We start from the raw sequence: 57,671 nt of genomic DNA, 5'->3' as shown, positions 1-57,671 counted from the left end.
AGTAGAACTGAATGACAAAGGGTATGAAGTGTTTGTAAGTGAAGGGCAAGTAAAGGTTGGAGATCATTTGATGAATGTGGACCTGGAATTATTGGAAAAAAATAACAAACAAATTGTCACTCCAATGAACATTACAAACAGTGAAGAAAAAGTTGACCAAATAGAAACAGGGGAAAATGGTGAAACAGATAGAGGAGATTACGTCTTTAAATGCCATGTAAGGTAAATGCAAGAGTAATAACAAGTTTATATTAATTAGTCTGAAACCGCCTGTACCAACAGACGGTTTCAACTTTTCATCCTGAAACCTTTATTTTTCAAGAGCTGGTTATTCAGCCGGTCTGTTTCGGTTGATTGTGATTTTCCTCGGCTTTTTTCCCGGATCTTTCGGGATCGCAATCACCAACACGCCATTTTCATAACTGGCCTGGATATTGTCATGATTGGCATCTTCCGGAATGGTTATCGAGCGGTGAAAGGAACCATACTTTCGTTCTGAAATGTACATTTTTTCTCCCTGTTTTTCCTCTTGCTGCTCATGCTCCCCTTTTATAATCAGCTGGTTTCCATGTATTTCAATTTCAATGTTTCGATCCTCCAGTCCGGGCATATCCGCCTCGATGGTATACTGGTTCCCGTCATCTTTCATGTTGATCGCCGGCATGATGGACATCGGCTTTTCCCAAATAGGATTGTCAAAAAAACGTTCAAATGCACGATTTATTTCTGAATGGATCTGTGCGAGAGAATAAGTGAGTGGATGATAGGAACGACCCTGATCCCGGTAGCGTTCAATCCTGCTCAAATCCATCTCCTCCTTGTATCTGTTTTTACTATATAGTGTGCAGATAAAAAAAATGTTATACAGAAAACAGGACGGTTAATCTGGAAATAGGAACCGGCAACGGAAATTGAAACTGATTTTTCAATTAGGGCAAGAAAAAAGCCACCCCTTCCGGGCAGCGGTTTTATTTAAACTGGCTCCAAAATTTCCTTTTGATTTTTTCCATTTCCTGCATGTGCCTGATTCTTTTTTCCATCTGTATCCAGATATCTTCTGCGGTATACCGGCCAGGGCCGAGTATCAGCAAAACGGGCTTATTCGGGCTACCTGATCCAGTAACTGCAGAAACAGTCCCATCCAGGAAAATAATTGTCTCGCATTGGTCACTTGCACACCTTGCCGCTTCTTTGGCTACTTCTTTCCAATCATCCATCGTTAACACGTTTTGCTCACCTTCCAATGCTTCCAGAAGCAGTTTGTTCACTTCCAGTATAAAACTCTCCCATCCGATAAAAACAGATGAAAACAGGCTGGATTGGTAAAGATAATCACCCGTGGGACACAGGATTATTGGCAGTAACAATTTTTCTTTTAAAGTAATGACCTGACCACTATTCCTGATGTCCACATAATACGTTTCAGTTTCATATTCGTAATACCGATATATGAGTCGTATTCATGATTATATATAAAACATTTGCAAGCAGTGCAATTGCCGGTAGAAGCATGCTGGCAAGCATCATTGGAATCCGCTACAGAGAAATTATGATTAACCGGACAGATATCATAAATATGGAGTTCTATGTTATTAACAGTGCTGGTGGCAACCTCAGTCAGCTTATACTTTCTTCATTCTCCGGGAAGCGGAGGCCGGAATTTTGCCGCGCCCTGTAGAGGAAGATACCATTGTCAATAAATCGGGAGATACAACCAGTTTCTTGAGCAGAGGGTTAACCTCCTGAAAAAGACTAGAATAACTGTTTGATATAATTTAATAATAAACCAAATATTGATAAGGCTGATTCTACGAAAAAATAATTTCAGAAATACTCCAGACTCAGAGCGTAACCTGCAAACGCCAGTAAAATTCCCGCTGTATAACTCACTCCCAGATAAAGCAAAAACGTCTGCCATTTTTTATATTGCGACAACTGGACACTTTCCCACTTGAAAGTAGAAAATGTCGTAAAAGAGCCCATAAATCCGGTCCCCAAAAACAAAACCCAGGACCCGGAAAGCGGGCACCCCGCAATCAGGCCCAGAAGAAACGCACCAGCCAGATTTACTGTCAGGGTCCCCACCGGGAAATGGGGAATGGGCCGGTTCAATCTTTGACTAATGACAAAACGGCAAATAGCCCCCAAAAAGCCACCGGCACCTGCCAGTAACACCTGAAAAATCACAGCAAATCAGCCTCCCCCGGTTCAATATTCTTCCCTCCGGTCGACAAACGGCTGCCAATCCAGGCGAAAAACAAACCTCCCCATAAACTGAGAAACACATAGAGAAGGGCCATCCTCCACAGACCCGAATAAATCATTCTGACTGCTTCTACACTGAACGTGGAGAAAGTAGTAAATGAACCGACCAGCCCTGTTCCAAGTCCTGTACGCAACCATGATGGCAAAGGGAAAACCTGTACAGACCAGATCATAAGCCAACTTAACAGAAAACAACCAATCCAGTTTACAAATAATGTCCCCAAAGGAAATCCCCAAAACCAACCTGCGGGAAACAGAATGCCGACAACATATCGAAGCAGTGCTCCAATCATCCCGGCAATGCCAATGACCCAATATATCATCACAATCCTCCTGAAAACGAACAGACTCCTGCCAGGTTTAGCACTGGCAGGAGTCATCAGCTCTTGGCGGTTATGGCGAACTCCATCGCCGATCGTATCCATCTTTTACATTTTATCAGCATGATGTGTCATTTTCAAAATTTCAGCAAAAAGGAGTTCCACTCTTCGGAACAAAAGAAAAAACAATTTGAGTCCTTTAAGATTTTATTTTATATATGCTGCTCAAGCAAATCAACAAGTTTTTTCTTCAATGCTTTATTGCTTGGAATCACTTCTTTTCGATCCACAGTAAACCGGAACAATCGTTCATCCAGATTTAGTGCTTCTTCCATCGAACTCATCAAGTCAACAGCTTTCCGGTCTAAAATAAAGATGGTATCCACAAATTCATCATCCGGATAAAAGACAACACTGATTTTATCATAATAATTCCGGTACGAGCCGACTGGTGTCAAATGATACTCCTGCACAAACGGATGTCGGGAATAAAATTTGTCAAATGCATATTCGACACTGGTAAGCCGAAATCCGACTTCTTCAATGGTATGTAAAACATGATCGACAAGCGGATGGGGAAGCACCTCAATCCCGTCCTTGTCTTTCGGATCCAGGGCCATTTTGATGTCCAGTCCCGTTTTCAAATAAATGGGAGAACCCCCTGTGGAAATGGGAGCATCAAATGGCATTTCAATCTCAAAAGGAATCACCTTTGTCTCACGTTCCCCGATCTGAAAAGTGTTGGTCAGTCGAAACTGGTTGATCACATGTTCCTCTTCTTTGTCCTCATAATGATAATGAACCATCAGGTACAAGTAAATTTCATCAATCTGTTGTGGAAACTGTCCGCCTTGAATAAACACTTCCCCCCGAACCAGTTCTCCTTGACGGTAAGTCGATTTTTCAAGACGGGTATCCACTTTTGCGGCCCCTACACCCAGACTTGACAATACTTTGCCAAACATTTAAATACCCCCATATTGAAAAACAGTCAAATCATTTCAATTTGCTAATATAAAGTTTTACGGTTTAACATTTCGTGAATCTTTACCAGCGGATCATCCGCCACTTTCTGATTATTGATCATCAAGGTTCCATTTGGATCGTGATAATCCCAGGAAAAACTGCTGTTTAAAACACGATCCGACCGGATCAGTTCAATATCCATCCTGATCGACAAGTCCATCGCCTGAAAAATGACATTCAATTCGTCCACATACCCATGGTATCTTCCGGTGGGACGGAACTGGAACATCTGAAAAAAGGAATACGGTTTTTGATCAGGATCATACTCGTTATGGATCCGGTACAGGATAAATTCCGCATCCTCTATCCGTTTCAATATTTTTTGCACCAAAGGCGTCGGAAACACTTCAATCTTGTCCAGATCAGTAGGGTCCAGGGCCATTTTGATATCCAATCCCGTTTTGAGATAAATGGGAAAGCTTCCTGTCGACATCGGCGTTTCCATCGGAAGTTTGATCTGAAACGGGATTTTAATCGGTTCTTCTCTTTTGATCACAAGTGATTGGGACAGAAGATATTGCTTCATGGGATGTGTCGTCTTTTTTCCGTTTTTTGACAAATCGACCATAAGGTACAGGTAAATATCATCGATTTGCTGCTCACTTTGTCCACCCTGAATCCATACCTCACCTTTCACCATTTTCCCGGGATGAAATTGTTCCCCTTCTAAGCGGGTATCCACGGTTGCCCCACCAATTCCCAGACTTGCCAACGGTTTATATAATATCATTTTCTGCAACACTCCTTCTCCAAAATACAAAATAACCTCCTGTTGAGAAGGAGAAAAGGGCGAACATGCCCCTCTCTCTATAACAAAAACCGATTTTGACTAATCGGTGTGGTACATCTGATTCATATATTCTTCAAATTGCTTTACCAAATGATCGTGTTCGGCTTTTTCCCGGGCCAGTTTTTCCTTGCGCAAGCGCTCGCGTTCACACTTCAGTTCTTCCTGCTGTTCCTTTTCCGACCGCTCCTGTTTTTTTTCTTTTTCTTCTTTTCCAAAATCAATCAAGCTTGCTTGGGGTTTTTTACGGGGAACAATCAAATAATGTCTTGATGTTTGCTCCAGCTCTTCCCGTTGTTTTTCCAACCGCTGCCTGGTCTGGTTTTCCAGAAGCTCACGCTGTTTCTCCAACATTTCCTTCTGCCGGCGCTCAAACTCTTTTTCCTGTTTCTCCATCAATGCTTTCACCATCTGGTCAAACTCACGCTGCAGCTTCTCCCGTAACTCTTCTTCCTTCTTCTCCAGATCTTTCTGCTTTTGTTCCCACTTAAGCCGTTCCTGCTCCACTTTTTTCAGTTCCGCTTTTAAACGCTCTTCCTGCTCTTTGGCCATTAATTCCTGTTCTTTGCGAAGTTCCCTTTCCAACTGCTCTTTTTCCAATCGAGCCTTTTCTTCTTCTTTTTGTTTCTGTTCCTCGAGCTGTCGTTCCCGTTCCTGCTGCTCCCGCTCCCAATTCTTCTGTTGCTCAGGCTCCTCGATCTGTTGCCTGAATTCTTCTTTTTGCTGATTTAAAAGCACTTCTTCCCGCCTGGCAAATTCCTGACGCTGCTGCTCCAGGAGTTCCTGTTGACGCCGCTCCAATTCCAGGCGCTGTTTTTCGAGCAACTCTTTCTGCCTGCGTTCAAATTCTTGCCGCAAGCGTTCAAACCGCTCTTCTTCCTGCGTATGTATCTGATTATCTGGCAGTATCGGGTCAACAACCTTTTTTTCTGGTGAATCGGGTTTTTCCGCTTCGTTCGCGGATACAGGGGTACCAGGAGAGGTTCCTTCGTCCGGAGAGGGAGATTCTTTTCTGCCTTGATCAAGGGTTTCCCTGATTTTTTGCCGTACTTTTTTCTCACCTTTAAAAAGAAACCCTAACAGTCCCTTTCCTTCTTTTTTCCTTTCATAGTACTCAATATGGGACAAAACCGATTCCGGAGAGTCATTCCGCAAACTCCGCTGAATTAACCGGATCAGCCATTTGGAGCCATCGAAATCTGCCGGAACCTTATCAAGCGGTTCTTCCAGATATTCCCCGCCCAGCAAACTGTAGATAAATGTTCCCCAATCAAGTGTTTTTGGTTGTGCGGTAATTTTCTCTATGCCGCAGAAAAATACTCTTAATTCATCGTCTTCGGTTAAGCCGATGTTTCTTGGATCTAATAACAAGTACATTTTCATCGGTTTTGATTTCAATTCTTTTTCTAATACCAGAAGCTGCTTCACCCATTGGATAACCTGATCCTCATTCACCTCGTGCGTTGAAATAACCTCCCGCAAAGGATGAATGGGAACATAGGGGCGAATGAAAACAATGGAGCGCTCTTCTGTATAAACTTCCTCGAAAGGAATAATCAATGAATGCCTTAAAGAACGATACTGCGTAATTGCCCGTGACGGTGCCTGTTTTCGCAAATGGGCCGACTGGAGATAATACCGGAAGGAGTCTTTGCGGGCAACTGCCAATTCTCCGTCAAAAAAGCGAACCACATATTCAACCTGATATAAATCCCTGTAAGATTCACCCACGTGGAATAAAGACAACATACTTCGCCTCCATCTGTCATGTTCCCATAGCATATATATAAACTCCGAAAAATCCACATATATTCCCGATTTCAGCATAGCACAGAACGAAATAAAGAGACAATCCCTAGGCAATTCCTGTAAATCGCGTTACAATTGATAAAGACCCTTGTCATTCTTAAAATGTTTTTTTCTCCATTTCACAGGCTTAAAGAATTACATAAACCTTTTAAAAAAAACGTCACAAAGTGATTGGCAAAAGGAGGATTCTCTTGGATATACAGCGTTCAAAACAACTATATCAGGAAGCACTGGATGTCATTGTAGGTGGTGTCAACAGCCCATCCCGTTCATTTCGTGCCGTGGGAAATGGCACGCCCATTTTTATGAAAAAAGCACAAGGGCCTTATTTCTGGGATGAAGATGGCAATCGTTACATTGACTATCTTGCCGCTTTCGGTCCGATCATCCTGGGTCATGCTCATCCGGTCGTAACAGCCGCAATTATTGAAACTGCCACTCATGGAGTATTATACGGGACACCGACTGAAAAAGAAGTCCGTTTTGCCCAGATGTTGCGGGAAGCGATCCCGTCCATGGAACAAATCCGCTTTGTCAACAGCGGAACAGAAGCGGTCATGACAACCATTCGCCTGGCACGGGCTTACACGGGTCGCATCAAAATTTTGAAATTTGCCGGCTGTTACCACGGCCATTCCGACCTGGTTCTGGTTGCAGCAGGTTCGGGTCCCTCAACCCTGGGCACGCCTGACAGTGCTGGTGTTCCCGAGTCGATTGCCAATGAAGTGATCACCATTCCTTACAACAACATGGAAATTCTTGAGGAAGTGATGGAAAAATGGGGTGACCAGATTGCGGCTGTACTGGTTGAGCCACTTGTCGGTAATTTTGGCATCGTTCCGCCCAAGCCGGGTTTTCTGAAGGCTATCAACAGATTGGCCCATGACGCCGGAGCACTGGTCATCTATGACGAAGTCATTACCGGTTTCCGTTTTCAATATGGCGGTGTACAAAACCTGTACCAGATCGACCCCGATTTGACAGCATTGGGGAAAATCATCGGGGGCGGCCTGCCAATCGGAGCTTATGGCGGCAGCCGGAAAATCATGGAGAAAGTCTCGCCGAACGGTCCGATGTACCAGGCAGGAACGATGGCCGGGAACCCTTTATCCATATCGGCCGGAATGACATGTGTTGAAACGTTAAAGCAGCCCAATACCTATCAGCGTCTTGAGGAGATGGGAACAACCCTGAACAGGGAAATCTCGCGCCTGGCTGACAAATACGGAATCACGGTCTCGATCAACCAGGTTGGGGGAGCCCTGACAGTATATTTTACCGACCGGCCTGTTGAAGATTATGATGATGCTCAAGCAGCAAACAGCGAACTATTTGGGCAGTTTTTCCGTTTAATGTTGGAAGAAGGCGTATATTTAGCTCCATCCAAATATGAAGCCTGGTTCCTGACAACAGCCCATAAGGAAGAAGACATCCAATTCACGCTGCGTGCTGTTGAAGGGGCATTCAGGAAAATGCGTCCCAATTCCTAGACAAAGTGGTGATCAGATGAAACAACAGCAAGAATCCATCTATGAAAAAATCGGTGGTACCGAAAAAGTCCGACAGCTGGTTGAAGCCTTTTATCCCCGGGTCGTGGCTGATCCTCTTTTAAAACCGCTCTTTCCTGAAGATATTGGTCCGGTCATGGAAAAACAGTACATGTTCCTGACCCAATTATTGGGAGGTCCTTCCCTTTACAGCGATAAATACGGTCTTCCGATGCTTCGCGCACGCCATATGCCTTTTCCAATTACTCCTGAACGCGCTCAGGCCTGGCTTGCCTGTATGGAACAGGCTTTGGATGAAACAGGGATTTCCGGAGAAGAAAGAGATGCCATCTGGGGCCGGCTGGTTATTGCGGCCCACCATATGGTAAACAAGTCTCCATCTGAAGAATAATCATACAAAGCCCCGGGAAAGAGATCCCCGGGGCTTTCCATTTGCAAAAAAACCTTTTTGAGGATTTCAGCCTGCCTCCACCCGGTACAGAAACCTTCCCGGCTCTCTGGCGGAAGCTGACCCGCTATCGCTTCCGAAAAACTATTTTAAGCCCCAGGCAAACCATTATCCCCAAAATCCGGTCAGTTGAAGCCATAACGCTTTCAAAAAAGAGAAAATTTGCTCCGGAAAATTTTCCTCCTGTGGCTGTTTTGCCTCTGCGGGAGCCGATTTTTTTGCATTATTCGGATTGATATGATCCGCCTTAAAACCAATTAACTCCTCGCACGCCAATCCATCCTGATCACTGTCCAGCGAATCGACATTTTGAACTTTGGATCCGCCCTTTACCTCAAAATATTTCTGGGATTCATTCCAGGAAGCAAACGAATGGCAACCTGTTTCTTCGGCCCAGACATTTGCTTGCATTAGCATCATGGCGGTGATCAGGGTAAGACCCGGCATCAGCCATCTGCGCATATATTTTAGCCCCCTTCTGTCAGACATGCATCAGGACAAATCAGCTGTCTCATCTCTGTTTATCCATACTCTAAACACATTCCAATTGTCTTATATTCCCCATTCCAAAACATGGTTCTTTAATTCCAAATAACAACATTTATCATGCTTATTTCCCATCCATTCAGGATGTTAAACGAATTCCCTTTTTTTACATCCGGAATAACCGAATTCTTATTGTATATTTAAAATAAAATAATTGTAAATATACAAGCATAAGTTGAAACCGCTTACAAGCGTTTGATTTGCAAAACCCTTGATTTTTCTGATAAAATTGAAGCACACCACACGCTATAGCTTCAAAAAAACAGACATAAAATGAATAAAAATTATATTTTTTGCTTGCGAAAACATAAAATTTGATGTTATTCTTTTATTACTAACTATTTTAATACTCTTTTTTACACTTATAACTTTATTATAGAAATATGACAAAGTATTTCCCTTTTATCCACCGACATTGTCAGTATTTTCAGAAAAAACATATGGAGGTGAAAGGTCAACGATGACCGTTCCCATGAAAAAGAAAGCTGATTTAGGGCGTTTTCAAAACTTGACTGCTCAAGAACACGATAGCTGTGGTATAATCGCCACAATCGAAAAAGATGGAAAGCCCAAGCGGGAAAATATGCTGGATACAATCAGCGCGCTTGTCAAAATGGAACACCGTTCAGGATTCATCAATGGAGAAGGGGACGGTTGCGGCATCTTGACGGATATTCCCCGCGACCTCTGGACCCAGGAATTGTCCCGCCAAGGTGTTTCTCCTTCGTTGGCTTATACGCCTCATTTTGCGGTTGCCCATCTGTTTGTTCCAAAACGGGATGAGTTATCTTTTAAAGAAATGCAAAAAAATATTCGATCCCTGTTAAAAAAACATGAACTTATCATTTTGGCTGAAAAACTTGATCAGGTCAACAGTTCGGTTTTGGGACCCAACGGAAGAGCTGATGAACCTCATTTTTGGCAAGTTGCTGTTTCCGCAGAAAGTAAACATCAGTTGCCAGGCAGGCTGTTTGAATTGAGTATTGAAATTGAACAGTCGGAACCGGTTCAGGTCGCTTCCTTTTCCAATCAAACTGCTGTCTACAAGCTGATGGGAACAGCAAGCCTGTTACCAAAGTACTTTCACGATTTGACCCATCCCGATTTTAAAGCGATTGTCACCATCGGACACAACCGTTACTCCACCAATACTCTTTCAAACTTCTTCCGCGTTCAGCCATTTTCCATCCTGGGTCATAACGGAGAAATCAATACCGTGTGCAAGCTGCGGGATGAAGCAAGAATGATCGGGGTTCCCCTTGCCGAAGACGGCAGCGATTCCCAAGATCTCAACAGACTGTTGGAAACGCTGATCCACCGTTACGGCTTCAGCTTGTTTGAAGCCATCGAACTTGCCTTTCCTCCCATTTTGAACGAAATCAAACATTTGCCGCTCGAATTGAAGAACTTGTACACGTATTTTCGTCAGGCATGGGGTCCCTTTGCACAAGGCCCGGCAGGGATTGTATCCCGTTTCGGTGATGAATGCGCATTCAGTGTCGATGCACTAGGCTTAAGGCCTTTATGGATGATTGAAAATGAACGGGTTTTTTATTTCAGTTCGGAACAGGGGATTATCCCTGCGTCGGACATGGTTTGTGACCCAAAACCGCTCGCCCCCGGAGAAACAATAGGAGTATGTTTACAGCCGGAAGTAAAAGTTGTCCCCCATCATGAACTGCAGCAGAAAGTGTTAAAAAGGGTACAAAAACGGGGGGATGTTTCCGGATATCATAAGTATTTATCCATTACCCCGGAACAAATTGGCAACACGAGAGCCGATCCTGGAAACATTTCAGCCAGCGACAGCATGTATGCTGCTTTTGGATGGGATCGGGAGCAAATTCAGATGGTGGAACAAATGGCGGATACCGGCGCAGACCCGATCCGTTCACTTGGGCATGATGCACCGCTGGCCGCTTTGTCAAAAGTAAGGCAAAACATTTCCGACTTTATTAAAGAAAGTGTGGCTGTTGTCACCAATCCTGCAATTGACCGTGAACGGGAAATTGAGCATTTTTCAACCCGGGTTGTCATTGGAAGTCGCCCGCATCCAAGTGTGCCTGAACCGGGTAATTCAACCAGGATTGAACTGCCGTCACCCATTTTGGCCGAAGGCGTTATGGCCCGGGAGATTTGCAGTGAAGTTCCAACCCTTGCGTACGAATCCGTGCTGCATTTCTTTGAAGAAGCCGGCCAGGTTGCCCGCTTCTCCCTCACCTGTGCAAAAGGGGACGGGATTCCGGAAACATTGGAACTGATAGCCGGGCAAGTCGTTGATGCAGTGCAAAATGGTGCCAGACTGATCCTGCTGGATGATTCACAATGCCATCGGAACGGCCAGCTTTTCCTCGATCCGCACCTGGCTGTTTCCAAAGTGGATCAGGCTCTGAAAAGAAAAGAGATCACCGATGGACAACAAAACCTGCGCCGACGCTGCACAATACTGGTTCGTTCCGCCGCCCTGAGAAACCTGCATGATCTGGCGGTGGCAATCGGTTTGGGGGCTGACCTCTTGTCTCCCTATTTAATGTTTGCCACAATAAGCGATTTGGAAGGCAAATCTGCCCTTAAACTTTATCAGGCGATAAACAAGGGGCTCGAAAAGATTTTATCGACAATCGGCATTCACGAAATACGCGGATATGCCCGCCTGTTCTCATCAATCGGGCTTCACCCGGAAGTGGCTGGGGTTTTGCAGATTACCAACTACTGCGGATCGGATAAAGCGGGTTACACCTGGCGCCATCTGGAAGAAGACGCAGAAGCACGCTACTCAGAATATTCCAATGAAAAAGCAAAAGCAGCCCGCCTTTATCATCTCTGGCCACGGATCTGGAAATCAATCGGCCAGCTGGCTGCCGGATCGATCAAATACGAAGAGTTTGCGAAAAAAATGGAGAAACTGGAACAGGAGAACCCGGTAACGCTTCGCCATGTCACGGATCTGGTGCTGAAGGAACAGTCGGAAATTTTGCCGGAGGAAGTTGACTTGAGTGTGGGTGATCACGATTTGCCGATGGTGATCAGCTCCATGTCCTTTGGTTCCCAGAATGAAGTTGCCTTCCGCGCCTATGCCGAAGCGGCAGATCGATTAAACATGGTCAGCCTGAACGGAGAAGGCGGAGAAATCAAGGATATGCTCGGAAAATATCCCAAAACACGGGGTCACCAGATCGCTTCCGGGCGGTTCGGCGTCAATATTGAACTGGCCAACTCAGCCAATATTCTCGAAATCAAGATTGGCCAAGGCGCAAAACCGGGAGAAGGCGGACATCTTCCCGGCAAAAAGGTTACTGCAAAAGTGGCCGCTGCCCGAAATGCAACGCCCGGGAACGATTTGATTTCACCGTCGAACAACCACGATATCTATTCCATCGAAGATCTGGCCCAGATTATTTCAGAATTGAAAACGGCAAACCGCAAGGCCAAAGTGATTGTCAAAGTCCCGATTGTTCCCAATATCGGCACGATTGCCGTAGGAATCGCCAAAGCAGGAGCAGATATCATCACATTAAGCGGATTTGACGGCGGAACCGGAGCGGCAAGAATCCATGCATTGCAACACGTCGGATTACCTGCCGAAATCGGGGTAAAAACGGCTCACAACGCTCTCATCGAAGCCGGAATTCGCGATCAGGTGGAAATCTGGGCCGATGGCGGCCTCAGAAGCGCATTGGATGTCGTCAAAATCATGTTGCTTGGTGCAAATCGGGTCGGATTCGGAACACTTGCCATGTTGGCAATTGGCTGTACCACTTGCCGTGGCTGTCACCTGGATACCTGCCATGTAGGGATTGCAACCCAGATTGAATCGGTTGAAGAAGCTGAAGAACTTGGCTTGCGCCGGTTTGTTCCCCGCCAGTTTGATCAGGCTGTGGCAGCCTTGATAAATCTGTTTACCAACTTTGGCAACGAGATCAAACGGCTGACCGCACAATTAGGGTTCAAGCGGACACAGGATCTGGTTGGCAGATCCGATCTCCTCATGCAGACAAGGAAATTGGATAAGCTGGATTTGCGTGCTCTCTTGCAAGTAACCCATGACTGGACTTTCAAAAAGGTCATGAAAAAAGTACCCGTTGCCAAGCTTGACGGAACAGGGATGGAATCTTTTCATGCCATTGATTTGTCTTCTCTGGAACATGGAGGTTCTTTTTCATTTACAGGCATTGACAGTTCCAACCGGGTGTTGCTCAGTGACTACTCCGGTGCCCGGGTCAGCCAAAGGCTTGATGGCAGTTATCGGAAACTACCGCCTGTTTCTTTCATTTTTCCGGATGGTTCAGTCCCAGGCAACGGATTTGCCGCTTTCCATGCAGACGGAATCCAGGCGAGAGTCATGGGGGGTACCCAGGATGGTGCAGGCAAAACGGCATTTGGCGGAAAAGTTTCAGTTTTGAAAACAGGCAACCGCTTTGGTGTCCGGATCAATGGTTCAGTTGGAAAAGGTTTTTGTTACGGAGCACAGGCCGGACTGTTTATTGTTCAGGGAGATGCTGATTCACGGGCCGGAATTCGCCTCTCTGGCGCCGATTTAATCATCGGAGGCGAAATCAGGGAACCCCTGAAAGATGAAGTCGGTTTTATTGCCGACCGGGCCAATATAAAAGGGTTTGCTTTTGAATATATGACAGATGGCCGCGCTGTGGTATTGGGAGACCCCGGACCATGGATCTGCTCCGGGATGACGGGAGGCGTAGTTTACCTTCGCCTTCAAGCTGAGCTGGGCTTGGATGAGGGGGCGATTATGCGCCGGATTGCCAAAGGAGCCAAAGTCAATATTGAACCTCTGAGTGAAAAGGGAATTGCCGATCTCAATGAACTGCTTGGTCTGTATCAGGATGAATTGCTACAGTCCCAACAGTTTGAAGAAGCGGAAAAAATTGAATCCATTCTTGAAAATCTTGACCAGGAATTTATTCAAATTATTCCCAGAAAACAGCAGGCAGATCCCTCTATCACCACAGAATAAAGCAGAGAAACACACGTTGTGGAACAAAATCCACAACGTGTGTTTTTTTATTTCTGCTATCCAACAAATCCAGCAAAGAAAACAGGCTGGGAAAACCCGTGCCTGCTGTTTGTCCCCTCTTCAGTATTTGCTCCAGCGGTTTATTCTCCTGTCTGATCCGCAATTACCTCGAATCTTTCTGCAGCATCCTTTCCCGGGAGCAAACAATCTTCGAAAGTTCCCCGTAACCCGCAAATAAAGTTACAGTTATATTCAAATAATGCATATGTTACATAATTGTAAAAATTGTATTAAACCTGTCTTTCCCTCCTGCCCCATCATGCCCCGAATCCCTTGCGGGTTCTGGATTGAGATGACTCCCCAAACCCCCGGGCGACTTTTCTTTTTCTGTAATAAAAATGAAATATCTCAATTTGGTGAAGGAAACTTCAAAAGAATGCAGAATATTTTTTATCCCGAAAACATTAACCGAGTGAATAATAAACGAAGGTAGGGAATCAAATGTTTAGGAGTCAAACCCCCAACAAACAATTGGAAAAAGGGACGGCATCGATTGAAACAATTAAATTAGGCGGTATCAGGCAGACCATTATGATTCGAAGCAGAAGCAATCATCATCCCATTCTCCTGTTTTTGCACGGGGGTCCAGGATTGGCTCATATCGGGTTCATGAGACATTATCAGGCTGAACTGGAAAAACATTTTATTGTTGTTCACTGGGATCAGCGGGGAGCGGGAAAATCATTCTCTGCAAAAATTGATCCGGATACCATGACCCTTGAACAGCTTGTTTCCGACACTCATGACCTGATCCAATTTTTACTGAAACGGTATAAACAGAAAAAAGTATATTTGGCAGCGCATTCCTGGGGAAGTATTATTGGGGCTCTTTTTGCAAAGAAACATCCATCTTTGCTTCATGCATATATCGGTATTGGACAAATGACTGACGCGGAAAAAAGCGAACTGCTTTCGTACCAGTTTTTATTAATCCATGCCCGAAACAATCGGAATTTTTGGGCTGTCAGAGCCTTGAACCGAATCGGATATCCACCATATCAACGCATTTGCAATTTGCATGTGCAACGACGCTGGCTTTCCCGTTTTAGCGGAGATATTCGCAACGGGTCGCTTTGTCGCTATCTGGCCAAAGGGTTCATCTCTTCAGAATATACGCTTGCTGACTGGTTCAGGTGGTGCCGGGGATGTCGTTTTTCTTTTAACCATCTGATGACACAGTTGATGAAAGTAAACCTGTTTGAAGAGATAGATGAACTGAAAGTGCCTGTTTACTTTTGTACAGGCAGATACGATTTCCTGTCCCCATTTGAATTGCAGGAAAGATTGTTACAGAAGATTAAGGCTCCTGTCAAGGATATCATCTGGTTTGAAAATTCGGCTCATTATCCCTATCTGGAAGAAAACTCCGCCTTCCTGGTTGCCTTGTTGCGAATCAAAGAAGAGAGCCTGCTTTATCAACAAAAATCCATCCAGATTCAGCAACAATTAAAGGATGTGGCAGTCACCTGAAAACGTTATCCCCGGTAGGGCTTGGGTAGCTTTTCTGTAGTCCTGGTGAATTTTGCCCGGCTTGGCTGCAAAGTGAAAGGAAGACCATCCTCCCCTCCATGATCCGTTGTCCAGTACCGTATGTCAGGGTACAAATCCGTGCCTCCTTTATATCATTTGTTGTCTGTTCACGAAGATTTCTCTCTTTTGACTGATTTTCTTATTATGTGGCTAAATTTTTGCGATCCCCTGCACAATTTTCCCTTATTGCTTTATAATAACTATAAACATCCACTTACCCTTTGAAAAAAGGCTTTTGATCTGGTAAAAGATATGAGAAAATATGGTTAAGAGGAATTGATTGTTTCCGTTTCAATCAATTCCTCCTTTAACGGAAGTGGAGCAAACCACAAAACCGAATAAGGAGAGGATGATCCTATTGAATCATAAACATGATTTGCAAGGGGAAGATATTCTGGTTCCTGCTTCAAAGACTGCTCCTTGTTCAATCTGTGGGAAAGAAGCACATTACGTAGAAATAAGTTTCGAATCGCCGATCTGTTCCAAGGAATGTGCCAAACAAATGTGGAAACAATACGTTGACACCCAGGTGTCCAGGAAATACAAGACGTTCAGTGATTTTTTATGAAGAACCTCAAATGCGGGAAAACCTGAAAACACCGTATAGTCTCAGGCTATTCGGTGTTTTTTATGTTCTTCATTTCTTCCTATCCAATAAACGATACTCATTTTTCTCAAGGAAAGTGTATGGTCGTTTCCGCTATCGATCAACAAACCGATATTCGGGGATAAATCTACCGGCATCATGATCAGTACTTCTCCATATACATCCACAACCGCAAAAGGCTCCAGAATTACCAGATAATCCTTCCGGTTTAACGCAATCAGATGCCCACAAGCCCACTAGATGGATGGCAGCAAAATATCCCGGGCCGGTTACCGGATTGCCATTCCATCTGAAAATATGAAGGACGGAACGGCTTCAAAAATTTTTTGTCAGTGCCGACATATTGTTCAGTTTATGCATAATTCTTTCCTTCTCCGTTAAAAACGATTCTATAAAAGTAAAAAACCTCTTGCCTTGAACAAGAGGTTTTCAGGTTTGTTACATCAGGACAATTCCCACCACGCAGACCGCAGCAAAGAAAATTCCCGCTATGATAAAAATGGTGTAAAATGCAGTTCCCTTTTGATCCAGGTGCATAAAGGTAAACAATTGCAAAAACACCTGAATCGTTGCCAATATCAAAATCAGTGGCAGGATGAGATGTTCTGCTACAGCACCGGTTGATACCAGGTAAAAAGCTGCAGCTGTCAACAAAATCATGAAAATAAATGAAATGACATACTTCATTTCCCGGTTTGCTTTATCAGATACGGCCCGCCCCCGTGAAGACTGGTTCTGTTGTTGTACCACCGTTTATCCCACCTTTCCCAGAAGATAAACCAGGGTAAAGATAAAGATCCAGACCACATCAATAAAGTGCCAGTACAAACTGGAAACAAACAGCTTGGGTGCCGTTTCCCTGGTAATGCCTTGTTTTGCGGCCTGAAACATCAGTGTTGTGATCCAGACGATCCCGAACGTAACGTGTGCACCATGGGTTCCGACCAGGGCGTAAAACGAAGATCCAAATGCACTGTTCATAAAAGTATGTCCAAGATGTACATAATGGACAAACTCATAAATTTCCAGAACCAGAAAGGACAGTCCCAGCAATACGGTAATGCCCAACCAGGTCAGCATGGCTTTCAGTTTGTACTGGTTCATTTTGGCCATGGCCAGAACACTGGTCAAACTGCTTGTTAAAAGAATTGCTGTTGACACAGCAATAAGAGAGAGATCATACAACTCGCTGCTTTCCGGACCGCCCATGGATTGATGGCGCAGTGCCAGATAGGTACCAAACAGGCAGGCAAACAGGACGGTTTCTGCCGCTAAAAACAGCCAGAAACCCAGTACTTTGTTTCTCCCCTCCAAAGTAGTCGTTTCCAGATGGTTAGGCATATTTCGGGTTGACTTAATTTCTGTGTTCACTTCCATTATGCCTTAACCCCCTTATTGGCTTGATCAAATTCTTCGGGTTCAATGTGGCAACCATGATTCCGGTCAAACGAACGCACAAACATGGTAATAAAGAACATGATCAACCCGAGAATTCCCGCCGCAAAATTCTCCCGTGCAATAAATCCAAGGCCAGCAATAAACAGACTTAATGACATCAGGAACGGAACAAAAGTGGAAGACGGCATGTGGATCGGACCAATCGGTTCTGCCGGTTTCATGCTTTTGTTGCCTGCCTGTTTTTCAATCCACCAGGCATCATATCCGCGGATCAATGGAGTCTGAACAAAATTATATGCCGGCGGCGGTGACGGAATGGTCCATTCCAGAGAACGGGCATTCCAGGGATCGTTTGGAACCTTCTCCTTTTTTACAAAGCTCAGGACAACGTTTGCGGCAAACGCCAATACGCCAATCGCCATTCCTATCGTGCCAATTGTGCTGATCAGGTTCAGGTTTTCCAACCCCACATTAGGCTGATATGTAAATACCCGGCGCGGCATGCCGAACAGTCCCAAGAAATGTTGCGGGAAGAAGGTCAGATGGAAACCGATTAAAAATGACCAGAAATGGATTTTTCCCAAGGTTTCGTTTAACAGTTTGCCAAACATTTTTGGCCACCAATAGTACGCTCCCGCGAACAGCCCCATGACAACACCGCCAACAAGCGTATAGTGGAAGTGGGCAACAAGGAAATAGCTGTCCTGATACTGAAAGTCAGCCGGTGGCAACGCCACCATTACCCCGGTCATTCCTCCTATGACAAAAGTGGGAATAAAGCCTAGAGCAAACAGCATCGCTGTTGTAAAACGGATCTCCCCGCCCCACATGGTAAACAGCCAGTTAAATACCTTGATGCCGGTCGGAACGGCAATGGTCATCGTTGCGACCGCAAAAATGGAGTTAGACACCGGTCCCAGTCCTACTGTAAACATATGGTGAACCCATACCATAAAACCCAGGAAAGAAATCAACACCGAGGCAAACACCATCGATGTATATCCATACAACCGTTTTTTGGAGAAGGTGCTGATCACTTCAGACATGATTCCAAATGCTGGCAGAATCACAATATACACTTCCGGGTGGCCGAAGATCCAGAACAGGTGCTGCCAGATAATGGAACTCCCGCCCATCGTGTAATCGAAAAAGTTCGCCCCGAACAAACGGTCAAACATCAGGAGCAGCAAACCGACTGCCAACGGCGGCATGGCAAACAGAAGCAACGCCGATGTGGCAAAAGTGGTCCAGGTAAAGAGCGGCATTCTCAAAAAGCTCATTCCGGGCGCCCTCATATTGATGATGGTCACCAGGAAGTTGATCGCACTGATCATTGTCCCGATCCCGGTGATCTGCAATCCAAGCACATAATAATCAATTCCCGGCCCCGGACTGTATTCATTAAGTGCAAGCGAAACATAGGAAGTCCATCCCGCATCGGGGGCATTCCCGAAAAACCATCCCAGATTTACCAGGATTGCTCCAAATGTGAACAGCCAAAAGCCCAATGCATTCAAAAACGGGAAAGCAACGTCACGGGCCCCGATTTGCAAAGGCACAACCACATTCATCAAACCAAAAATCAAAGGCATCGCAGCCAGGAAAATCATCGTGGTGCCATGCATGGTCATCAGTTCATTATAGGTATCCCCCACGATAAAATCATTTTGTGGTACAACCAACTGCATACGAATCAGAAGAGCTTCAATTCCACCAACCACAAAATAGAAAATCCCCGAAAAGAAATACAAGATACCGATCTTTTTATGGTCCACCGTGGTAAGCCAATCCCAAACAGTACTCTTTTCCAGCAAGCCTTTCAAGTCTTTGTTGTAGCCTCCGGTGAAGATTGCCACCAGAAAAAGAGCAAAGACGATCAGCACTAGCAATGTCCCCATGGTTTTCCCTCCTTTGTGGGCTTCATCATCAATAAACGTCCGGTTTACAGAAAATTAACCTGCATTCATACATTCTGAATGTTAAAAATTTATTTCCGGCTCATCAGGTAATCGACAAGCGCTTCCATTTCTTGCGGTTGCAGATAATCGATTTTGGGCATTAATGAGCCGGGTTTAACGTCTGTCGTATGCATCATCCACATTTTCAGATTTTTTTCGTTATTCTCCAGAATCCCGGCAATCGTTGTGCGGGTTCCGAACTTCGTCAAATCAGGCCCCTGGACGTTGGGATTGGTACCCGCATGACATCCCAGACAGTTTTGCCGGTACAATTCTTCCCCCTGTTTCTGGCTGGCTGTCTGTACAGGAGATGGTTTTTGCATTTGCGCAACCCATTTATTGAAATCTTCTTCTTCCTGCGCAACGACTTTAAAATCCATCAGAGCATGCCCTGCTCCACACAATTCGGCACATTTTCCCTGATAGACACCCGGTTTTTTGGCATCCAGAGGCATTGTATTGGTGCGTCCGGGAATTACATCCATTTTCCCTCCGAGTGCAGGAATCCAGAAAGAATGAATCACATCTTTGCCTTCCAGAATGAAATTTACCTGTTTCCCGACAGGAATATGTAACTCCTGTGAAGTTTTGATTCCCAGGTCAGGATATTCAAACTCCCACCAGTACTGGTAGCCGGTTACCTTGATCGTGATTGAATCTTCTGATGCCCTGGTATTTGCCATATCAAACGTGTATTTTACAGTCGGGATCGCCAAAATTGTAATCAATATGATCGGAATGGAAGTCCAGATTATTTCAACAATGGTATTGCCATGAACCTGCTTTGGCATCACGTCTTTGCCTTTCCGTTTTCTGTAACGGATCAGGACGTAAATATAGATCGAAATGACGACGGCAAATACCCCCATCATTATGAATAAGCTCAACTTGATCAGATCCAGCGACTTTTCTGCCGAAGTTCCCGATGGCGCAAGGACATTTAAACTCTCATTTCCGGCACATCCGCTGAGAGCAAGAGCCGCAAGCACGAACACGGTTAAGAAATGACGTATACCTTTTCGACTCACCACAATTTCAAACCTCACTTTCTGCTGGTAAATTTGACCCTGAAAACAAACGCGGATTACTATTTACAGTGCACAAGCAGATTATCTATATCAAGCTTTAAAAGCACTGCAACCATGTCATATGGCGGGGATCAAGTCACTGATCAATACGTCGGCAACCATGGCAAGCAAAATTGCGGTCAGATAGATCAGGGAATAGAAAAACATCTGATTGGCCCACTGTTTATCGTCCTTGACAAAGAAACCCCTGATCGACAAAGCGATGTAGATTCCGCCCAAAACCAGCGCAACTGCCAGATAGAACTGGCCCAGGGCTCCCGTATAAAACAGGATTAAAGATGACGGCAATAGAAGCGCGGTGAACAATAACGTTTGTTTTTTGGTTTCATGAAAGCCCTTGACAACCGGCAGCATCGGTATTCCGGCTGCCCTGTAATCTTCGGAACGCCGCATTGCCAACGCAAAAAAATGAGGTGGTTGCCACATAAACAAAACTAAAAACAGTGCCCATGCATTTAAATCCACAGAAGATGTGACGGCAACCCATCCCACCATTGGTGGCACTGCTCCTGACATTCCCCCGACAACAGTATTCAGGGTGCTGCTTCTTTTCAGCCAGATAGTGTAAATAAATATATATACGAACAATCCGGACAAAGCAATCAAGGCAGTCAGGTAGTTAACCCCTGCAGCCAGCACCATTAATCCGGACAAAGCCAATGTCAGGCCATACCGGAGAGCTATTGCCGGTTTGATCCGTCCATCTGCCACCGGGCGGTCTTTGGTGCGTTCCATCAGCGGATCGATATCCCGATCGATAAAATTGTTCAAAACACAACTGCCTGCAATCGTCAGTGCTGTTCCCAGCAATGTCAGAAACAGTTTCAGAAAATCCAGTTCCATCATTTCCGCTGCTACAAAATAACCCGCGAAAGTGGCAATCAGATTGCTTTTATTGATCCCTGGTTTTGTGATTTCTATATAGTCGCGCCAACCCGCCCTGGTTGTCAATCCGAAAGTCTCCGAACGAATCATTTGTTCCGCTGCAGTTTGCTCGGAAAGCGATGGTTTCACCACAAACCTCCTTTCCAGCCAGAAAACGATAATTTAATATTTGAAACTTTCTATCATTACTGAAGAAAACTATAGATTAGCGAAAAATGGGGAATGCTGCAATTCCCTCTTTTCGATTCAACGGTTTTAAAATTCACAAATATCAAAACTTATACTCTATTCCATCATCATTTTAGATGATCAAAAGATTTCATGCAAGGGCGGCAGAATGACATCCTTGTATAAGTAAACCAGTTAACGGCCAAAATTGTCCACTATTTCACCTTTTTTTTGCATGATATTTTCTTTTACTAACTTATTCAGCCCTGTATACATAAAAATGACACTTCTGTGAACTGTTTTTGAACAGAAGGTAATATTTTGGCACAAAAGGCAAAAAAAGGGTGACATTTGTGTTGTCAAATATCACCCTTCCAAATTATTTATCAAATTATGAAATGATGGGTTTGTTCTTTAGCCATTTGACCGCTTCAACGCAGGTTCCTGATTCTACCGGGATCTGCCTGAATTCATCCATCAACATATACACATGCTGCAATCCTGATGTTTCTCCAACCTGCCCGGTTTTCCCCTTGGCGACTTCCTCCAGGTTGACCAGGCCGGGACCTTCATCCTGAACCTGAATCCTTAATCCCCTGCGATTGTTACAATCAACGAATGAAATAGTGATCAACCCTTTTTCCGCATGCTGTACCACATTGCTTGCCAATTCAGATATAGACTGGACAATACGGGATTGATCCAGTTCATCAAACCCCAGTTCCTTTGCAATTTCCCTGGCTTCACTGCGGATATTTACAATCTCCCATTCATAATTTATCGAAAATGTTTTATACATTTTTCCCCTCCGCAATCTGGTATGCATCTAAAGAGCCGTTTGTATTTTTATCAAGGTTTTGCACACGAAACAGTTCTGCATAAGTGCCGTTTAACCGCATCAGTTCGTCATGCGTCCCCTGTTCTACCACACGCCCGTGATCAATGACAAAAATTTGGTCTGCGTGGGTAATCGTTGATAACCGATGCGCCACAATCAGTGTGGTTCGGCCTTTTGCCAAACGCTCCAAAGATTCCTGTACCAAATGTTCTGTTTGCAGATCAAGCGCCGATGTTGCTTCATCAAGGATCAAAATCGCCGGATCTTTCAAAAAGACCCGGGCCAGCGCCAAACGCTGCTTTTGTCCCCCTGACAGTTTAATGCCCCGTTCGCCGATTTCTGTTTCGTATCCCCTGGGAAGTTCCCGGATAAAGTCATGTGCATTGGCTGCTTTTGCGGCTTCCTGAATTTGCTCAAAAGTGGCATCTATTCTCCCCATATGGATATTTTCTTTCACATTTCCACTAAACAGAATATCCTCCTGCAACACCATGCCAATGTGTTTTCTCAAGCTTTCCAGGGTAAAATCCCGAATATCAACCCCGTCGATTCGGATCTCGCCTTCATTGATATCATAAAAACGGGGAATGAGAGAGATCAAAGACGATTTCCCTCCACCGCTGGAACCGACCAATGCGACAGTCTGTCCCGGTTCGATTTTCAGGTTGATCCGATCCAGAATATAGGGTTGCTGGTCATGATAACGAAAACACACCTGATTGAATTCGATCCGGCCATTGACATGATCGATGTCTTTGGCATTCGGACGGTTCTGGATGTCATAAGGTTCATCCATAAATTCAAAGACTCGATCCATCGATGCAAAAGCCTGGGTCAGCGTGGTGGAAGAGTTCACCAGCCTCCGGATCGGATTGTAAATCAAACCCATGTATCCGTAAAAAGCAGTCATCTCGCCAATGGTAAGCTGTCCTTTAATCACCAGATATCCCGATACGCCAATGACGATAATGGGAGCCAAATCGGTAATCGTATTGATCGCTGAAAAGGTTTTTGCCACCCACCGGGTGTGATTTAATGCTTTATCCAAAAAATGGTTGTTGCGTTTCTCAAATTGCCTCTGTTCAAACTCTTCCAGCTGAAAAGCGCGAATCACGGAGATGCCCTGAACCCGCTCATGCAAATGACCCTGTAATTCCGCCAGGGCTTGGGACCGCTCCCTGGTCGTCCGGCGCATATTTTGAAAAAAATACTTTACGGAAACGGCATATAACGGAAATATGGAAAGGGAAATCAATGTCATCCAAGGATCTAACCAAAGCATAAACCCAACCGCAATTATCAATGTTGTCATGTCCAGCCAGATATTCATCATCCCGGTAATGACAAATTCTTTCGTCTGTTCCACGTCATGAATCATGCGGGAAATGATTTGTCCAACCCTTTGGTTTTGATAATAGCGAAGAGATAGTTTTTCAATGTGATCAAACAACCTGTTGCGAATATCAAAAAGCACCTTATTTGCTGTCCATTGAGCAAAATATTGTCGAAAATATTCAACCGGAATCCTTACCACCGTAAACAGAAACAGTGTTCCCAGTAAAATCCATATCAATTTTTCCACTTTTTCCTTATAAGACATGGAAGACAACAGCAAATCATCAACCACATATTTCAAGAGCAACGGGAGCAGCAACGGGATTCCAAATTTTATTATTCCTACTACCATGGTGGCGGTAATCTGTTTCCAATATGGCTTTACAAATTGGAGATAACGCCTCATACTCTCCATGTTATTCAACCCCTGATTTTAAGAACTGTTACCTATTATATCAGGGATATTGAATAACGTGGCCGTTAATGTGCAAACCTCCTACTCACTATAAACGGAAAACTGGACCAAAAAGATTCATCCTGAACATCAACCGTTACCGTGTCAAACTCAACATGTCACAAAATCTATTGGGACCATCATTAATGTATTATTTTCATAAAATGGATGCATATGGAAATCAAGCATTTACTACAACCTTTGTTAAATTTACCTTGCTGAACTGTTCTTATTTTAACAATCACGAATAAAAAAGTTGTTGAGAAAAACCGAATATTTCTCGAATTACCTTGTTGATGGCAAAAGATTCATAAAGAATTCATATTATATTATAGCATTAAGAAAAGTTTGCATAAAAAGCACCAATTACCTGAACAGGCAATTGGTGCAAAGGGAAAATTCATTTGCAAATGTCAGTGGCGTGCTTTTTCTAATGCGGGCAACAATTTCGGATTCAGGATTTTGATATAGGTTCCTTTCATTCCCAAGGAACGGGATTCAACAACTCCGGCACTTTCCAGTTTTCTCAGTGCATTTACAATGACGGAGCGGGTAATTCCCACGCGATCCGCAATTTTACTTGCCACAAGCAATCCTTCCAAGCCGTCCAATTCGTTGAAAATATGTTCAGCAGCTTCCAGCTCACTGAAAGACAGGGAGTTGATTGCCAGTTGAACGACTGCACGGCTCCGTGCTTCTTCTTCAACTTGTCCGGCGCGTTCACGCAGGATTTCCATCCCGACGACTGTTGCACCATATTCAGCCAGAATCAGGTCGTCTTCCCCGAACTTATTGTTCAAACGGGACAGCACCAGTGTTCCCAAGTGATCACCACCGCCAATAATCGGGACAATCGTCGTATATCCTTCCTTGAAAATCTCTTTCATTTCAGTCGGATATGCGGTATAGGGACTGTCGATCCCCAGATTTTGCATCGGTTTATCCACTTCCATCAGCAATTTTGCATAATCTGTTGGAAATTCACGGTTTTTCATATATTGCTGCATCCGTTCATTTTCCACATCATGGTTAATTGCCATGCCTAACAGTTTTCCTTCCAGCCCGACAACATAGATGTTAGCGCTGATGATGTCACAAAGTGCTTCAGCCACTTCATCGAAATCTACCAGGTGATGACCTACATTTCTTTGTAAAATTTTGGAAATGCGGCGTGTTTTTGTTAATAGATCCATTTTTAACATGACCTCCTAAATGTTTCCTTTTGGCTTTTATGTTTATGGGCGTCTATAGACTGTCCTGAAGGACGGTTATTTTTTACGGGATTGAATTTTGGGGAAAGCAGATAAACACTTACCTATTATGCAACATTTAAGCAATTGCACCATTTTACTTCTGTGAACAATTTTTGACTTTTATACCTATTTCAAATTGTTTTCTTTTGACGACAAGAGATCTGATCTTTGTGAAGAAGGCCACAAGATCCACTCCACTTTGCCTTCTACCAGTTTAAAGGGAACGAGCCCTACAGTTTCGTAACGGCTGTCTCTGCTGGCAAATCGGTGTCGATTATCCCCCATAACAAATACAGTACCCGGTTTCACTTGGACAGGTCCATAATTCCCGTCTTCGATTTTGCTGTCAATGTATTCTTCTTTTAGTTTCTCACCATTTCGGTACAACCAACCATCTTTGATTTGTATTGTGTCACCTGCAACACCCATGACCCGCTTCACAAGATAGCGGCTTGGATCAGACGGGTCCCGGAATGTAATAACATCTCCCCTTTCAGGCTTATCCCACAAAAATACAAGCTTGTTAACAAGGAGATAATCTCCATCTCTGAGTGTTGGTTGCATCGAGGTACCATTTACAACTGATAATGCAATCCCGTACTGATTGACTGCCCAGGAGAATAGGATTGCATAGATGAGCAGTAACACCCATTTATACAATCGTTTTACCTGAAACATGCTCATTCACTCCATCATCTACCCTCATCTTCGTGTAAGGCATGGATGATACCATCAAGCAGCGTACTTTGGAGCGAATGGATCTTCAAACCATGATGTACTTTTGCGAAAAGAATATAAATGTGCAAAAGTACACAAAGACATAGAATTAACCTTTTTTAGAAAAAAGATGAATAAATAAATCAGATAATTTTTATTTGCCATCATCTTTTTCTACCACTTTTCCCCTGTTGTTTGCAAGTATCAAATGCCTAACTGTTAACAAAATGACGGATTTTTTCCAGATAATGTTATCTTTTCCCCGTTTTAAGTCCGCTTTTTATATGGTATCACCAATCTTGGATATTCAGTTGTTTTGAAGATCCTAATTTCTTTATTTCCAAAAATAATATAAAATAAAACATCTAAAACTCAGAATTTATTTTTTTCCCCAAAACGTAACAAAAGCATGGAGAAATTTTTATCCATGCTTTGACAGTACAGGGCACGTTTCACGGATCATCGGTTCTTAAATTTGTTTTTTAAAGTGATGCCAGTTGTTTCCCCAATTCGTTGGCACGCTCCTTTGCCTTGAAAACAGCCACTTTCATTGCCTCGGCCACTTGATATTCCTTCAGTGCCTTTAATCCGGCCATCGTTGTTCCTCCCGGAGAGGTTACCTCTTTCCGCAACTCGCTTGCGTCTTTTCCCGTTTTTAATAACATCTGGGCCGCTCCCAGCAGTGTCTGAACGGTTAACAGCCGTGCCGTCTGCGGGTGCAAACCGGCGGAAACTCCGGCCGACTCCAGAGCTTCAACCATGTAATAAATATATGCCGGTCCGCTTCCGGAAAGGCCGGTAACCGTATCCATCATTGATTCATTTACCAGAACGACTGAACCGATACTGGAAAAAATTTCACACGTCACATCTATTGCTCTGTTTGTTGCACGTTTGCCTCCGCTTATTGCCGTGGCCGACAGTCCGACAGCACAGGAAGTATTTGGCATGACCCGCACAACGGACACTCTGTTTTGTATATAATTTTCCAGCAATTCAGTCGATATTCCCGCTACAACGGATATAAATATTTGTCCATCCTGTAAACGGTTTCCCCATCTCTGAAGCACTTCGGTCACATCTTTTGGTTTCACCGCCAGAATAATAATATCTGCCCCGGCAATATATTCAGCTTTCTGCCTGCCCAGGATCAGTCCGTATTTCTGGCTGATCTCGCTTAAACGGCTCTGGTCCTTCCGGTTGATCAGAAATACATTTTCCGGATTTACCATGTTCTTTGACAAAAGCCCTTTTAAAATGGCTTCGGCCATCGATCCTGCCCCGATAAATCCGATTGTTTTGTTTTTCAGCAATAATAACCCTCCCTGTTTATTTTTAAAAATATAAAACCTCTCTCGCCATAAAGGACGAAAGAGGTTTGCTTCCGCGGTACCACCTTTGTTGGCACAAGCATATTGCACCCAACTCATTATCTGTAACGGGAAAATCCCGGCATGATTCATCATCAGCCGCTCGTAGGGGCGGGTTCAAACATCCAAACTGGCAAAACCTCCCAGCCTTCGGGTTTGCTCTCTGTACAGTCTGCAATGTTTTACTAGTCCCCTGTCATTGCGTTTGACATATATGACCACAAGATCCGGCAAGTTTTATGCCACTCTCATCAATCCCAAACTTTTAATTTATTATGAATAAAAAACAAAAACTTGTCAACAGATATTTAAAATTATTGGAGGATTTAATCTTTCAGGTTTTTTATAAAAATTAATTTTCCTTTATAAAATTGAATGGTGAACAACGCAAATTGTTATTTAATGAAAATTTTGAAATTATATATTAAAAAATAAGTTGTCAAGGTATTTTTTATTTGAAAGCGCATTCAAAATGTAGTAATCTTATTTTAAACAGATACCTCATCAATCGTTTCGGGATCATCCGAACTGTTCAGGGATTTGGACACAAAAAAATATCTGCCTTGCGGCAGAAAAGATTGTGAAGAGAAAGTTGATAAAAACAAATTCGCTTAAGAACCAATTTGATGCTGAAAAGAAGCAGCTGACAGCAAATCTTTCTCCAAACGAGTTGAGCAACAGTTGCTATAACCGAGATGTTGGTAAAAGGGGAGCAATTTCAATGTTCCCTCATCCACTGTGATCCAAATCCTTTTTACTCCTTTTTTCCAGAAACGTTGTTCCAATTCTTTAACCAACATGGTACCCACTTTCTTCTGCTGGTAGTCCGGATGAACGGCCAGGCAATAGAAGAAACCTGTCTGTCGGTCGATTGTGCCAACAATTGCACCGATTACCCGGTCATTTTGTTCTGCCACAATTACCAAATCACGATCATAACCCAATTGCTCTGAAAGAACTTGCAACGTTTCTTTTTCCGACTCGTGTGAAGCAGTCATCTGCCAGATTTTCGATACCTCATGTACATCTGATAATCGAAAAGAACGTAGACGCATTTTCTTTTCTCCTCCGCTTTGGATCCCTAAATCTCGGCTTATTTATTTTACCTCAAGAACTAATTTCTTTTCAATTGTTCTTTTATCCCCTTCAATTTTTTAACCGGGGTTTCAGGTCCTCAGCCACAAACCATACCCATGGAATAAAGAGCAAAATAGCTGCCCCCTGCCAAAATGTGGCGACAGACCCCACCCAGCGAAAAATAACTGCTCCTGTCAATACCATTCCCCAAACTGCCAGTGACCACCAATTGAAATGATGGGAAAAATTACGGGTACGAAACATGATCGCTGTATAGATCAGTCCGCTGATAGCCCAGCAGGAAGGAACAAACACACTTACGATTGGAATGAGCAGCTTTTCCCAGCTGTCCAGATAGTTGAATATGGAAGGATCGGTTGTCTCCCAGGCAACTTCCATCAAGGGAGGATAAACCAGCATCTGAACCAGCACATGAATCAATAAGGCTACACTGCCAATCAGATGGATAAACCACGCCCATTGGAGAATGACCCGAAAATGGCGATTCAGTGCAAATAACAAAATGGTAAAAACGGCGACTATGGACAGGATGGCAGATAAAATAAAAAGCCACGAAATCATGACCAGAATTTCATTTGCACGAAAGAATTCAAAGCGCATCAACCATGATCCGTCAGCCAATTGAAAGAGAACGAACAACAGGAAAATCACGGTCGTAAAATAAAGACATGCAGATCCACGAAATACCCATAAAAACCATTGTTTACGGATTCCCGCAGATAAATTTTCCATGCACTCATCCCCCATCAGGCCATCATGCAGACGACCAAAATTTTCCTTGTTTTTATTCTATCCCAATTCAGCTTGAGACAACCATTTCTTTTTCAGCTTTTATATGCCCAACCCGGGCAGAACTTTATATAATCGGGAATAAATAATCAGTACAATTGGTAAATTGCGGTCTTGATGACAAAATCAGGAAGCATTCCGGATGCGAAAATGAAGGCAAAACAGTGAAAAGAGCGATCCATTTGTATGTACATAAAGTTATTTCTGTTTTTTTATTAAAATGCTTAATTATTAAATGAAAAAATTCTTTTATAAAAATAACCTTAGACCAAATTTGCTTTAATCTAAGGTTATTTTTTCATTTTTAAGGATGCGATGATGTCTGTTTTGAAGACAATTCGTTTTTGCCTTCCTCATCCACAGGGACTTCTTTAAATGATTCAGGTGCCGGTTTCACATTCCGTTTTTTCACTTTGGCACCAGGTACCGTATAAACATTCACCGTCAGTTTTCCACCATTGACAAACACACGAATCAGAATGGGAGCGTCCAAATTGTTCTGAAAACGGAAATCCGGCCCACCCCACGATACGGTAGCATCCCTGCCTTTCGGAACATAATCGACATTGGCGCTGTGGTGAACAACACGCAACATTTTCAAACCGGCACGGTCTGTACTGTTGTACAAGGTAGAAGATAACTGGCAAATACCACCGCCGATTCCCTCTGTATATTCCCCTTCGACAATCACATGCGCTGTTTTGTAACCCCTTGCTGCTGTCCGCTCTCCCACCACTTTGTTAAAAGAAAATTTATCGCCGGGCAACATGACCAGATTGTGGATTTTCTTGGCAGCAAGACGAATATTGGTTGTCCGATTTACATTGCCAGGATTGAACAAGGTCGTATAGCTGCCAATCAATTTCAGGTGCACATTGCGCAGGTCTTTGCTGGTTACTTCCGGTTTCACTTCAACCATAGGAATGTTATATGGCTTATTAATGTAGGCATGCCAGTTTTTTAACCACTTTTTCATCTCTTCCGTATTCATGTCCTGTCCGTACTTGCCACGGATAATCGGATTATTCCAGTAATCGTTCTTGAAATGAGCGTTTTTGGGTTTGACCCTTACTTCATCCCGCACTTTGTCCAGCCAGGCGGTGATCTGATTCATATCCGCGCTTTTGGGATCCTTGCCATCATACCCCAGTTTCAACAAATCCAGTTCAAACTTCTTGTCTTCCAGGACAAGTACCAGCTTGGCCGGTTTCGGCTTTTCCTTTTTCACGTTCGAAACCGCGGAGACTTCCTTGCCAGACCCCTCAATTCCGTAAACACCAAATCCCAGAATGCTTACAATGGCCATAGTGATCACAATAATGCTTACCAAAATCTTTTTTGGACGGGGTGTATTTCTGATTTCATTCCGGATCGATTCCAAAATGCCCGTTTCCTTGGGCCGACTTGGAGCCACAGCTTCCGTCCTGTTCTCATTTTGCGGATGCTCTTTTTCCGATGGTTGGGCTTCTTTTATCTCTAAAGGAGATACGGCTTCAACCTGTACCTGCTCCGGCTTTTCTGTCGGTTTTTCCGCCCGAAACTCCTTTGGCAAGGCCTCTTCTTCTGGCAAGGCCTCTTCTTCGCGGATGATCTCTTTTTCCGGTTCGGCCTGAACTTTCGGCTCTGTTTCTTGTTCCGGTTCTGTCTCCATTTCGGACGTTTCAGGCGTCAGCCCTCCTTGGTTTTTCCTGTTTTCCTTCACAAGCACTCTCTCCCCCTTGCATAGCAGTCAACAAATCATCCAAATTATTCCAATTTAAATACTTTTTGATATACATTTGCCCAGGTTTTCTCTTCTTTCTGCCCGATCCCCATCCACTCCCAGGTTGCGGGAAGTGAGAATGACGGATGTTTTACATCTACCTGTACAACATCCACCTTCCAGTGACGATGGCTGAAAACATGTTTAAACTTTCCTTTTATTATATACTTCGAACCAGGTATCTGTTTTTGGTCACAGAAATTTTTTATCTTTTGTAATGGATCTTCACCCGGAGACAATTCAAAAGTAGGAAATCCCCACAGTCCGGCCAACAATCCCTGATCAGGCCTTTTCTCACCAATAAACTGTTCCCTGTAACGAAAAAACCCGATTACCACATCCTGCTGAACCGGCGGCTTTGCCTTTTTTTTCCTCGGCAACTGCTCCTCGATCCCCTGTTCGTATGCATCACATACCGAACGAACTGGACAAAATAAACATGTCGGTGAAGCTGGTGTACAAATCAGTGCCCCCAATTCCATTAATGCCTGGTTAAAATCGCCGGGGTTCTCTTCCGGAATCAGTTGCTCTGCAATGGACTCCATTTTTTTACGGGTCGAACTTGAATGGATATCGTCCGCCAGAGCGAACAGCCTTGAAAAAACACGCATGACGTTGCCGTCGACAGCAGGCACTTTCTTGCCGTAGGCAATGCTTAAAATGGCACCGGCAGTATAGGATCCAATCCCTTTTAACTTTAAAATCGATTTCCGGTCAGAAGGGATTTTTCCATCACCGTTAAAAACAATCTCTTTAGCTGCGGCGTGCAAATTTTTGGCCCGGGAATAGTACCCTAACCCTTCCCAAGCTTTGATAACCTGTTCCTCTGGGGCATTCGCCAAATCCTCAATGCTCGGAAACCGTTCAATAAAGCGCTGAAAATAAGGAATCACTGAATCAACACGGGTTTGTTGCAGCATAATTTCAGAAACCCAGATTTTATAAGGATCTTTATTTTGGCGCCAAGGTAAATTTCTTTTATTTTTGTTGTACCATGCCAACAGCTCTCTCTGAATCGTTTGCGCTTGATCCTGTTTCAGAAGCCGGGGCATTTCATTGGTATTGCTTTTTGGCAATCAGCGTCCTCCTTTTTGTTAAATATCAATTCATTAATACGGTATTAAAATAAAATGAATGCAATAAAGATAGCCTACTATTACCATCATACACGAGCCACCTCATGTTGGTATAATTGTTTTTTAACATTCCCTTAAATTAATTATTGACAAACCCTTTGATATGTAGGAGTGTTTATCTCAAGCGCATTTATTTATATAAAAAATAATGTATTTTATTTACTTTAATATCGATTTCATACAAATTTGTTAAAATATATTAGATATATCTCCTGGGAGGGAACTTACTTATGGATTCGGGAACCCATTTTGTGATGGGGATCGGTCTTTTTGGCTTATCCCAATTAGACCCGGCAGTTACAGCACACCCTGAAACAATGCAAGCGGTTCTGCTGGCTACCGTGATTGGTTCGGAAATTCCTGATACCGATACACTTTTCCGCTTAAAAGGAAATTCTGAGTATATCCGGCACCACCGTGGATTCAGTCACTCGTTGCCAATGATTTTGATCTGGCCCACCCTGATCACCTTGATTCTTTCCCTGGTTTTTCCGGGGGCCGATTTGCTTCACACATGGTTATGGACCCTTCTGGCCGTCTTCATCCATATTTTCATCGATTTGTTTAATGTATATGGTACACAGGCCCTGCGGCCAATTTCCCGGCGCTGGATTGCATTCAATATTCTCAGTATCTTTGACCCGTTTATCTTCTCGATCCATCTTGTCGGTTTTCTTTACTGGTGGCTCTGGCCGGAATATGCAGGAAAGATTTTTCTTATCATCTACCTCATCATCGCGGCCTATATCGCACTACGCACCTGGCAGAGAAACAGGCTGCTGAAAACAGCCAGGGAAATGTTCGGATTAACTGGCAGATATACAGTTACGCCGACAGTTCATTGGAATGTGTGGAACCTGATTATTGAAACACCGGAAACCGTAAAAATCGGTGAATTTCGCCAACATCAGATTTACTGGACAGGGAATATCCCGACCGGAGATTTGCTTCATCCCGCTGTAAAACAGTCGAAAAAAGCGGACTCCATCCGTGCATTCCTGACATTTACTTCCTATGGATACCCCAAAGTGCATCATCGTCCTTATGGTTATGAAGTTCGCTGGTTAGACGTACGTTATCATTATAAAAAGCATTTTCCCTTTGTGGCAATTGTGTTACTTGACCACGAATATAACATCTTTTACTCTTATGTTGGATGGATAAGCAGAGAACAGTTGGAAAAAAGAGTGGAACAATTGCTTTCATGATATTCGGGATGCTGGCCATAAGGAGAGGTTTTTTGGATGAATGAAACTGCTCAACTGGTAAACTCAAAACTTACAGAAGCGGGAGTAGCCGCCGTCGAGGTGAAAACATTGCTGGCAAAATTTATTGATGACCCCATCACCTATCTTGTTTTGCCGGCTGTACAAATTGCACTGATCGTTGCGCTGACTATTCTCGCTCTAAGATTTATAGATCGCATTGTCGATAAAATTTTTGATATCAGCCGGATTGATTCCAAAAAAGCACAAACACTTCGCAAACTGATCAAATCCATTGCCCGTTACTCAATCTATTTCATATCTATACTCACTGTTCTGATTAATCTTGGCTTTGATCCGCTGCCGGTCCTGGCAGGGGCCGGGATTTTGGGTCTGGCGATAGGATTCGGCGCCCAAAATCTGGTGCGCGATATTATCAGCGGCTTTTTCATCATATTTGAGGGACAACTGGAAGTTGGCGACTATGTGGAAATCAACAACCAAATCCGGGGAACGGTTGAAGAAGTTGGTTTGCGGATCACGAAGGTTCGGGAATTTAACCAGCGTTTGCATTATATCGCCAACGGAAATATCAATCAGGTTACAAACTACAACCGGGACCAAATGCGTGCCATTATTGACGTGACTGTCCCTTATGAATCAGACTTGTCCATTGTCAATTCTGCATTGGAAGAGGTTTGTTCTGAAATCGGCAAAAAATATGCCCCTTATCTGATCGAACAGCCGGAAGTCATGGGAATTACCATGATTGACAACAACGGGGTGAAATTTACACTTACCGCATTAAGCGTGCCTGAACAGTTTTGGGCTCTGGAGAGAGCCATGCGAAAAGAAGCCATTATGATCCTTCGCAAGTATGATGTTGACATTGCTTATCCACGCAGTGTGGTTTATTATGCAGAAGGTGGCCAGGAAGCCAGACCGGAAAAAGAAGGAATAGAAATATAAAGCCGGGAACAACAAGGTTCCCGGCTTTTTCTATCTTTTTACAACAGGGTCCGTTCAATGATCACGAGCAAGGCAATAACAAGCAGTCCTGTTCCCATCCACAGTGCTGTCGCTTTGAGATCACGGACCAAAACCCCATGGGGCCCCACTTCAGCCACACGTTTCTGTTTCTGACGAGTTCTCTTTTTTACCAATGATACCTTCTCCTTTTTTTAATCGGACTTTCCGTATTTATTCTGGTTGCCCAGCATATCCCATAAATAAAAAGTAACATAACTGGCATATGGTGACCAACTCTGTCCAAGTCTGCGGACAGTCTTTTCGTCCGGCCGTTCCTCCAGCGCATAAACCTGTTTTACTGCATTCCGCAACCCGATATCCTGAGCCGGAAGCAGATTTGGTCGCCCTAATCCAAATAACATGACACATTCAACGGTCCAACGGCCAATTCCCCGAATCGGCAACAGACGTTCCATCACTTCCTCATCCGTATAATGGTAAAGTTCATCCAGATCCAATTCCCCGCTTACGATCATCCGTGCAATATCAATGATATATTCTGCTTTGCGCCGGTTAAATTGCAAAGCCTGCAGTTGCTCATACTCCAGCCTGGCAACCTGTTCCGGAGTCGGGAAAACGGTCCAGCGTTCTCCTTCGAATTCCGCCACGTCTCCGGCCAGTTCAACCAACCGGTCTGTCAAAGTCGCCGCAAAAGAAACATTGAGTTGCTGCCCGATAATCGTCTTCAGCAAGCATTCGTGCAAATCGGCATCCAAAACAAAATGCATCCCTTTTCTTTCCTCAATGATTGGAGACAAAACCGGATCTTTCCCCAACTGCTCATAAAAAGGACGCAAGTCCACTTCTGCGGAAAACATGTGGGCAACTTTTTTGCGAAGCCCTTCTTTTTCTCCATCACAATAAGCCCCTTTTATTTTTACCTGCAGCGCAGATTCCTCTTTATCACAACTGATTTCCAACAGTAATGGCCCGTTTTGCCCGCGAATGGTGCGCCGGAAGATTCCATTTTCATATCGGTAGCTGCTTTTTTCAAAAGTGCGGAGACGTTTGGTCGTATGAAAAAAAGAATACGGATAGAAGAGCGGAAATGAAAACTTCATCTGTTTTTCTCCTTTCCCCTCCATTTTACCCGATCTGTTTCCAAAAAAAAGCCCCGGCAAATACGAAGAAATCCCATCTCCGTTTCATACAGCAGAAAGGCAGGATTTTCAGGGCCTGTTCAATGTGCTCCGGCATTTGCTTCCGGATAGCCCCATCAACTGGCATGCGCTTGCCTTTTTGGGAACCGGTCCATCTTATTATTCAGCCATCAGCGATCTCATCTATAATTGTTATATGGTAATATTCCAATTGACATTTCATGAAGGAGGTTCCGGGATTGGTACAACTTTTGCCATTTACGGAGCAGGACATCGAAAGATTAATCAGCTGGATCGATACTCCTGACTTGTTATTGCAATGGGCAGGCCCCGTTTTTACCTTTCCATTAGACCGAGTCCAAGTATTGAACCATTTGAATTCGGCAAATGACAAATTCCCAAAATCGCTTATCTTTAAGGCAATGGACGATCATCGAAACAAAACAGTCGGACATATCGAACTGAGTCGCATTGACCAGCTCAATCAAAGTGCCTCTCTGGCAAGAGTATTTATTGCTCCTGCATGCCGCGGGAATGGATACGGGCAGGAAATGGTAAAAAAGGCTTTGGAAATTGGATTTAACAAGCTCCAGTTGCATCGGATCGATCTTCGTGTATTCGATTTTAACAAACAAGCAATTAAATGCTATGAAAAATGCGGTTTTAAAAAAGAAGGATTGCTGAGAGACGCGCGAAAGTGTGGCAACGGCTATTGGTCTCTTTATCAAATGAGTATTCTGGAGCAGGAATGGTTCAAATAAACATTCTTCATTTTTGGACAAATGATAACGAACTGGTTGAAAAAAGAGAAATATTGTCTCATCCTTGCGTTTTGTATCGTGCCTTTTTTTCTTCATGATCCCAGGCAAGTGAAGTCGATCGTGGAAACCCCGTTTTATATGCCTATACAGGAGAAAAAAAGCAGGTGAGGAATTACTTTTTATCATCATCGGGAGGAATGTATGATTGTCAGAGACAAAATTAAAGAAAAAACCCCAAATCATTTTATTAAATAATTGGGTCAGCTGCTCAATTAATTGCCAATATTAAAAAAGACCATGTCCTGAATTGGTTATCTGATTATTGTCGTTATTTCTGCTTTCAACCGAAATATGAGCCAAGCTGTCCAACCGGCCGGCTATCCCGAGACATTGTTTCACCGTCTCAGATCTTACGATATCGGCCTCCCCGGGCAAAATATCCTTGATCTCGGAACAGGAACAGGATATCTGGCCGCCCTCTGGCCAGACAAAAAGCAAGAGTAACGGGATTGGACCCTTCCACCGAACTGTTGGAGGCAGCCAGACAACTGGACCAACAAGCAAGGTGTTAAATATGAAAAGAGATCGGACGGCTTTTATATGAGTGAAAGCGATTGGGAAAAATTTATTAAACATTGCAGTTAGTTTCGGGTGTAATTGTCTAAAAAACAGAATTCCCCATCCTTTCGTGGAATGGGGTTTTGGCTAATTTTCTTTATACCGTGTCTGTGAAAGCAGCCCTAAAGGCAATATGTGATTGGTCTGATCAACAGACAAATTCATCTCACTATTGTGACAGGGCAAGAAACGACTTCTTGTTTTTGTTCCGGATCTTTGCTGGCTGCAAACTGACTGCAGAAATTTTATTTTAAACTGAATCCCGTTTTATTCCACCATTTCTACACGTACATTTCTTTTTACGCCAAACTGCCGGGCTTCGTCAACATCTTCCATATAAATGTCAATGCGGTTTCCCTTTATGGCACCGCCTGTGTCCTGGGCGATCCGGTAGCCAATTCCTTCAATATACACACGGGAACCGATCGGAATCACTTCGGGGTCAACGGCAATGGTCACTCCCTCCACAACGGAGTTTCCACTGGCTGTAATGCCATATCCGGCATCACCCGGCTGTTTGCCCGTCGATTCGGGTCCGGCCGTATATGCGGTCAGCGTAAATACCCCAAGCTCGCGCCCTCTTTTCATCACCGGCATCACGGAGGATAACTGAACAGGATTTTTCCCGATCACCAGTTTTTGCCCTGTATAGATCACATCCGGATCTTTCAGCTGATTTAACCGGACAATTTCATTGACAGAAATCCCATATTTCTCAGCCAGTTCTGAAACCGTGTCCCCTGCCTGGACAACAACGGTGTGATTCCCATCCTTTTTTCCGCTTGCAGCTTCTGCGTGGGAAATGGCAAATGTGCTGCAAACTCCCGCCAAAGCCAGAATCCAGCAAAACCTTTGACTCCATTTCACTTCGTACCACTCCAAACATCAAAATGTTTCAATGGTACCATCCTGATCATATTTTTCTGATTTTATACACAGTTCCCTTTATTGAATAAAAACAATAAAGCCGGGCACCATCTTCTGCCACGGCTTTTACTCCATCTTGCGGAAGGCAAATAAACGAAAAATCCAATAAAGCATCTGGTAAGGAATAAAAAAAGAAATGGCTGAAATCAATTTGTGATCGGCAAAATCCCGAAACTGCCCGTCGCCGGGAGGATCACTCCAATCAGGCTTGTTCATGCAGCGGCGATAGTACTGGGTATGAATAATGATAATGCTAAGCATAAACAACAAGCCAATTTGTGGGGCGATAATCGGATAATCATACATGCCGTGACCGATCAGGGCAATGGTTTGTGACAGGAGCATTCCTGCCAACCGTTTTTCTTCCTTGCGGTTTGCTACTTTTCGCCAGCGTCTTGCCCGTTGCACAGTTACAACCAAAAGAGAAAGAAACAGGATTAATCCAATCGCTCCATACTCACTGGCAATCCCCAACAGGATATTGTGGGCATGAAAGACATAAAAACCGGCTTTCTTGACAAAAAGCTGGCCAAAATAGAGCGGCTGTACACCGAGCAGCCAATGTTCCCTGAAAATTTCAAGGGCGGTTGTCCACACTTCCAAACGCACGTCAATCGTAGCCTGCAATGTTTCTTTTCGCGGAATGATTTCCGGAAAACAGTATATGAGCAAAAAAATTGCCAACGTTATGGTAACAGTGCGTTTCCGATGTCCAGTCATCCACAGCTGGACAATCAGTCCAATTAACAGGCCGGCCCAGGCTCCCCGTGATCCGGTACACCAGATCGCTGTCACATAAATTCCAAACACAACGAAAGCCAGCAGTTTTTGCCATTTTTTTCTCAAAACGGATGCTGCATAAATGCTCATCAAGGCAAAGCAGATCAACAGGGCCGCGGTCAAGTTGGAATTTCCCGAAGTGCCAATACTGCGCACAGACCATTCTGATTGAAAACGGAATTCATTGTAAAATTGCAAAATGTAACCGATAAATGAGTCATTGATAACATCCCAATCCATCTGCTGGAAAAAGACAATCACCGCCACGTACAACCCACCCAGCCAAAAGGCGAGATAAATCTGCTGAACGTCTTGCCATGTCCATTTGGTAAAATGGCGAATCCAAACAGACAGCATGAAATAGAGTCCGAACATGCCAATGGTGATGACGGCAACAGGCACCCCGAAATACCATGAAGGATTGAAAAGCCAGCTGACGGCAGACACAATCATGAACCCGATGAAGGCCTTTTCAGGCCAATCAACAACTTTATTCGGATGCTTTTTCCATTGCCACAAAACGACAAACGATACACATAAAAGAGCAACAGGCGGCAGCAACGGCGTCAAAATGATCGACAAAAATATGAACTGTGCTAACCTTTTATTTACATTTATCACCTTCAAGAGTATAAACTCCTTTTGATCAAGTTTCCGTAAATTTCCGACATGAATCAACTTGAATATAACAGTTTTCCCTTTGTTCCCCTTTCCCTAAATTATTCATTTCAAATCGATGAAAACTTTCTTTATTGTAAACAAAAAAACCTGCTTTATTCCCATTCCATGGCTTAAATGAATCGTTATTTACTTCGATTTATCTATCTTAAGATTCCTCTTTATTTTACAAGAAAAGATCAGGTTCGTTTCAAACTGTTAAATTCAGTAACTCACTGCCATAATGACTAATATAACCAAACCATCCCGTTGGGTCAAATAGTAAAAAATTGACGAAAATTGCATGACAAAATTGATAAGCAATTTTATTTTCATTGACGATTGATAATCATTCTCATAGAATAAGGATAAGATGGCATGGATTCGGTCAAGTTGCTGAACTCAGGAGGTGTTTTTTTGCAAAAAGGCTTTTTGACGCGCCAATTGACACTTGCATATGGGTCTCAAACCATTATTGAAGAACTGAATCTGGAAATTCCCCATGGAAAGATTACAGTATTTGTCGGGAGTAACGGATGTGGAAAATCAACTCTTTTGCGATCACTTGCGCGCTTATTGAAACCAAACGGCGGCCAAATCATATTGAACGGAAAAGAAATCCACAAACGCCCATCACGGGAGATCGCAAGACAATTGGCCATTCTTCCCCAGGGACCTGAAACTCCTGAAGGTTTTACTGTCTTGCAACTGGTTAAGCAAGGGCGTTACCCTTACCAGTCCTGGATCACTCAATGGTCAAAAAAAGATGAGGAAAGGGTGCGCTGGGCATTGGAAATGACACAAATGACCCGATTTGCCAACCATCAGGTTGATTCTTTATCCGGCGGGCAGCGGCAAAGAGCCTGGATTGCCATGACACTGGCTCAGGACACAGAGGTCATTTTACTGGACGAGCCGACCACCTATCTTGACGTCACACACCAGATTGAAATTCTTGATCTTTTGTACCAGCTCAATCAGGAAAAAGGGCGAACCATTGTCATGGTTCTGCATGATCTTAATCTGGCCTGCCGATACGCACATCACATTGTCGCAATCCAAAACAGAACGGTATATGCCCAGGGCGTTCCCGAACAAATTGTCAATGAAAACATGGTTGAACATGTTTTTCGGCTAAAGTCAAAAGTTGTATCCGACCCGTTATTCGGGACACCCATGTGTATTCCTTTTGGAAAAGGACGTCATGCTTCCAGGTCTTTAACCGCGTTGGGAACTTGAATTTGGTTGAACCACAATTTTTTAGACAAAGTTTTCATTTTTTAAAACAGCGGGTTTTCTATTTTGAAAACCCGCTTTCTTTATGATTATTTTATGGAAACCATTTGATGGGACGTAATTTCCACTTTTTTTCTGTTGACCTGAATGACCCCATCACTCGTCAAACGAATGTGAGGCAGATGGGTTGACGATAAAAAGCAAAACGTAAACAGCGGATCCAGAAAGGAAAAACCGTATTTCTCCAGTTCCTGTACCAATGGTTCCAGTTGCGGAATCAAATCATCAATTGAATCATCTTTCATCAGGCCCAAGATAGGTAAATACAGATGATATTTCACTTTGCCATTCTGAATCCATACAATTCCGCCCCGCTCCTGTATCACCCGGTTAGCCGCTTTGGCCATCGACTGCGGATCCTTTCCCAATACCAATATATCCCGCGAACCTGTAAATGTTGTTGCCAATCCGTCAATCTCCCTGGCAAATCCCCGCACCAGTCCGGGCGTGATCCATTTCCCGTACCGGTCGATTAAAAAGACAAACAGTCGTTCATCATCTTTGGGCAAATAAATTTTCTCATCCCTTGATTCAACTTTTTCCTTTGATCTTTTTGTGATTACCGAATCGACCATATGAATCACGGGGAACCGCCTTGTCCCCTGATCGGGAATGACCAAATCTTCCGGTTTGACCTCAAATGTAGCAATATCCCAATCCATACCGGCATATACACAATCACGTGACATCTTTTTCTCCGGGAGATAAATCCCGTTTTCCGCAATTACTTCTCCATTGGCAATTACTCTAGCTGGTGACGGTTCTTCCAGTGATGTCAGGAAATTGATATCGGCCAACCTTCCCGGGGCTATTGCCCCCAGATGTTCGTCCAACCGGTAATATACAGCCGGATTGATGGTTACCATTTGATATGCATATACAGGAGGGCATCCACACTGAATCGCCAGACGGATCAGAAAATCATTAAACCCTTTCTTAAAATACAGCGGAGTAGCTCCATCCGTTGTCATCATCAACCGATGCCACGGGACATTTTTCCGCTGAACCAGTTCTTCCATGATCCGGGGAAGATCCGGGCGGATCGAACTGTGTCTTAAGGTAACCATATATCCGAGTTTTAACCTTTGCCAGACATCAGAAAAAGAAATGCTCTCATGATCTCCGGTCAGGCCTGCAGCAGCCAGTCTGGACAAGGTTCGGCAAGTTGCACCAGGTACATGCCCTTCCACGCGTTTGCCTTCATTGCGCGCAGCGGTGATCCAGGCAACCATCCTGTCATCTCCGTCAAGCAAAGCATGCCAATCTGTTAATTCTCCCGTCTGTACCACCCGATCGTAATGGATCATTTCCTCCACCCGTTCAAAATCAAAAAGCCGTTTTCTCTCACCTGGCAGGGTGGCCTGGGCATCGAGACGGGCCCACCAAAAAATTTTAACCGGAGATTCTTTCAATTGCTCCATCATATTTAATACCTGCGACAAGTCCTGCTGTTCGAAAAAGGCAATATTGTCACAAAGCAATGTTGTCGTTCCAAGTGCTCCTGCTTTTTCCGCAAGCGTTAACGGATGGTAGACCTGTGACGGATGCGCGTGAGGCTCAATATATCCGGGCACCAGAACTTGTCCCGTTGCATCCAGTGTTTTTATTTCTTCATCCAGTTTCAGTCCGCTTTTCTCGATAGGACCGACATAAACCACTCTCTTTCCCGCCAGAGCAATGTCTGCTTTCTCCAATTCACCGGTATATACATTTAGTATTGTTCCACCCAATATCAACATACTGGGAGTTTTTTTTCCCATCGCTACTTCAATAAGTAAATTTTGTTCCCTTTTTGAAGTTTTGATATACAATTTTTTTCTCTCCTTCAAATTTTTCTGCTTTCCAAGCGAACAACATTTTACCTATTGGTGGATTGCATAGTTCAAGGCTTATGCTGCAAAAATAAAATTAACGTACTGAAAGGAGGGGTTCATGTGCAAAAAAATGTGGGTACTGTAGACGCTCTGTTACGAATCACTTTTGGACTGGCAGGTTTGGCATATTGTGCAGCACAATCTCGCCATCGTTTTCCTTTATTCATGGCTTTAATTTCTGCCATGAAGGTGGCTGAGGGTATTACCCGGTTCTGTCCGATGCTTGCTATTTTCGGGATGAAATCCAGGGCCTATTCTAATGAATAAAAACCGCTCTCAATTAAAACTATACACCATCAAAATAAATAATTAAATGGAACGTTATATTTTTTAAAAAAAGGCCATTAAAATTTTAAATATTTATCCCCTTTTTTTCTTGTTAAAAGAGAAAAGGGGATAGAAACCTCAAAAATAACAGCCAGGACATAACCGGGAACTAAAAAACATAGAAGACAAATTCCTTGAATAAATTCCGACTCTTTTGTATAATAGTTTTCAACAAAATATAATTAAACAACATTTCGAAGTTTTGTTTGACATCATATGTGGAAGAAAACTAATAACGTCAATTGCTCAAAGTAAGCGTTTTCTATCCGCTTTAAGCTGCAGTCCTGCTGTCAAAAAACGTCTTATAAATAATAATCGATTGGCGTTTTAATGCTTTTTTGTACCGTAATCCAAGGAATTCAGTTAAATAACGGCTTGATTAAATTTCTCGAATGACGTAGAATCATGCTAAGATGTGCTCGTTTATTCTCCACCATTTTTTTACAAATCATTCTACACATATCTGCATCATTCGGCATAAATTGCATATTTCTTGTCAAAGCATTGAACAATAACGCAAATTTCGTCATTTTTTATCGAAGGCGGAAGGATTCGTTGTAACCTGATGTCGAAAAAAAGATAAAGCTCATTTTCGATCAGTGGTGGCATTACAAGAAAAAAGTGGTACAATAAGGTTATAATAATACGAACAAGTGATCGGTTTTTGAAAATTAAAACCGTTTGGGAGAGTGAGCTATATGTCTCTTAGCGAAATGGAAAAAGAAACTGTGATCCAATTTGATGAATCGACCAATTTAGCTACCGTATATACCGCCAGCTGGACGGTTGCCCGCTCCTTGAAAAAGGCAGGTTATCAACCCGTCAAAAAAAGCCAGGGTGGTTGGTGGTTCAAAATTCCGGTAAACGGGATCAGCATTCAAGGAGAAAAAGAAACAACCCAAATTGGATAACCATACGGCTTATTTACGACAACTGTTTCCGGTGATTCCGGTGAATGGTTGTTAAGTGTAACGAGCCTAAAAAAACATGGCTCGTTTTTTATTGATTCATGATAAAAAACTGCCGGTATATTACCAGCAGTTTTCTTTGCCTATTTCATTGCCTTGCTCGCAATATCCTTCCGATAATGGGCCTTTTCAAAAGTAATGGTTTCTATCCGCTGATAAGCTCGCCTTCGGGCTTCTGCAATATCCTCTCCCAAAGCGGTTACCCCCAAGACGCGTCCTCCCGCAGTCAGCCATTTTCCCTGCTTTTGGGAAGTTCCTGCATGAAATACCATCGAGTTATGTTCTTTGACAGTTAATCCCTGAATGGGAAAGCCTTTTTCATACGCTCCGGGATATCCTCCGGATGCCAAAATAACACATACGGCTGCCTGATCGCTCCATGAAATTTCCTGTTTTGAAAGTTCTCCGCGAATGACGGCCTCCATGATATCGACAAGGTCTGTTTCCAGCCGGGGAACAACAACCTGTGCTTCCGGATCCCCGAATCGGGCATTAAACTCAATTACTTTGGGACCCGATTGAGTGATCATCAGCCCCGCATACAGCACGCCTTTATACTCAATCCCTTCCTGCCTGAATGCTTTCATCATCGGGACCAGGATCGTTTGAACTGCTTTATCAATCACTTTTTCCGGAATTTGGGGAACAGGAGAATAGGTACCCATTCCACCCGTATTGGGTCCTTTGTCGCCGTCAAAAACAGGTTTATGATCCTGGGAAACAACCATGGGCTTGACGGTTTTTCCATCCATAAACGCCATCAGGGTGACTTCCTGTCCGGATAAAAATTCCTCAATGACCACTTCATTCCCCGCTTCGCCAAATACCTTGTCTTCCATTGCCTCGGCTACCGCTTTTTCCGCTTCTTCAACCGTATGGGCAACGACGACGCCTTTCCCCGCTGCCAGCCCATCCGCCTTGACCACGATGGGGCCACCTTTCTGGCGAATATATTTCCTGGCAGCTGCCGGATCTGTAAAAGCACAAAAATCGGCTGTTGGGATCTGGTACTTTTTCATCAATTCCTTGGCAAACCGCTTGCTTCCCTCAATTTTTGCCGCTGCCCTGTTAGGGCCGAATATGGGAAGTCCGGCATCGATAAAATGGTCAACAATACCGAGTAACAAGGGAACCTCCGGCCCGACAACTGTCAGATCGATCTGATTTTCCCTGGCAAAATGCACCAGTCTGTCCACATCGGTCGCTGCGATCTCCACACATTCGGCCAACTCCTGAATTCCTCCGTTTCCCGGTGCACAATAGATTTTTTCCACTTTGGGGCTTTGCGCCAATTTCCAGATAATTGCGTGTTCGCGGCCGCCACTTCCAACTACCAGCACTTTCATAGCTTGTCCTCTCCCTTAATATGAGCTTTATTGTCATTCACCTTTCGAAGCGCTTTGTCAGTTAAGCAAAGACAAGGCAAGGAAGCGATCAGGCTGCTTTTTGCCTTCCAGAATCGCTTCCTGCAACCCGCCTTTACCCAAGGCTTCGCACTTATGAAAATAACAGGCTTAATGTAAACAAACCAATTGTTACAATAATACAGATGAAGGACCATTCTTCATGATAGAAAAAACGTTTTTTGCTACGGAAAGCCCGATTGGTGGTAAACACCCCGCCAATAATCAATGCAGCCATAAAAAAGACTGCACTTGCCGCCTGCAGCTGCTTCTGCAAAACAGCCAAATCCATATCATAGATGATATATGAAACAAACACAGACAAGGCAAAGGCAATTCCAATCCACATAACGGACCATAACAGCAGACGCATCCGTTATCCCCCTCCTTCATGCACATTCCGCTCATGTTCATAAAATTAGTCTTAGTATACGCATGAAGACGGGATGCTGATACATGACGATCATGGCCCGTCCAGAATCAGACAGGATTAATGTTTAAAATGGCGAATTCCCGTAAAGATCATGGCAATTCCATGTTTGTTCGCTTCCTCAATCGATTCTTTATCCCGAATCGATCCGCCCGGCTGAATGATTGCTGTAACCCCGGCGGCTGCAGCCGTTTCTACCGTATCTCTCATGGGGAAGAAAGCGTCTGACGCCAGAACGGAACCTTTAGCCGCTTCACCTGCCTGTTCAATGGCAATTTTGGCTGATCCGACACGGTTCATCTGTCCGGCACCCACACCCATGGTACGGAAATCTTTTGCCAAAACGATTGCGTTCGATTTGACATGTTTCACCACTTTCCAGGCAAACAGCAACTGTTCCCATTCCTCCTCAGTCGGTGCCCGCTCGGTCACTACCTGACATTCTTCTTTATTGACGGATTTTTTATCTTCTTCCTGAACAAGCAATCCTCCGCCTACCGATTGCAATTTGAGAGCGTCCTGTTCCGGTGACGCACCATCCAGCGTCAACAGACGCAAATTCTTTTTGGCTTTCAGAATTTTGAGTGCTTCGTCTGTAAAGGAAGGTGCAATAATAATTTCCAGGAAAATTTTCTTCATCTCGGCAGCTGTTTTGGCATCAACCGGTCGGTTGACTGCAATAATTCCTCCAAAGATCGACACCGGGTCTGCCTCATATGCTTTCTGATAGGCTTCAAACAGGTCAGAACCAATTCCCACACCGCAAGGATTCATATGCTTTACTGCAACCACGGCCGGTTCTTCAAACTCCCGTACCAGCTCCAACGCTGCATTGGCATCATTGATATTGTTGTAGGACAATTCTTTTCCGTTCTTCTGTTCAGCGGTGGCCAAAGTGCCTTCTTCTCCAATCGCTTTTTTGTAAAAAGCTGCTTGCTGATGCGGATTTTCACCATAGCGAAGAGTTTTCTCCCTGATATACGGAATCGTGAACTGATCGGGAAACCTGTTTTCCAGCAGACGGTTGAAATAGTCCGCAATCATCGCATCGTAACAGGCTGTATGATTGAATACTTTTGTCGCAAGGTAACGGCGTGTCTCCATGCTTGTATTTCCGTGCTGTTTCAGTTCCTCGATGACGAGACCGTAATCTTTCGGATCGACCAGCACTGTTACGTCGCGATGGTTTTTGGCAGCCGAACGAAGCATGGAAGGACCGCCGATATCGATATTTTCAATCGCTTCTTCGATGGTGACATCAGGCTTTTTAATGGTCTGTTGAAACGGGTAAAGGTTAACAACAACGATATCAATCGGATTAATCCCGTTTTCCTCCAGCTGGCGCTGATGGGAAGACCGGTCGCGGATTGCCAGAAGACCTCCGTGTATTTTGGGATGCAATGTTTTGACCCGGCCATCCAGAATTTCCGGAAATCCGGTTACCTCGCTGATATTAGTCACCGGGACACCAGCTTCTTGCAAGGCCCGGTAGGTTCCGCCTGTTGAAATGATTTCGATTCCCAGTGATGCAAACGCACGGGCCAAATCAACAACTCCTGTCTTGTCCGAAACACTGATCAATGCACGTTGGTTCAAAGTCAATTTTTACCCTCCTCATGATGTTTCATCTCAACCCGTCGCAATCCAATTTCTCCTGCGATCCATTTCTGTACCGTTTCCGGATACAGGCGATGTTCCGCTTGATGGATTTTCTGTTCGAATATCTCCAGTGTATCGCCCCGTTCAATCTCTACGGGAACCTGTGCCAGAATGGGTCCGGTATCCATCCCCTGATCAACCAGATGGACCGTTACACCAGATACACATACCGGATGGACAAAAGCTTTTTCGATGGCGTTTTTCCCTGGAAAAGCCGGCAACAGGGAGGGATGAATGTTAATGATCTGATCGGGATATGCTTCAAGCAAGGTTGGGCCAATCAAACGCATATAGCCAGCCAGAACAATCCTTTTTATCTGATGGGCCTTCAGATGCTCCAGAATCCGTTTCTCATAAGCTCCCTTATCGGGATATTGTTTTGGACTCTCACTGAGAACGGGAATGTTCAACCGCTCGGCGCGCTTTAACACACCGGCCCCCGGCCGGTCACACACCAGCAGACTGATCGGATAAATCCATTTGTTTTGGCGGGAATGATTGACCAATACTTCGAAATTGCTACCATTACCGGAGGCAAAAACTGCAATTCCCATCACCGGTCGCCTCCTGCCCATTCTACTTGCCGGTTTCCGCTTGCCAGCCGTCCGACAGGATAAGCTGTTTCTCCCGATTCGCAAGCTGCCTGCATAACCGCCTCTGCCTCATCTTTTGGCACAATGAGCACCATTCCGATCCCCATATTAAAAGTCCGGAACATATCCTCGTCAGCAATGGCCCCTTCTTTTTGAATAATTGAAAAAATGGGAGGAACCTTCCAACTGGAGCGATCAATAACTGCGCACACCCCTTCCGGCAGAACGCGCGGAACATTTTCAGCCAGACCGCCTCCGGTAATATGAGCTGCCCCTTTCACCGTAAATTTCCGAAGCAGGGACAGAACCGTTTTCACATAAATACGGGTGGGTGTCAGCAATGTTTCCCCAAGGGAATGACTTAATTCCGCAATTTCCTCTTCAAGGGAATGGTTCCGGTCATGAAGCAGGACTTTGCGCACCAGGCTGAATCCATTGCTGTGCAGTCCGCTGGATGCCAAACCGATCAGGACATCTCCCGGAACCATATCTGTCCGTGGCAGCAAATTTTTCTTTTCCGCCACTCCTACTGAAAATCCGGCAATATCATACTCCCCGGCTGAATACATGCCGGGCATTTCTGCAGTTTCTCCGCCAATCAAGGCACAACCGGCTTGCTGACATCCATCGGCGATTCCTTTAACCACCTTTTCAGCCTGTTCCGGAGAAAGCTGCCCGGTTGCCAGATAGTCGAGGAAAAACAATGGTTCTGCTCCCTGCACAACAATATCGTTGACACACATGGCCACACAATCGATCCCAATCGTATCATGCCGGTCCATCATAAAGGCGATTTTCAGTTTGGTGCCAACTCCATCTGTGGCTGATACCAATACAGGCTCCCTGTAAGACTTCAGGGCAAATAACCCTCCAAAACCGCCAAGATCTCCCAACACTTCCGGGCGCACCGTACGTTTTACATGCTTCCTGATTCGTTCGACTGTCCTGTTGCCAGCGTCGATATCCACTCCTGCCGCTTTATAAGCCTGACTCATGGTCTACCCTCCAATGCCATTTCCTCTTCCACCGCTGTTGGATATTCTCCGTTAAAGCATGCCAGGCAAAAGCCTCCGTTTTTGTGTGGCAACAGCCGCCCTATCGCATCCAGCATCCCTTTTTCGCTGATAAAAGCCAGGGAATCGGCACCGATCTCTTCGCAGATTTCAGCAATGCTTTTATTGGCCGCAACCAGTTGCCGGCGATCCGGAGTGTCAATTCCGTAAAAACAGGGATATTTTACCGGAGGAGAACTGATCCGGACATGGACTTCTGTGGCACCGGCTTCCCGCAACATGCATACAATGCGTCGGCTAGTCGTACCGCGAACAATCGAGTCATCAACCATCACCACTCTTTTCCCGGAAACCACCCCCTGTACGGCACTTAATTTCATCCTGACACCCTGCTCCCGCAACGACTGGCTCGGCTGGATAAAAGTTCTTCCGACGTAACGATTTTTAATCAGGCCCAACTCATACGGAATGCCCGTCGCTTCCGCAAAACCAATGGCTGCCGATGTGCTGGAATCAGGAACTCCTGTCACTACGTCCGCATCTACAGGTACTTCCTGGGCCAGAATTCTTCCCATCCGCTTCCGGGCGGCATGGATATTGATTTGGCCGATTGTGCTGTCCGGACGCGCAAAGTATACATATTCGAAGGCACAAATCTTACGCTCCCTCGGTTCCGCAAACCGGGTCGACCTCATCCCGTTTTTGTCAAATATGATCATTTCCCCCGGATTGACCTCTCTGACAAATTGGGCCCTGATCATATCAAAGGCACAGGTTTCCGATGAAAAGACGCAGGCGTCACCGATTTTTCCCATGGAAAAAGGCCGAAGCCCATGAGGATCTTCTGCAATAATCAGTTTGTTGTTGGTCATAATGATGAGTGCATAAGCCCCCACCACCTGCTGCAACGCTTCCTTGACCGCCTCTTCCAGGGAAAGTGCTTTGGAGCGGGCAATCAAATGTGCAATCACTTCCGTATCCGTTGATGTCTGGAAAATGGAACCTTCCCGTTCCAGTTCAGCACGCAACCGTTTCGCATTGACCAGATTCCCATTGGTGGCAATGGCCAATTCTCCCTCTGCAAAGTTAAATACAAGAGGCTGTGTATTAATCAGACCGGTTTCGCCTGACGTGGAATAACGGACATGGCCAATTGCCGTATTTCCTTTCAGGCTTTTCAGATTTTGTAATCGGAACACCTCTGTGACCAGTCCCGTTCCCCGCTTGACAAAAAACTGATGTCCATTGGAAGCAACAATACCGGCACTTTCCTGCCCACGGTGCTGCAGTGCATGAAGCCCATAATAACAGTAGGTGGATGCATCAGGATGTCCGATGATGGCAAAAACACCACATTCTTCATTTAACTCATCGAAGTCAAAGATGGACTCATCGCGCATGGAATGGCATCCTCCCATCGTTTGCCAAGTAAGGCAATTTCCTGTTGAATGACACATTGATGATTGACATTCACGATTAACTGCCGGTCTTCGGTAACTTCCCCAATCCGGCTGCAAGGCACGCCTTGTTTTTCAGCAAGTTCTGTCACTTCGGCTGCGTTTTCTGCTGTTGTGGTTAACAGGATGCGTGACTGGCTTTCGCTAAATAAATGGACGGCGGGTGCCAATTGGGTTTCGAGGGAAACTTTCGCCCCTTTGTTTCCGGAAATACATGCTTCTGCAAGTGCCAACGCCAATCCGCCTTCAGACACATCATGCGCTGAAGTTATCCAGCCGGAACGAATGGCTTGAAGCACTGTTTTTTGGGTCCTTTGCTCTTTTTCAAGATCGCATACGGGTGGACGACCGCTGATGGAACCGGTAACGAGGTACTGTAATTCACTTCCTCCCAGTTCAGCAAAAGTTTCCCCGAGCAGCAATATGACATCCCCGGCTTTTTTAAATGCCTGTGTGGTAATATGATCCCGTTTCTGGATCAGTCCCACCATTCCCACCACTGGTGTCGGGTAAATCGGATTTCCTTTTGTTTCGTTGTACAAGCTGACATTTCCGCTAACAACCGGTGCTTGCAAGACCCGACAGGCTTCTGCCATTCCATCAATCGCTTTTGACAATTGCCAATACACTTCCGGTTTTTCAGGACTGCCAAAGTTCAGGCAATCTGTAATTCCCAGGGGTTCAGCCCCGGAACACACGATATTTCGAGCTGCTTCAGCAACAGCGATTTTCCCGCCCTGTTCAGGATCGAGATAGACATAGCGCCCGTTTCCATCTGTAGACATTGCCAACGCTTTGTCCGTTCCCCGAAGAACAATCACTGCAGCATCCGATCCCGGACAAACGGCCGTACTTGCTCGTACCATATGGTCATACTGACGGTAAACCCACTTTTTGCTGCCCATATTGACAGAAGAGACCAGATCGACGATGGCCTGATTAGAATCAATCTCTTTTAACGCTTTCTCCGGTGTTGCCTTCTGATTTTGCTCATAATAAGCAGGCACTTTTTCCTCACGGGTATATACCGGGACATTATCAACCAGTGTCTGAACAGGAATGTCAGCAACCAGTCTTCCCTTATGGTAAAGCCGATAACGGTCGCCTTCGTTTACCTGACCGATTACCGAGGATTGAAGTCCCCATTTGTCGCAAATCGAAATAACTTCCTGCTCCCGGCCTTTTTCCACAACTAACAGCATCCTTTCCTGCGATTCAGACAGCATGATCTCATAAGGAGTCATCCCCTCTTCACGTTGTGGGACAAGGTCAAGGTCAAGCTCCAGACCATGTTTTCCTTTGGCAGCCATTTCCGTGCTTGAACTGGTAAGTCCGGCTGCCCCCATATCCTGGATTCCAATCAGCATCTTTTTCTCAACCATTTCCAGACAGGCTTCCAGGAGCAGTTTTTCCATAAACGGATCACCCACCTGCACGGCTGGCCGCTTTTCTTCCGACGACTCATTCAGCTCTTCACTGGCAAAAGTAGCTCCATGAATTCCGTCACGCCCGGTACTAGATCCTACATAAATTACCGGGTTTCCTGGCCCGATTGCCACCCCTTTTTGCAACGATTCATGGTTTAAAACCCCGACACACATGGCGTTGACCAGAGGATTGCCGTCATAATGTTCGTCAAAGACCACTTCCCCGCCCACAGTCGGAATGCCGATGCAGTTTCCGTAATGCGCAATTCCTGCGACAACCTGTTCAAACAAATACTGTACCCTCGGTGTACGCAAGTTTCCGAACCGGAGAGAGTTCAACAGAGCAACTGGCCTTGCCCCCATCGAAAACACATCACGGATAATTCCGCCCACCCCTGTGGCAGCTCCCTGAAACGGCTCGATAGCTGAAGGATGGTTATGACTTTCAATTTTAAATACAACAGCCTGACCATCATCAATATCGATGACACCCGCACCTTCACCAGGCCCTTGCAAAACGTGGGGACCATCCGTGGGGAATTTTTTCAGCAAAGGTTTGGAATTTTTGTAACTACAGTGTTCTGACCACATGACACTGTAAATGCCGATTTCCGTCCAGTTGGGCAGGCGCCCCAAATGTCCGGTCACCTGTTCAAACTCTTCATCTGAAAGCCCCAAATCCCTGTACAGTTTTTGATCCCGAATCTCTTCCGGCGACGGTTCATTGCCCACCTTTTTCACCACTTGTTCCTCAAGCCGCACCGCCATTCCTCCTCCCGTATTGAAGCATGGATTCAAACAGACGCCTGCCATCTTCAGTTCCCATCCACTCATGGATCGCCCGTTCAGGATGGGGCATCATTCCCAGCACATTTCCCTCCCGGTTGCAAATGCCGGCAATCCGGTCTACAGAACCGTTGGGATTTTCATCCACATAGCGAAATACAATTTGCCCATTTGCTTTTAACCCGGAGAGTGTTTCCTGATCGCAATAATAATTGCCCTCCTGATGGGCAATCGGAATCCGGATTCTTTCTCCATCCTCATAGGTTCGGGTAAAAGGGGTTTTTGCATTTTCTACACACAAGGTCTGGATCTCGCAGCGGAACTTCAGATCTCTGTTTTTTAACATCGCCCCCGGCAGCAACCCGCATTCCAGCAGAATCTGGAAACCGTTGCAAATCCCGATCACCAGTTTTCCGCTGACTGCTGCTTCCCTGACTCCCTGCATCACCGGGGAAAATTGGGCGAGAGCGCCTGAACGCAAATAGTCTCCGTATGAAAATCCTCCTGGCAAAATTACGGCGTCATAGCGGGACAAATCGGATTCCTGGTGCCAGACAGGAGATACCGGTTCGCCCAATACATCTTCAATCGCATGGACGCAATCCATATCACAATTGGAACCTGGAAATACCGGTACTGCAAATCTCACTTAAGCCACCTCTTCCAGTTTAAAGGTGTAATCTTCCATGACCGGATTGGACAAAATCTTTTCGCAAATTTCCCGTACCCGCTGTTCGGCTTCACTCCGGTTTTCGCACGAAATCAGAACTTCCAACTGTTTGCCGATGCGAACTTCTTGCACCTCTTGATAACCAAGGGAGTGAAGGGAATTTTTTACGGCCACTCCTTGCGGATCGAGCACGCTTTCTCTCAAGGTCACGAATATTAAGGCTTTAAACATTCTTCTCACCCTCCAGACGGTTCCAAATTTCCTGATAAGATTCGATCACCCGACCAAGATCATGGCGGAAACGATCCTTATCCAATCGCTCCTTGGTATCTTTGTCCCAAAAACGGCAGGTATCTGGTGAAATTTCATCAGCCAGCAGGATTTCACCCTTTTCATCAATCCCGAACTCCAACTTGAAATCTACCAGAATAAGGTTTCGCTCCTCCAGCCATTGCGACAAGAACCGGTTTACCTTCAGTGCGGTCTTTTTCAAAGTTTTTAACTGCTCTTTTGTTGCCAAATCAAGTACAAGAACATGATCTTCCGTGACCAGCGGATCGCCCAATTCATCCTTTTTATAGTAAAATTCCACAATAGGCTCCGGAAGAATGATTCCTTCTTCAAACCCCAGCCGTTTGGCCAATGACCCTGCTGTGCGGTTACGCACCACAACTTCAAGTGGAATTATGCTCACTTTCCTGACCAGTTGTTCCAAAGCAGAAACCTCTTTAACAAAATGATTGGGAATTCCCTGCTCCGTCAACAAACGAAAGAAATAGGAACTGATGCGGTTATTGAGTTCACCTTTTCCCGCAATCTCAGCCTTTTTTACTCCATTGAAAGCTGTAGCCGAATCTTTGTACCTCACAAGAACCACTGAGGGCTCGTCCGTTGCATAAATCTGTTTGGCCTTTCCTTCATAGAGCATGGTTGTGGGATTCATTTTCAAGTGCTCCTTTCAAAAAAGTGAAGGTGAAGCCGGGAAATTCGGCTTCACTTTTTTAATTCAAGCCCAACCGGCTAAAGATGGTATCAACATGTTTCAAATGGTAACGGTAATCAAAGCAATCCTCTATTTCTTGCGGAGAAAGTGTTTCAAAAATCAGCTTGTCCTTTTCCACAAAAGACTTGAATGAACATTGTTTTTCCCAGGCCTGCATCGCCAATCGCTGAACGCGGTCATAAGCTTCCTCCCGCTTCAATCCTTTGTTAATCAAGGCAAGCAACACTCTTTGCGAATAAATCAGCCCGAAAGTGCGATCCATATTCCGTTTCATGTTTTCGGGAAAGACGGTCAGGTCACGGACGATATTGGCAAAGCGATTCAGCATGTAATTGAGCAGTATGGTGGCGTCAGGCAAAATGACCCTTTCCACCGAAGAGTGGGAAATGTCCCGTTCATGCCACAAAGATACATTTTCATAAGCCGAAATCATGTGCCCACGAATCACACGAGCCAACCCGCTAATGTTTTCACAGCCGACCGGATTTCGTTTGTGAGGCATGGCCGAGGAACCTTTTTGCCCCTTGCGGAAGGGCTCTTCCACTTCCCGTGTTTCGCTCTTTTGCAAACCGCGAATCTCTGTCGCAAATTTCTCAAGAGAGGTTGCAATCAAGGCGAGTGTGGACATATATTGGGCATGGCGGTCACGTTGCAGGACCTGTGTGGAAATAGGTGAAGGGTTTAATCCCAATTTTTCACAAACATATTTTTCTACGAAAGGGTCGATATTGGCATAAGTGCCGACGGCACCCGAAATTTTCCCGACGCGAACCGTCTCCATGGCTTGCAGGAATCGCTCCTTGTTTCGCCTCATTTCTTCCAGCCACAGTGCCAGTTTCAGTCCAAGCGTCATCGGTTCGGCATGGACTCCGTGCGTACGTCCCATCATGACGGTATATTTATGTTCTTTTGCTTTGTCCTGTAAAATGCCGATAAACCGGTCAAGATCTTTCAACAGGATTTTATTGGCTTGTTTAAGAAGATAAGAAAGTGCAGTATCTACGACATCCGTTGATGTTAAACCGTAATGAACCCATTTTGATTCAGGGCCCAACGTCTCTGAAACGGAACGGGTAAATGCCACTACGTCATGGCGTGTATCCTGTTCAATTTCATAGATGCGATCCACACGAATCCTGGCATTTTTACGAATCAGCTCGACATCCTCCCTCGGGATTACACCAAGTTCCGACCAGGCTTCACACGCAAGAATTTCAACTTCCAGCCATGCCTTGAATTTATTTTCCTCGGTCCAAATGGCACCCATTTCAGGTCTTGTATAACGTTCAATCATGATGTTTCCACCTTTTTTCGTTTAAAATAATCTCCATTATAAATAATCTTTTTTTCTTGCTCTGTCAAAGAAGTCCAGATCCCAATTTCTTCTGCCCACCCGACTGCTTGTGTGATCGAATCGGCCAGTACAGTTACGTGGCCCATTTTCCGTCCCGGTTTTGCTTCTTTTTTTCCATACCAGTGAACCTTTGCAAACCCCGGGAGTCTTGAACCTGAAAACAATTCATGGAATGCGGATGCATGTTTGCCCAGAATATTAACCATTACCGCCGGACTAATTTGCGTGGTCGGCCCGAGCGCCAATCCAGCCACAGCACGGATAAATTGTTCAAACTGGGATGTCAGGCAGGAATCAAACGTATAGTGCCCGGAATTGTGAGGACGGGGCGCCAGTTCATTAACAAACAACCGCCCATCAGGCATCAGAAACATTTCCACGGCAATCAATCCTACAATTTGCAATGATTCTGCAATCTGCTTTGCCCACTGTTCCGCCTGTTCGATCACTTGTCCGGATATGGGAGCCGGTGAGATAGACATATGCAAAATATGATTGCGATGCAGATTCAACGCCGGTGGAAATACGGCCATCTCTCCATAAACACTTCGTGCCACTACAACCGAAATCTCTTTTTCAAATGGAACAAATTTTTCCAGAACAAACTGCCTTCCCGCCTTAAACAACTCAGATGGCAACTGGCGCAAATCCACTTTGGACTGCAAAATCCACTGGCCTTTGCCATCATAACCGCCGGTTGTTGTTTTCAAGACCGTCGGAACGCCAAGCAGCCCCATTGCTTCCTCCAATCCGGAATAATCATTAACCTCCCGAAACGGAGCAACCGGAACGCCCGCTTCCTGAAGCGCTTTTTTTTCTTTCAAACGATGCTGTGTTGTTTTTAACAGCCGGCTTCCCTGGGGCAACGGTTTTATTTTTTCCAGGACTTCAACCACTTCCGGATGTATATTTTCAAACTCATAAACAATCAGATCACACTGGTCTGCAAATTGCCTGGCTGCACGCAGATCATCATAAGCTGCCACGATATGGCGGTCGGCTACCTGTGCGCCTGGACAATCAACACCGGGATCAAGCGTGACAAAACGGTATCCCATCTTGCGCCCTTCAATAATCATCATTCTTCCCAGTTGGCCTCCGCCCAGGATGCCGATTGTTTGCCCTGGAACAATCAACGCTTGCCGTTTTCTGTTTTTCTCCGGGATCAAGCAAGATCACTCTCCTTTAGCACTTTTTCCCGAATGCTTTCCCGCCTTTTCCAAATGGCAGCCCGAATCCCGGGATCATGTGCGCCAAGAATCTCGGCAGCCAGCAGTCCGGCATTTACAGCACCGGCATTTCCAATCGCCACCGTTGCAACCGGAACACCACCCGGCATCTGAACAATTGACAATAATGAATCAAGTCCATTCAAGGCAGATGTTTTTATGGGAACTCCAATCACAGGCAAAACCGTTTTGCTTGCAACCATGCCTGGCAAATGGGCTGCTCCTCCCGCCCCGGCAATAATAACCTTAATTCCGCGCTCCTCAGCTTCACTGGCATAACGAAACATCTCATCAGGGGTTCGGTGAGCTGACACAACCTTACTCTCATAACTGATTCCTAACTCATCAAGAATTTCACATGCTTTCTGCATTGTCGGCCAATCGGAAGTGCTTCCCATAATAACTCCCACTTTTACTTGATCCATGGTTTCTCCCCTTTCAGTAGATAAGCCTAAACAGTAGGTTTCCCAAATATGAGAATGAGAAATACTACTGTTTAGGCTCATCTTCAGTATTTTCCTAAACGAACAGTTTCTTTCTCATAGCCGGGAAATTTACGGTTTCCTGGTAGAGACGCTCAAGCCATATTCTTGAGTATATATGAGAAAAAGTTTATATTTACTTCACTTTCAGTGTACCAAGAAAACAAGGAAGCCGTCAACACAATAAACGAACGTTTATTATATATTATTTTTTGTTGTTCGTATTTTATCAAGATAAAACTTCGTAAATACGGAAATTGACGGTTTGATTCATGCGAAACCCGTAAAAGGTCCTATTATTTGAATTGATTGACATCCGTTTTGTTCCAGCATAAAAGCAAAATGATCCTCCATCGCTTCTGTCTGTCCTTGTTGACCCCAACGAAAACCGTTTCCTGAAATCTCCATACGATGTGTTTACCAGACAAAACAAAAATCCACCTCAAGCTTATGCTTAAGGTGGATTCGTTTCAGCCTGGCAACGACCTGCTCT

General features: G+C 44.6%; 54 protein-coding genes, 1 pseudogene, 2 riboswitches and 1 other annotated feature (1 of these 58 running past the window's edge). Of the genes and pseudogenes, 14 read left to right on the top strand and 41 right to left on the bottom strand.

The features are described from left to right. Nucleotides 1-226, top strand: a pseudogene (locus H2C83_RS01950) (PTS sugar transporter subunit IIA) (it extends 266 nt beyond the left edge of the window). A 102-nt stretch (nucleotides 227-328) separates the two neighbouring features. On the opposite strand, the gene H2C83_RS01945 reads toward H2C83_RS01950, so the two are convergent. Beyond that, a complete protein-coding gene (locus H2C83_RS01945; protein ID WP_181737230.1) occupies nucleotides 329-805 on the bottom strand; it encodes an Hsp20/alpha crystallin family protein in 477 nt (158 codons plus the stop codon). A 163-nt stretch (nucleotides 806-968) separates the two neighbouring features. Then, nucleotides 969-1,412 (bottom strand): hypothetical protein, encoded by a 444-nt coding sequence (locus tag H2C83_RS01940; RefSeq protein WP_181737228.1) that lies wholly within the window; start codon nucleotides 1,410-1,412, stop codon nucleotides 969-971. A gap of 50 nt (nucleotides 1,413-1,462) precedes the next feature. Between H2C83_RS01940 and H2C83_RS01935 the strand changes: the two genes are divergently transcribed. After that, a complete protein-coding gene (locus H2C83_RS01935) occupies nucleotides 1,463-1,678 on the top strand; it encodes a hypothetical protein (RefSeq protein ID WP_181737226.1) in 216 nt (71 codons plus the stop codon). A 146-nt stretch (nucleotides 1,679-1,824) separates the two neighbouring features. Here the strand turns inward: H2C83_RS01935 and crcB (H2C83_RS01930) are convergent, their stop codons facing one another. From crcB (H2C83_RS01930) to H2C83_RS01910, 5 genes are all read right to left on the bottom strand, one after another. Continuing rightward, nucleotides 1,825-2,184, bottom strand: a complete 360-nt coding sequence (crcB, locus tag H2C83_RS01930; protein WP_181737271.1) for a fluoride efflux transporter CrcB — start codon at nucleotides 2,182-2,184, stop codon at nucleotides 1,825-1,827. Beyond that, on the bottom strand, nucleotides 2,184-2,588 hold the full coding sequence (crcB, locus tag H2C83_RS01925; protein ID WP_181737224.1) for a fluoride efflux transporter CrcB: 405 nt from the start codon (nucleotides 2,586-2,588) through the stop codon (nucleotides 2,184-2,186). Before crcB (H2C83_RS01925) ends, crcB (H2C83_RS01930) begins: the two co-directional genes overlap by 1 nt. A gap of 40 nt (nucleotides 2,589-2,628) precedes the next feature. Then, a riboswitch (Fluoride riboswitch) is annotated at nucleotides 2,629-2,687 on the bottom strand. Nucleotides 2,688-2,797: 110 nt separating this feature from the next. After that, nucleotides 2,798-3,550, bottom strand: a complete 753-nt coding sequence (locus tag H2C83_RS01920; RefSeq protein ID WP_181737222.1) for a sporulation protein — start codon at nucleotides 3,548-3,550, stop codon at nucleotides 2,798-2,800. A 44-nt stretch (nucleotides 3,551-3,594) separates the two neighbouring features. Beyond that, a complete protein-coding gene (locus H2C83_RS01915) occupies nucleotides 3,595-4,371 on the bottom strand; it encodes a sporulation protein (RefSeq protein ID WP_181737220.1) in 777 nt (258 codons plus the stop codon). A gap of 69 nt (nucleotides 4,372-4,440) precedes the next feature. Continuing rightward, nucleotides 4,441-6,147, bottom strand: a complete 1,707-nt coding sequence (locus H2C83_RS01910) for a hypothetical protein (RefSeq protein WP_181737219.1) — start codon at nucleotides 6,145-6,147, stop codon at nucleotides 4,441-4,443. Nucleotides 6,148-6,398: 251 nt separating this feature from the next. Here H2C83_RS01910 and H2C83_RS01905 point away from each other — a divergent pair, with 251 nt between their 5' ends. Together H2C83_RS01905 and H2C83_RS01900 are read left to right on the top strand one after the other, a co-directional pair. Beyond that, entirely contained in the window at nucleotides 6,399-7,697 is a 1,299-nt protein-coding gene (locus tag H2C83_RS01905) for a glutamate-1-semialdehyde 2,1-aminomutase (protein WP_220183950.1), read from the top strand. 16 nt (nucleotides 7,698-7,713) lie between these two features. Beyond that, a complete protein-coding gene (locus tag H2C83_RS01900; RefSeq protein WP_181737217.1) occupies nucleotides 7,714-8,106 on the top strand; it encodes a globin domain-containing protein in 393 nt (130 codons plus the stop codon). A gap of 165 nt (nucleotides 8,107-8,271) precedes the next feature. On the opposite strand, the gene H2C83_RS01895 is transcribed toward H2C83_RS01900, so the two are convergent. Continuing rightward, the gene (locus H2C83_RS01895) at nucleotides 8,272-8,625 is read right to left on the bottom strand and encodes a hypothetical protein (protein WP_181737215.1); all 354 of its coding nucleotides are present in this window, start codon (nucleotides 8,623-8,625) and stop codon (nucleotides 8,272-8,274) included. A 556-nt stretch (nucleotides 8,626-9,181) separates the two neighbouring features. Between H2C83_RS01895 and H2C83_RS01890 the strand changes: the two genes are divergently transcribed. The 3 genes from H2C83_RS01890 (at nucleotide 9,182) to H2C83_RS01880 (ending at nucleotide 15,842) form a co-directional block, all read left to right on the top strand. Then, nucleotides 9,182-13,684, top strand: coding sequence for a glutamate synthase-related protein (locus H2C83_RS01890; RefSeq protein WP_246333681.1), 4,503 nt, complete (start codon nucleotides 9,182-9,184; stop codon nucleotides 13,682-13,684). Between the two features lie 501 nt (nucleotides 13,685-14,185). Further along, entirely contained in the window at nucleotides 14,186-15,214 is a 1,029-nt protein-coding gene (locus tag H2C83_RS01885; RefSeq protein ID WP_181737211.1) for an alpha/beta fold hydrolase, read from the top strand. A 418-nt stretch (nucleotides 15,215-15,632) separates the two neighbouring features. Beyond that, nucleotides 15,633-15,842 carry a hypothetical protein gene (locus tag H2C83_RS01880; protein ID WP_181737210.1) on the top strand — a complete coding sequence of 70 codons (210 nt, stop codon included), beginning with the start codon at nucleotides 15,633-15,635 and terminating at the stop codon, nucleotides 15,840-15,842. A 41-nt stretch (nucleotides 15,843-15,883) separates the two neighbouring features. Here H2C83_RS01880 and H2C83_RS01875 read toward each other — a convergent pair whose 3' ends face one another. From H2C83_RS01875 to mutY, 15 genes are all read right to left on the bottom strand, one after another. Then, on the bottom strand, nucleotides 15,884-16,048 hold the full coding sequence (locus H2C83_RS01875) for a hypothetical protein (protein ID WP_181737208.1): 165 nt from the start codon (nucleotides 16,046-16,048) through the stop codon (nucleotides 15,884-15,886). Between the two features lie 271 nt (nucleotides 16,049-16,319). Continuing rightward, the gene (locus H2C83_RS01870; RefSeq protein ID WP_181737206.1) at nucleotides 16,320-16,631 is read right to left on the bottom strand and encodes a cytochrome C oxidase subunit IV family protein; all 312 of its coding nucleotides are present in this window, start codon (nucleotides 16,629-16,631) and stop codon (nucleotides 16,320-16,322) included. 3 nt (nucleotides 16,632-16,634) lie between these two features. Continuing rightward, entirely contained in the window at nucleotides 16,635-17,258 is a 624-nt protein-coding gene (locus H2C83_RS01865) for a cytochrome (ubi)quinol oxidase subunit III (protein ID WP_181737205.1), read from the bottom strand. Next, the gene (gene ctaD, locus H2C83_RS01860; RefSeq protein WP_181737203.1) at nucleotides 17,258-19,177 is read right to left on the bottom strand and encodes a cytochrome c oxidase subunit I; all 1,920 of its coding nucleotides are present in this window, start codon (nucleotides 19,175-19,177) and stop codon (nucleotides 17,258-17,260) included. The genes H2C83_RS01865 and ctaD overlap by 1 nt, the downstream gene beginning before the upstream one ends. An 89-nt stretch (nucleotides 19,178-19,266) precedes the next feature. Further along, nucleotides 19,267-20,268 (bottom strand): cytochrome c oxidase subunit II, encoded by a 1,002-nt coding sequence (gene coxB / locus H2C83_RS01855; RefSeq protein ID WP_312853829.1) that lies wholly within the window; start codon nucleotides 20,266-20,268, stop codon nucleotides 19,267-19,269. Between the two features lie 114 nt (nucleotides 20,269-20,382). Beyond that, complete coding sequence (gene cyoE, locus H2C83_RS01850; RefSeq protein WP_312853828.1) at nucleotides 20,383-21,339, bottom strand: heme o synthase; 957 nt, start codon at nucleotides 21,337-21,339, stop codon at nucleotides 20,383-20,385. A 430-nt stretch (nucleotides 21,340-21,769) separates the two neighbouring features. Beyond that, nucleotides 21,770-22,177, bottom strand: coding sequence for an ATP-binding protein (locus H2C83_RS01845; RefSeq protein ID WP_181737201.1), 408 nt, complete (start codon nucleotides 22,175-22,177; stop codon nucleotides 21,770-21,772). Beyond that, nucleotides 22,170-23,966: an ABC transporter ATP-binding protein gene (locus H2C83_RS01840; RefSeq protein ID WP_181737199.1), complete on the bottom strand. Its 1,797-nt coding sequence runs from the start codon at nucleotides 23,964-23,966 to the stop codon at nucleotides 22,170-22,172. The genes H2C83_RS01845 and H2C83_RS01840 overlap by 8 nt, the downstream gene beginning before the upstream one ends. 452 nt (nucleotides 23,967-24,418) lie before the next feature. Beyond that, complete coding sequence (gene codY / locus H2C83_RS01835; RefSeq protein ID WP_181737197.1) at nucleotides 24,419-25,198, bottom strand: GTP-sensing pleiotropic transcriptional regulator CodY; 780 nt, start codon at nucleotides 25,196-25,198, stop codon at nucleotides 24,419-24,421. Nucleotides 25,199-25,384: 186 nt separating this feature from the next. Next, on the bottom strand, nucleotides 25,385-25,936 hold the full coding sequence (gene lepB, locus H2C83_RS01830) for a signal peptidase I (protein WP_181737195.1): 552 nt from the start codon (nucleotides 25,934-25,936) through the stop codon (nucleotides 25,385-25,387). Between the two features lie 521 nt (nucleotides 25,937-26,457). Next, nucleotides 26,458-27,288 (bottom strand): pyrroline-5-carboxylate reductase, encoded by an 831-nt coding sequence (proC, locus tag H2C83_RS01825; protein WP_181737193.1) that lies wholly within the window; start codon nucleotides 27,286-27,288, stop codon nucleotides 26,458-26,460. Between the two features lie 47 nt (nucleotides 27,289-27,335). Next, nucleotides 27,336-27,554 (bottom strand) — a binding site (T-box leader). Nucleotides 27,555-27,956: 402 nt separating this feature from the next. Then, complete coding sequence (locus H2C83_RS01820; RefSeq protein WP_181737191.1) at nucleotides 27,957-28,400, bottom strand: GNAT family N-acetyltransferase; 444 nt, start codon at nucleotides 28,398-28,400, stop codon at nucleotides 27,957-27,959. Nucleotides 28,401-28,491: 91 nt separating this feature from the next. Next, nucleotides 28,492-29,175, bottom strand: coding sequence for a hypothetical protein (locus H2C83_RS01815; protein WP_181737188.1), 684 nt, complete (start codon nucleotides 29,173-29,175; stop codon nucleotides 28,492-28,494). Between the two features lie 361 nt (nucleotides 29,176-29,536). After that, nucleotides 29,537-30,934: a VanW family protein gene (locus tag H2C83_RS18305; protein ID WP_312853827.1), complete on the bottom strand. Its 1,398-nt coding sequence runs from the start codon at nucleotides 30,932-30,934 to the stop codon at nucleotides 29,537-29,539. Between the two features lie 44 nt (nucleotides 30,935-30,978). After that, the gene (mutY, locus tag H2C83_RS01805; RefSeq protein ID WP_181737186.1) at nucleotides 30,979-32,070 is read right to left on the bottom strand and encodes an A/G-specific adenine glycosylase; all 1,092 of its coding nucleotides are present in this window, start codon (nucleotides 32,068-32,070) and stop codon (nucleotides 30,979-30,981) included. A gap of 290 nt (nucleotides 32,071-32,360) precedes the next feature. Here mutY and H2C83_RS01800 point away from each other — a divergent pair, with 290 nt between their 5' ends. Beyond that, complete coding sequence (locus tag H2C83_RS01800) at nucleotides 32,361-33,338, top strand: metal-dependent hydrolase (protein WP_181737184.1); 978 nt, start codon at nucleotides 32,361-32,363, stop codon at nucleotides 33,336-33,338. A 36-nt stretch (nucleotides 33,339-33,374) separates the two neighbouring features. Then, nucleotides 33,375-34,304, top strand: a complete 930-nt coding sequence (locus tag H2C83_RS01795; RefSeq protein WP_181737182.1) for a mechanosensitive ion channel family protein — start codon at nucleotides 33,375-33,377, stop codon at nucleotides 34,302-34,304. A gap of 38 nt (nucleotides 34,305-34,342) precedes the next feature. Here H2C83_RS01795 and H2C83_RS01790 read toward each other — a convergent pair whose 3' ends face one another. Beyond that, nucleotides 34,343-34,498 carry a hypothetical protein gene (locus H2C83_RS01790; protein WP_181737180.1) on the bottom strand — a complete coding sequence of 52 codons (156 nt, stop codon included), beginning with the start codon at nucleotides 34,496-34,498 and terminating at the stop codon, nucleotides 34,343-34,345. An 18-nt stretch (nucleotides 34,499-34,516) separates the two neighbouring features. Next, the gene (locus H2C83_RS01785; protein ID WP_181737178.1) at nucleotides 34,517-35,425 is read right to left on the bottom strand and encodes a DNA-3-methyladenine glycosylase family protein; all 909 of its coding nucleotides are present in this window, start codon (nucleotides 35,423-35,425) and stop codon (nucleotides 34,517-34,519) included. Between the two features lie 278 nt (nucleotides 35,426-35,703). Between H2C83_RS01785 and H2C83_RS01775 the strand changes: the two genes are divergently transcribed. Together H2C83_RS01775 and H2C83_RS01770 are read left to right on the top strand one after the other, a co-directional pair. After that, nucleotides 35,704-36,225, top strand: coding sequence for a GNAT family N-acetyltransferase (locus H2C83_RS01775; RefSeq protein ID WP_181737174.1), 522 nt, complete (start codon nucleotides 35,704-35,706; stop codon nucleotides 36,223-36,225). Nucleotides 36,226-36,576: 351 nt separating this feature from the next. Continuing rightward, on the top strand, nucleotides 36,577-36,729 hold the full coding sequence (locus H2C83_RS01770) for a hypothetical protein (protein WP_181737172.1): 153 nt from the start codon (nucleotides 36,577-36,579) through the stop codon (nucleotides 36,727-36,729). A 381-nt stretch (nucleotides 36,730-37,110) separates the two neighbouring features. Here H2C83_RS01770 and H2C83_RS01765 read toward each other — a convergent pair whose 3' ends face one another. Further along, the gene (locus H2C83_RS01765) at nucleotides 37,111-37,710 is read right to left on the bottom strand and encodes a 3D domain-containing protein (protein ID WP_181737170.1); all 600 of its coding nucleotides are present in this window, start codon (nucleotides 37,708-37,710) and stop codon (nucleotides 37,111-37,113) included. Nucleotides 37,711-37,836: 126 nt separating this feature from the next. Then, a complete protein-coding gene (locus H2C83_RS01760; protein ID WP_312853831.1) occupies nucleotides 37,837-39,171 on the bottom strand; it encodes an O-antigen ligase family protein in 1,335 nt (444 codons plus the stop codon). 414 nt (nucleotides 39,172-39,585) lie between these two features. On the opposite strand from H2C83_RS01760, the gene H2C83_RS01755 reads away from it, so the two are divergent. After that, the gene (locus H2C83_RS01755; RefSeq protein ID WP_181737166.1) at nucleotides 39,586-40,446 is read left to right on the top strand and encodes an ABC transporter ATP-binding protein; all 861 of its coding nucleotides are present in this window, start codon (nucleotides 39,586-39,588) and stop codon (nucleotides 40,444-40,446) included. Between the two features lie 86 nt (nucleotides 40,447-40,532). Here H2C83_RS01755 and H2C83_RS01750 read toward each other — a convergent pair whose 3' ends face one another. Next, nucleotides 40,533-42,314, bottom strand: a complete 1,782-nt coding sequence (locus H2C83_RS01750) for an adenine deaminase C-terminal domain-containing protein (protein WP_220183949.1) — start codon at nucleotides 42,312-42,314, stop codon at nucleotides 40,533-40,535. A gap of 123 nt (nucleotides 42,315-42,437) precedes the next feature. Here H2C83_RS01750 and H2C83_RS18020 point away from each other — a divergent pair, with 123 nt between their 5' ends. Both H2C83_RS18020 and H2C83_RS01740 read left to right on the top strand, forming a co-directional pair. Next, on the top strand, nucleotides 42,438-42,644 hold the full coding sequence (locus H2C83_RS18020) for a YgaP family membrane protein (RefSeq protein WP_181737162.1): 207 nt from the start codon (nucleotides 42,438-42,440) through the stop codon (nucleotides 42,642-42,644). A gap of 758 nt (nucleotides 42,645-43,402) precedes the next feature. Then, the gene (locus tag H2C83_RS01740; protein WP_181737160.1) at nucleotides 43,403-43,615 is read left to right on the top strand and encodes a hypothetical protein; all 213 of its coding nucleotides are present in this window, start codon (nucleotides 43,403-43,405) and stop codon (nucleotides 43,613-43,615) included. Nucleotides 43,616-43,755: 140 nt separating this feature from the next. On the opposite strand, the gene purD is transcribed toward H2C83_RS01740, so the two are convergent. The 13 genes from purD to purE all read right to left on the bottom strand — a co-directional run bounded on the left by purD (nucleotide 43,756) and on the right by purE (nucleotide 57,121). After that, the gene (gene purD, locus H2C83_RS01735; protein WP_181737158.1) at nucleotides 43,756-45,018 is read right to left on the bottom strand and encodes a phosphoribosylamine--glycine ligase; all 1,263 of its coding nucleotides are present in this window, start codon (nucleotides 45,016-45,018) and stop codon (nucleotides 43,756-43,758) included. Nucleotides 45,019-45,169: 151 nt separating this feature from the next. Further along, on the bottom strand, nucleotides 45,170-45,448 hold the full coding sequence (locus tag H2C83_RS01730; protein WP_181737156.1) for a hypothetical protein: 279 nt from the start codon (nucleotides 45,446-45,448) through the stop codon (nucleotides 45,170-45,172). A gap of 117 nt (nucleotides 45,449-45,565) precedes the next feature. Next, nucleotides 45,566-47,101 carry a bifunctional phosphoribosylaminoimidazolecarboxamide formyltransferase/IMP cyclohydrolase gene (gene purH / locus H2C83_RS01725; protein ID WP_181737261.1) on the bottom strand — a complete coding sequence of 512 codons (1,536 nt, stop codon included), beginning with the start codon at nucleotides 47,099-47,101 and terminating at the stop codon, nucleotides 45,566-45,568. 2 nt (nucleotides 47,102-47,103) lie between these two features. Then, complete coding sequence (purN, locus tag H2C83_RS01720) at nucleotides 47,104-47,721, bottom strand: phosphoribosylglycinamide formyltransferase (RefSeq protein ID WP_312853826.1); 618 nt, start codon at nucleotides 47,719-47,721, stop codon at nucleotides 47,104-47,106. After that, the gene (purM, locus tag H2C83_RS01715; protein ID WP_181737152.1) at nucleotides 47,718-48,752 is read right to left on the bottom strand and encodes a phosphoribosylformylglycinamidine cyclo-ligase; all 1,035 of its coding nucleotides are present in this window, start codon (nucleotides 48,750-48,752) and stop codon (nucleotides 47,718-47,720) included. The genes purN and purM overlap by 4 nt, the downstream gene beginning before the upstream one ends. Continuing rightward, nucleotides 48,749-50,170: an amidophosphoribosyltransferase gene (gene purF, locus H2C83_RS01710; protein WP_181737149.1), complete on the bottom strand. Its 1,422-nt coding sequence runs from the start codon at nucleotides 50,168-50,170 to the stop codon at nucleotides 48,749-48,751. The genes purM and purF overlap by 4 nt, the downstream gene beginning before the upstream one ends. Next, nucleotides 50,134-52,422, bottom strand: coding sequence for a phosphoribosylformylglycinamidine synthase subunit PurL (gene purL, locus H2C83_RS01705; protein ID WP_181737260.1), 2,289 nt, complete (start codon nucleotides 52,420-52,422; stop codon nucleotides 50,134-50,136). The genes purF and purL overlap by 37 nt, the downstream gene beginning before the upstream one ends. Further along, nucleotides 52,406-53,089, bottom strand: a complete 684-nt coding sequence (purQ, locus tag H2C83_RS01700; RefSeq protein WP_181737147.1) for a phosphoribosylformylglycinamidine synthase subunit PurQ — start codon at nucleotides 53,087-53,089, stop codon at nucleotides 52,406-52,408. Before purQ ends, purL begins: the two co-directional genes overlap by 17 nt. Further along, nucleotides 53,090-53,341, bottom strand: a complete 252-nt coding sequence (gene purS, locus H2C83_RS01695; RefSeq protein WP_181737145.1) for a phosphoribosylformylglycinamidine synthase subunit PurS — start codon at nucleotides 53,339-53,341, stop codon at nucleotides 53,090-53,092. Then, nucleotides 53,334-54,053, bottom strand: a complete 720-nt coding sequence (gene purC / locus H2C83_RS01690) for a phosphoribosylaminoimidazolesuccinocarboxamide synthase (RefSeq protein WP_181737144.1) — start codon at nucleotides 54,051-54,053, stop codon at nucleotides 53,334-53,336. Before purC ends, purS begins: the two co-directional genes overlap by 8 nt. A gap of 58 nt (nucleotides 54,054-54,111) precedes the next feature. Next, the gene (gene purB / locus H2C83_RS01685; RefSeq protein WP_181737143.1) at nucleotides 54,112-55,407 is read right to left on the bottom strand and encodes an adenylosuccinate lyase; all 1,296 of its coding nucleotides are present in this window, start codon (nucleotides 55,405-55,407) and stop codon (nucleotides 54,112-54,114) included. Next, on the bottom strand, nucleotides 55,404-56,633 hold the full coding sequence (gene purK / locus H2C83_RS01680; protein WP_181737258.1) for a 5-(carboxyamino)imidazole ribonucleotide synthase: 1,230 nt from the start codon (nucleotides 56,631-56,633) through the stop codon (nucleotides 55,404-55,406). Before purK ends, purB begins: the two co-directional genes overlap by 4 nt. Further along, nucleotides 56,633-57,121, bottom strand: coding sequence for a 5-(carboxyamino)imidazole ribonucleotide mutase (gene purE / locus H2C83_RS01675; RefSeq protein WP_181737142.1), 489 nt, complete (start codon nucleotides 57,119-57,121; stop codon nucleotides 56,633-56,635). Before purE ends, purK begins: the two co-directional genes overlap by 1 nt. A 97-nt stretch (nucleotides 57,122-57,218) precedes the next feature. Next, a riboswitch (purine riboswitch) is annotated at nucleotides 57,219-57,320 on the bottom strand. Nucleotides 57,321-57,671: the final 351 nt, after the last annotated feature.

This window comes from Thermoactinomyces mirandus (genome assembly GCF_013868055.1).
Taxonomy (GTDB): domain Bacteria; phylum Bacillota; class Bacilli; order Thermoactinomycetales; family Thermoactinomycetaceae; genus Thermoactinomyces; species Thermoactinomyces mirandus.
The sequence above is the reverse complement of the archived record's forward strand: the minus strand, read 5'-3'. Positions and strand labels throughout refer to the sequence as shown.

What these genes read in the sequence shown, in the direction of transcription:
- H2C83_RS01935 (WP_181737226.1), top strand. Translation starts at nt 1,463, where the DNA reads ATGATTATATATAAAACATTTGCAAGCAGTGCAATTGCCGGTAGAAGC.
- crcB (WP_181737224.1), bottom strand. Translation starts at nt 2,588, where the DNA reads ATGATATATTGGGTCATTGGCATTGCCGGGATGATTGGAGCACTGCTT.
- H2C83_RS01920 (WP_181737222.1), bottom strand. Translation starts at nt 3,550, where the DNA reads ATGTTTGGCAAAGTATTGTCAAGTCTGGGTGTAGGGGCCGCAAAAGTG.
- H2C83_RS01910 (WP_181737219.1), bottom strand. Translation starts at nt 6,147, where the DNA reads ATGTTGTCTTTATTCCACGTGGGTGAATCTTACAGGGATTTATATCAG.
- H2C83_RS01900 (WP_181737217.1), top strand. Translation starts at nt 7,714, where the DNA reads ATGAAACAACAGCAAGAATCCATCTATGAAAAAATCGGTGGTACCGAA.
- H2C83_RS01895 (WP_181737215.1), bottom strand. Translation starts at nt 8,625, where the DNA reads ATGCGCAGATGGCTGATGCCGGGTCTTACCCTGATCACCGCCATGATG.
- H2C83_RS01890 (WP_246333681.1), top strand. Translation starts at nt 9,182, where the DNA reads ATGAAAAAGAAAGCTGATTTAGGGCGTTTTCAAAACTTGACTGCTCAA.
- H2C83_RS01885 (WP_181737211.1), top strand. Translation starts at nt 14,186, where the DNA reads ATGTTTAGGAGTCAAACCCCCAACAAACAATTGGAAAAAGGGACGGCA.
- H2C83_RS01865 (WP_181737205.1), bottom strand. Translation starts at nt 17,258, where the DNA reads ATGGAAGTGAACACAGAAATTAAGTCAACCCGAAATATGCCTAACCAT.
- ctaD (WP_181737203.1), bottom strand. Translation starts at nt 19,177, where the DNA reads ATGGGGACATTGCTAGTGCTGATCGTCTTTGCTCTTTTTCTGGTGGCA.
- H2C83_RS01845 (WP_181737201.1), bottom strand. Translation starts at nt 22,177, where the DNA reads ATGTATAAAACATTTTCGATAAATTATGAATGGGAGATTGTAAATATC.
- H2C83_RS01840 (WP_181737199.1), bottom strand. Translation starts at nt 23,966, where the DNA reads ATGGAGAGTATGAGGCGTTATCTCCAATTTGTAAAGCCATATTGGAAA.
- codY (WP_181737197.1), bottom strand. Translation starts at nt 25,198, where the DNA reads ATGGATCTATTAACAAAAACACGCCGCATTTCCAAAATTTTACAAAGA.
- lepB (WP_181737195.1), bottom strand. Translation starts at nt 25,936, where the DNA reads ATGTTTCAGGTAAAACGATTGTATAAATGGGTGTTACTGCTCATCTAT.
- H2C83_RS01820 (WP_181737191.1), bottom strand. Translation starts at nt 28,400, where the DNA reads ATGCGTCTACGTTCTTTTCGATTATCAGATGTACATGAGGTATCGAAA.
- H2C83_RS01815 (WP_181737188.1), bottom strand. Translation starts at nt 29,175, where the DNA reads ATGGAAAATTTATCTGCGGGAATCCGTAAACAATGGTTTTTATGGGTA.
- H2C83_RS01800 (WP_181737184.1), top strand. Translation starts at nt 32,361, where the DNA reads ATGGATTCGGGAACCCATTTTGTGATGGGGATCGGTCTTTTTGGCTTA.
- H2C83_RS01795 (WP_181737182.1), top strand. Translation starts at nt 33,375, where the DNA reads ATGAATGAAACTGCTCAACTGGTAAACTCAAAACTTACAGAAGCGGGA.
- H2C83_RS01785 (WP_181737178.1), bottom strand. Translation starts at nt 35,425, where the DNA reads ATGAAGTTTTCATTTCCGCTCTTCTATCCGTATTCTTTTTTTCATACG.
- H2C83_RS01770 (WP_181737172.1), top strand. Translation starts at nt 36,577, where the DNA reads ATGAGCCAAGCTGTCCAACCGGCCGGCTATCCCGAGACATTGTTTCAC.
- H2C83_RS01755 (WP_181737166.1), top strand. Translation starts at nt 39,586, where the DNA reads ATGGATTCGGTCAAGTTGCTGAACTCAGGAGGTGTTTTTTTGCAAAAA.
- H2C83_RS01740 (WP_181737160.1), top strand. Translation starts at nt 43,403, where the DNA reads ATGTCTCTTAGCGAAATGGAAAAAGAAACTGTGATCCAATTTGATGAA.
- purD (WP_181737158.1), bottom strand. Translation starts at nt 45,018, where the DNA reads ATGAAAGTGCTGGTAGTTGGAAGTGGCGGCCGCGAACACGCAATTATC.
- H2C83_RS01730 (WP_181737156.1), bottom strand. Translation starts at nt 45,448, where the DNA reads ATGCGTCTGCTGTTATGGTCCGTTATGTGGATTGGAATTGCCTTTGCC.
- purM (WP_181737152.1), bottom strand. Translation starts at nt 48,752, where the DNA reads ATGAGTCAGGCTTATAAAGCGGCAGGAGTGGATATCGACGCTGGCAAC.
- purF (WP_181737149.1), bottom strand. Translation starts at nt 50,170, where the DNA reads ATGCGCGATGAGTCCATCTTTGACTTCGATGAGTTAAATGAAGAATGT.
- purL (WP_181737260.1), bottom strand. Translation starts at nt 52,422, where the DNA reads ATGGCGGTGCGGCTTGAGGAACAAGTGGTGAAAAAGGTGGGCAATGAA.
- purS (WP_181737145.1), bottom strand. Translation starts at nt 53,341, where the DNA reads ATGTTTAAAGCCTTAATATTCGTGACCTTGAGAGAAAGCGTGCTCGAT.
- purC (WP_181737144.1), bottom strand. Translation starts at nt 54,053, where the DNA reads ATGAATCCCACAACCATGCTCTATGAAGGAAAGGCCAAACAGATTTAT.
- purB (WP_181737143.1), bottom strand. Translation starts at nt 55,407, where the DNA reads ATGATTGAACGTTATACAAGACCTGAAATGGGTGCCATTTGGACCGAG.
- purE (WP_181737142.1), bottom strand. Translation starts at nt 57,121, where the DNA reads ATGGATCAAGTAAAAGTGGGAGTTATTATGGGAAGCACTTCCGATTGG.